This window comes from Rhizobium sp. 01N424, from assembly GCF_056399485.1.
The window spans coordinates 390010-445484 of the sequence record NZ_JBFTRK010000002.1; the positions used below are offsets into that span (position 1 = coordinate 390010).

Sequence of the window (55475 nt, forward strand, 5' to 3'; positions counted from 1 at the left end):
TTTCCCGAAAGGTACTGTGGACAGCTTCTCGAAATCAGATTCAGGAGGGGGAGATAAGCGACTCTGCCCATTGGCTTTTTTGGCAGTGTCCACAGGTGGATAAACCCACCCGATTTTCTGTCTGAGATGCGGCGTGTCGCAAAAGCGCCACACCACATCTTGTAGCAAAACGGGAATTATTTCTTCTTTGCGGCCAGTTGCGCCTCAAGCGCCGCGACTCGTGCCAGCAGCGCATCGTTCTCGTCGCGCGCCTTGATGGCCATCTCGCGCACGGCTTCGAATTCCTCGCGCTTGACGACGTCCATGCTGTTCAGCCAGCGCTCGGCCTGAGCGCTGAAGGCCGTCTCGACCTCCTTGCGCACGCCCTGGGCGGCGCCGGCTGCGTCGGTCATCAACTTTGCGAATTCGTCCATGATGCGGTTTGTTCCAGTCGTCATGGCAGTCTTCTCCTTCGCACGACAAGTTTCCTCAGGCCCGTAGCCTCTGAAAATGGAGGTAGGGCTTCGCCGTTAAGGATGCAAGCGCTTTGCTCTGGATAAGAGCCCGCCTCGCCCTGCCCTGCCTCACAATCGACTTGACCGCCTCGTATCGCAACGCCATGTTCCGCGCACATCAACGGGTGGGAAAGCTTTGCCGACTGCAGCCAATCTTATGGCAATCATGCCGTTTCCGGATATCGATCCGATCGCCTTCTCGATCGGCCCGCTCGCCATCCACTGGTATGGCCTAGCCTATGTCGTCGGCATCATGCTCGGCTGGTCCTATGCGCGCCGCATCGCCGGCAACGACAGCCTGTGGCCGGGCAATGCTTCGCCGATCACCAAGGCGCAGCTCGACGATTTCGTTGTCTGGGCCGCCCTCGGCATCGTTCTCGGCGGCCGCATCGGCTACATCCTCTTTTATGACATGCCTGCGGTGATCGAGAGCCCGATCCGCGCCATCCAGATCTGGAACGGCGGCATGTCCTTCCATGGCGGCATTATCGGCACGACGCTTGCGATGATCCTGTTTGCCCGCAAGAACAGCATCCCGATCTGGAGCCTGTTCGATATCGTCGCCGGTGTCGTTCCGATCGGCCTGTTCTTCGGCCGCATCGCCAATTTCATCAACGGTGAACTCTGGGGCCGTCTCGCCGATGTGCCTTGGGCCGTCGTCTTCCCGACCGGCGGACCGTTCGCCCGCCATCCGAGCCAGCTTTATGAAGCGGGCCTTGAGGGCATCGTGCTTCTCTCCGTTCTGGCGCTCCTGATCTACGGCTTCCGCGCGCTGAAATCGCCGGGCCTCATTTCCGGCGTCTTCGTCTGTGGCTATGCACTGTCGCGTATCTTCGTGGAATTCTTCCGCGAGCCGGATGCGCAGCTTGGCTACCTGCTCGGAACCGGCTGGCTGACCATGGGGATGGTTTTGTCCTTCCCGATGATCCTACTTGGCCTCTGGGCGATCATGCGCGCCCGCCGCCAGGTCGCGCTGCAGAACTGAACGCAGACCGGACGTGACCACCATGACCACCGCACTTGGTGAAAAGATCAAGGCGATCATCCAGGCGAACGGCCCGATCAGCGTGACCGATTACTTCTCGCTGTGCCTCGCTGACCCGGAACACGGCTACTACCGTGTCCGCGAACCCTTCGGCCGCTCCGGCGATTTCGTCACCGCCCCGGAGGTCAGCCAGCTCTTCGGCGAGATGATCGGCGTCTTCATCGTTCACGCCTGGCAGCAGCATGGCACGCCGGCAGGTGTCCGCCTCGTCGAGATCGGCCCCGGCCGCGGCACCATGATGTCGGACATGTTGCGCGTCATCGCCCGTCTCGCCCCGCCGCTCTTCGAAAACATGAGCGTGCATCTGGTCGAGACCAGCGAGCGGCTGCGCGACGTCCAGAGCCAGACGCTCGAGGCTCATGATGGCAAAATCACCTGGCACAATGATTTCGACGAAGTCCCTGACGGATTCACGCTGATTGCTGCCAACGAACTCTTCGACGCCATCCCGATCCGCCAGTTCGTCAAGACACCGACCGGCTTCCGTGAACGCATGGTCGGCCTCGACGCCGAGGGCGAGCTGACATTTGCCGCCGGTGTTGCCGGCATCGATCCGGCGCTGCTGCCAGATGGCGCGCAGACCATGCCTGCAGGAACGCTGTTCGAATTCTCGCCTGCCCGCCAGTCGGTGATGATCGCCATCTGCGAGCGCCTCAAGGCCTTCGGCGGTACCGCGCTCGCCATCGACTACGGCCACCTCGTCAGCGGCTTCGGCGATACGCTGCAGGCGGTGCGGATGCATGAATTCGACCCGCCGCTCGCCAATCCCGGCGAAGCCGATCTGACCAGCCATGTGGATTTCGAACATCTGGCCAGAACCGCCGTTGCGGCGGGACTGCATCTGAACGGTGCGCTGCATCAGGGCGACCTCCTCGTCGGCCTCGGCATTCTCGACCGTGCCAGCGCTCTTGGGCGCGACCGCGAGCCGCGGACCCAGCAGATCATCCAGAGCGCCGTCGACCGGCTGGCAGGTTCGGGTGAAGGCCGCATGGGCGAGCTTTTCAAGGCGATGGCGGTCTCCTGTCCGGCCGTCGATCTCATGCCTTTCCGCCCGGTGGATTGACAGAGCGCGCCGCCCTGCGCCAACATCCGGCGCAATCGACAATGCTTCACCGGACGATCCGGTGAACAATGACCCCGTTCTAAACATCCCGGAATCGCTGATGCAAAACGCGGCTTCACCCGCACCGATCGAAAGCGCGCTGCTGAAACAGGCTGCGAACGACGCGATCATTCATGGCTACTTCACCCGGCAGGGCGGCGTCTCCGAAGGTCTCTACCGCGGCCTCAATGTCGGCCTCGGATCGAACGACAACCGCGACCATGTCAACGAGAACCGCCGCCGCGTCGCCGCCTGGTTCGGCCAGCCGCTGGAGAAGCTGGCCACAGTCCACCAGGTCCATTCGCCCGACGCCGTGACCGTCGATGGAAATTACGATGGCGATCGCCCGCAGGCCGACGCGCTGGTGACGGCCACGCCCGGCATCGTCCTCGGCGTGCTGGCCGCCGATTGCGGCCCCATCCTGTTTGCCGATCCCGAAAACCGCGTTATCGGAGCAGCCCATGCAGGCTGGAAGGGTGCGCTGACCGGCGTGCTCGAAAACACGATCATTGCCATGGAGAAACTCGGCGCCCGGCGCGAGGCGATCGTCGCCTGCCTCGGACCATCGATCAGCCAGGCAAGCTATGAGGTCGGTCCGGAATTCGTCGACCGCTTCGTCACGCAGGATACTGCTTACGCGCAATATTTCATTCCGTCGGCAAAACCCGGTCATTCGATGTTCGACCTGCCTGCCTTGACGGTCGGCCGGTTGACGAAGGCAGGTGTGCGCGCGGAAAGCATCGGGCTCTGCACCTATCCGGACAGCGAGCGCTTCTTCTCGTACCGCCGCACCACCCATAACAACGAGCCGGATTACGGCCGCCAGATTTCAGCGATCAGCATCAGGGAGATTTGAGACAATGGCACTGCACTTCGAACGGAGCGAATTCGCCAGCCGCCTTGCCCGCGTCACCGAGCAGATGCGCGAGGAAAAGCTGGACGCCCTGCTGATCTTCGCCCAGGAAAGCATGTACTGGCTGACCGGCTATGACACCTTCGGCTACTGCTTCTTCCAGACGCTGGTGGTCAAGGCGGATGGCACGATGGCGCTGATCACCCGCTCGGCAGACCTTCGCCAAGCCAAGCACACCTCGATCCTGGAAGACGTCCATGTCTGGGTCGATCGCGTCAACGCCGATCCGACCGTCGATCTCAAGAACCTGCTTGTCGAAATGGATCTGCTCGGCGCCCGCATCGGCATCGAATACGACACCCATGGGATGACCGGCCGCGTCGCCCGCCTGCTCGATGCCCAGCTTTCGAGCTTCGGCCAGATCAGCGATGCCTCCTATCTCGTCAGCCGCCTGCGCCTGATCAAGAGCCCGGCAGAAGTCGCCTATGTCGAGCGCGCCGCAGCCCTCGCCGACGATGCCTTGGATCAGGCAATCCGGCTCACCAAGGCCGGCGCCGACGAAGCCGACATTCTCGCGGCCATGCAGGGTGCCGTCTTCAGCGGCGGCGGCGACTATCCGGCCAACGAATATATCATCGGCTCCGGCGCCGACGCCCTGCTCTGCCGCTACAAGGCCGGCCGCCGCAAGCTCGATGCCAATGACCAGCTGACCATCGAATGGGCAGGCACCTACGCGCACTACCACGTGGCGATGATGCGCACGATCGTCGTCGGCGAACCGACGCACCGTCACCGCGAGCTGTTCAGCGCCTGCCTCGAAAACCTGCAGGCGATCGAAACGGTGCTGACGCCCGGCCACACCTTCGGCGACGTGTTCGACATGCATGCGAAGATCATGGACGAGCGCGGCCTTGCCCGCCACCGCCTGAACGCCTGCGGCTATTCGCTCGGCGCCCGCTTCTCGCCGTCCTGGATGGAGCACCAGATGTTCCATGTCGGCAATCCGCAGCCGATCGAGCCCAACATGTCGCTCTTCGTGCACATGATCATCGCCGATTCCGACAGCGGAACCGCGATGACGCTCGGCCAGACCTATCTGACGACATCGGGTACACCACGGGCGCTTTCGCGCCACGGACTGGATTTCCTCGGCGCCTGAGAGACTTCACCGGCAAGAATCCGGAATTGACACAAGACCATCCCCGCCCGCATAAACTGGGCGGGGCTGATGCGAATGACGGAAGGAAAGCTGGAAGGATGACGCGATCGCTGACTGCGCCAGCACTTCTTGCATGCCTCGCCAGCCTGCTTGCCGCCTGCAATACGACCGATGCGATGACGCCGCTCGTCGATATCGGCGATTCCTCCGTGGCGCCGCGCTCCTCGCCGGTGACCCAGCGCGAAGTCGAGCGCATGGCCGGGTCGCAATCCCGCCAGGCCTTCGCCGCGGAGCCACCGGAAGGCTATCACCCCGCCTATAATCAAGCCTACCGCCCCGGCCCCGGCGCGCCACCGACATCCATGCAGGCGCAGGCTGACGCCCTTTCTGCACAGGCGCCACAAAGCTATCGCGCGCCCGAGGCCATTGAGAGCGAGCCGCTTTCCAACGCCGAAGCCGAAGAGCAGGACATGGGCGACCAGGCGCCGCCGCCGCGCCGGCAGCGTCAGGAGACGCAACAGGTGGCCGCCATCGATCCGGTGGAGTCGGGCTCGACCCGGGGCAACACCGTGCGCTTCCTGCCGATCATCGGCGCGCCCGTTCAGGCCGTCACGCCCCTCTCGCGCCAGCTCGGCTCGGAAGCCCGCTCGCACGGCCTAGCGATCAAGAGTTCCACCGATAACAGCAGCGACTACATCCTGAAGGGCTATCTCTCGGCCTTCACCGATGAAGGCAATGTCACCGTCACCTATGTCTGGGATGTTCTCGACAGCAGCGGCGGCCGCCTGCACCGCATTCAAGGCGAAGAGAAGGTCCCCTCCGCCGCTCAGGACCCTTGGGCCGGCGTCCCCGCCTCGGTCATGCAGCAGATCGGCACCAAAACCATCGCCGAATTCAACGTCTGGCGCCAATCTCAGGGCGGTTAGCAACAGGGTTTTGATAAATATCAAGCCCTGTGTCGCCTTTGCGCTTGCATTCAGAAGCAAGCTGGCTAAAAAGCGCGGCTATCAGCAGACAATAGGCGGGCCAAAATGAAGGTTTTCGCAGGCAATTCGAACCGGCATCTCGCCGAAGCGATCTGCACCTATCTCAATGTGTCCTTGGGCAAGGCCAGCGTCAGAAGATTTGCCGACCAGGAAATCTTCGTCGAAGTTCAGGAGAATGTGCGCGGCGAGGACGTGTTCCTCGTTCAGTCGACATCGTTCCCGACCAACGACCATCTGATGGAATTGCTGATCATGATCGATGCGATGCGCCGCTCGTCGGCCCGCCGCATCACGGCAGTTCTTCCCTATTTCGGCTATGCCCGCCAGGATCGCCGCGCCTCGGGGCGCACGCCGATCTCGGCCAAGCTGGTCGCCAACCTAATCACCGAAGCCGGTGCCGACCGCGTTCTGACGCTCGACCTGCATGCCGGCCAGATCCAGGGCTTCTTCGATATCCCGACCGACAACCTTTATGCCGTGCCGGTCCTGACGCGCGACATCAAGGCTCATTACGACACTAGCAACATCACCGTTGTTTCGCCTGACGTCGGCGGCGTGGTGCGCGCCCGCGCGCTTGCCAAACGCCTCGACTGTCTGCTGGCGATCGTGGACAAGCGCCGTGACCGCCCGGGTGAATCCGAAGTCATGAACATCATCGGCGAAGTCGAAGGCAAGGACTGCATCCTGATCGACGACATCGTCGATTCCGGCGGCACGCTCTGCAATGCTGCCGATGCGCTGCTCGCGCAGGGCGCAGCCAGCGTCACGGCCTATATCACCCACGGCGTTCTCTCGGGCGGCGCGGTCACCCGCATCACCTCGTCGAAGCTGCGCGAACTTGTGATCACCGACACCATCCAGCCGACCACGGCTGTGCAGTCGGCACACAATATCCGCGTCATCACGACCGCCAATCTGATCGGCGAAGCCATCAACCGCACCAGCCAGGAAGAGTCCGTCTCCAGTCTCTTCGACTGACGGTTCCATCTCCAGTCTCTTCGACTGACGGTTCCATCCCTGCCCCGTTCGGAGCGGCGAAGTTGCATTTGCCGCTTCATCAAGTTGACCGTTTCAACTAGGCTTCCCCTGTGATTTGTTTGCACGGGGGAGCAATTGTGACGAACATCCGAAACCATCTGAAAATAGGCAGGCGGCTGGCGCTGATAGCGCTTGTTCCGCTGCTGTCGGCCTGCACCGTCGATGTCGATCCCGGCTACTCACGGCCACCGCCGCGTCCCCGGCCGCCGCAGCCGCAGATGTGCACGATGGAATATGCCCCGGTCTGCGGCGAGCGCGGTGGGCGCACGCAAACCTTCGGCAATGCCTGCCAGGCGCGCAGCAGCGGCTTTATGATCGTTGGACGCGGCGAATGCCGCGGTGGACCGCCACCCTTCCCGCGTCCGGAACCAGACCGTCCCGGCCGCCCGGACTGGCCGGATGGTCCAGGCAGGCCCGACCGGCCTGAAAGACCGGATAGACCCGACCGCCCGGGCCGCCCCGATGGCATCTGCACCCGCGAATACCGCCCGGTCTGCGGCGAACGCGGCCGCCAGACGCAAACCTTCCCAAATGCCTGCGAAGCCGGCAATGCGGGCTTCCGCATCATCAGCGGTGGAGAGTGCCGCCAGTAGGCCGCGCCTCTGCACTCCGGCCGAACGAAAAAGGCCCGCTTCGAAGCGGGCCTTTCTAAATCAGGGCTTGGTCTCTTCGGACGGCGTAGCATCATCCGAGGGCGCCGCGTCGTCAGACGGAGCGGTCTCATCCGGAGTAGCCTCGTCTGAAGGAGCGGCCTCATCCGAAGGATCCGCCTCGTCGGAGGGAGCAGCTTCTTCAGTCGCCGGTGCATCCGGACCCTTGATCTGCTGGCCATTGACGCTGACCGAGCCGTCGCTTGCTACAGCCACATCCCAGCGCTGCGCGCCATCAGGATCAGCCTTGGCAAAACCCTTGATCATCATCAGGCCGAAGGATGCCTGGGTCAGGTCCGGGTTGGTCTTTGCCAGTTCCTGGATGGCGGCGATCGTCTTGTCGTAGTCGCGCGCCACGATCGAAGCATTCAGCTTGTAATCTTTCTGCGTATCGACGCGGCCTTCCAGCTCGCCGGAGACCTCGACGTCATAGACGCTGGACTTGGCGCTGACCTTCGGAAAATCGACCTTCAGAATACCGCCTGGGAAAAGCTTCTCGGCAGCCTGCTGCCCGGCCTTCTCGCTGTCGTCGGTGGACTTGGTGAAATCCATCTTCATGAACTCGTCCGCGAAGGCCGCGAAATCCATGCCGGGAACGCCGAACTGGATATCGAGCGCCTGCGGCAGGAACGCGGTGTAACCGGCAGGAACGAGCGCGCTGTCGAGTGTCACGTCGGCAGCATCCATCGCGACGCCGATACGCGTTGCATTGCTCGGACCATCGACGGTGAAGTGATAGCCGAAGGACTTGGCGCCGCCGCTGCCAACCGCACTGGTGACCGCGAGGTTGTTGAGCTTGATCGTTTCCTCAAGCGAGCTCAGCAGCGGGAAGGCATTGCCGAGCATGCCCTTCAGCTTCGCCTCGCTCTCCTTGGTCAGCTGCTTCTCATCGGCATGATCGAGCACGAAAAGGACCATCTCCTTGATGTCCTTGGCGGCAATGCCATTGACCTTGGCATCGAAATCCAGGCTGTCGGCGGAGATCTGGATCGGCGGCATTTCCTTGCCGCTGACCTGCTCGGCAAAGGCGCTGAACTTGCCGTTGGCGGCAAAATCCAGACGCCCGGCCGTGGCGCTGTCTGCGGAGCTCAGCTTGTAGACCATGTCCCCGAAGCTGGCATTGACGGATTCCGTATCGGTCGTGGAGCTGATCTTCAGGTCCTTGGCGCTGAAATCACCCGAGCGCAGATAGCTGATCGCGGGGTCGAAGACCGAGGTAAAATCCATCTGAGCGATCGAGTAAGTGAAGTCCGTGCGCGCCTTGTCCGGTCCGCCGAAATGGCCGGTCACGTTCAGGTTGTTGTTGCCTTCGAGGTTCCACAGCCCGCTATCCTGCGGTGTCGCGAACATCTTGAACGGCACGAGACCCTTGATCTCGAAATCCTGCTTCTTGACCTTCTCCAGGAGCTTGGCGAAATCATAGGTGATCTCGTAGCGCGAGCCTGCCGGCTTCACGGTGACCGGCTGGCTCTTGGCGATGTCCTTCGGCAGCAGGTGATTGAGATTGTCACGGATGGCGTTCGCACCGTCCTGACTGATGTCAGCGGCGGACGCTCCCGTGGCCAAAGCCAGAACAATGGCGCTCGTCGCCGTGATAAGCCTGTGACGCATCTCGATAATTCTCCCTTGGGGCATGAAGGCGCGCATGTGAGATTGCCAGAGGCCGGATGTCAAGCCAGCCTCATCCGCGGGTTGATATTTTCTTCTCAGGCGGCTGCCGCGGCCTTGATCTCATCCACAGCCATCACTTCAGGTTGAGGCTTGGCGGGCGCGTCGGTGCCGACGATCGCCTCGATGCCCGAACGCGGCACCGGCTTGCCGAACAGGAAGCCCTGCACCTGCAGGCACCCTTCCCGGCGCAGGAAGTCGATGTGATCTTCATTCTCGACACCTTCGGCCAGAACCGGGATGTCGAGACTTGCGGCCAGGATCAGCGTCGAGCGGACGATTGCCGCCGACTGCTTGTTGGTGACGACGCCATCGACGAAAGCGCGATCGATCTTGATCTTGTCGAAGGGGAAGCTCTGCAGTGTCGAAAGCGACGAGTAGCCGGTCCCATAGTCGTCCATCGCCACTTTGATCCCCAGCGCCTTCAGCCGGCGGATCGCATGCAGCGCGTGCTGGTGGTCGGCGATGATGCCGGATTCGGTGATTTCGATTTCCAGGCGCGAAGCCGGAAGCCCGGTCTGCAGTAGGATCTCATGAACGATCTGCGGCAGCCGGGGATCGCTCAGTTGCTGCGGCGCGACGTTGACGGCGATGCGCAGCGGGTTCTTCCAGGTCGCAGCCTCCGCGCAGGCGGCTCGCATCACCCATTCGCCGAGCTCCAGAATGAAACCGTTACGCTCGGCGATCGGAATGAATTCCATCGGCGCGATATAGCCGCGCACCGGATGCTTCCAGCGCAGCAAGACCTCGAAGCCAACGACCTCGCGCGTCACCGTATCGTTCTGCTGCTGGTAGAACAGTTCGAACTCCCGGCGCCGCAATCCTTCACGCATCTCGATTGCAAGCGCGTTCCGCTCGCGGGAGATCTGATCCATCGAGGCATCGTAGAAGCAGATGCTGTTGCTAGAGGTCGATTTCGCCCGGTACATGGCAATGTCGGCCTGCGACAGCAGATCATCGATCGTGGTTGCCTGTCCCGGGAAGGTCGAGACGCCAACGCTGGTGCCGACGCAGAGCGTCTGCTCCTCCCAGGAAACCGGCTTGGCGATCTCGTCGATGATCCGTTGCGCCAGGCCAGTGGCATCGGCGCGGATGAAATATTTGTGCATCACAGCCACGAACTCGTCGCCGCCGACGCGGGCCATGAACTGGCTGTCGTTGCTGAGCAGCATCAGCCGCTCGGCAACCGTCCGCAGCACGGCGTCGCCGGCCGCATGGCCGTGAACGTCATTGATTTCCTTGAAGCGGTCAAGATCGAAGGAGAGCACGGCGATATTCGCGGTCATGTCCTTCGGCCGTTTCGTCAGTGCCGCGAGATGCTCGTTGAAGGCGGCGCGGTTGGGCAGATTGGTCAGCGGATCGTGCAGCGACAGATGGCGATAGCGCTCGACGGCCGCCTGGCTGGACTGAATGTCGATGACATAGGTCGAGGCACCAAGCGCGAGGATAACCACCATGACTGCGACGACGAGGCCGGTCATGATGTTGACCGAGATCAGCTCTCCCGCAACCGGAATGGCGCTGTCGGGAACGATCGTCAGGCCAGCCATGCCGGTAAAATGCGTCAGCACGATCGCCAAGATCAGCGCCAGGCCGGAGCCGTGCTTGCAGAACCGGGTGACCGGACGCGCGACGCGATTGGTGGCTACGGCGCCGAAGGCCGCGGCCAGCACCAGCGAGGTCAGGACATAGGGCTGGCTCCAGACCATGTGGCCCGCAACCTTGTATCCGGCGATCCCGACATAATGCATGCAGGCAATACCGAGGCCGACGATCGCCCCGCCCGCTTCGACCAGCATGGTCTTCGGCGTGCTGGCGGCAACGGTGAAACCAATGATGCTGGCAGCGATGCCGATGAACAGCGAGATCAGGGTGAGTTCGGGCTCATAGCCGTTCATCGCCGGCGACTGATAGCCGAGCATGGCGATGAAATGCGTCGTCCAGATCGTCGATCCGCCGACGAAGCCGGAGAGAAACAGCCAGTTGAATTTCTGCAGGCCCTCTGTGCGCCGTACCCGGGTGAAAAGCCGCATCGTCAGCAGTGAGCCCAGAACGCAGATCACGGTCGCGAAAAGGAGATGCGACAGGCTGTGTTCGACTGTGATGCAGGAGATGATACGCAACATGATTGAGACCGCGATTGAAACCGTGATCACCTATATGTATTCGCATAGTAGGATTCATTAATTGGCGTTTTAATTGCGATTCATTGGTTAAATAACCGTCAGATTTTACAACCGCGCAAAAGAAAGCCACAACCACAGGAGCAAAGGACGCGCCCGGCCCTGCCGAGCTTGCGTTTCAGCCGGACTTATACTATAGCGCACGCGTCCGCACAGACACCCTTGGAGGCAATGCGGATGAAGCTTCCCAAAAAGGTGCTTCCAGTCAAAGGACGGCATATGCCGGACTTCGACTCTCCATATAACCTCGAAAGGAATAGCCATGAGCCACGAAACTTACGAGCTCAAGGCCGAGGCGCGCGAACGGGTTGGTAAGGGGTCCGCCCGTGAACTTCGCCGCAACGGTTTGATTCCCGCTGTCATCTATGGTGACAAGCAGGCCCCGATTTCCATTACGCTCAACACCAACGAGGTGACGAAGCGTATCCATGCCGGCGGTTTCATGACCACCGTTGCCACGATCGACCTCGGCGGCAAGAAGTACCAGGTTCTCCCGAAGGACTACCAGCTCGACCCGGTTCGTGACTTCACGATGCACGTGGATTTCCTCCGCGTTTCCGGCAACACGCAGGTTACCGTTGAGATCCCGGTTCACTTCATCAACGAAGAGAAGTCGCAGGGTCTCAAGATCGGTGGCGTTCTCAACATCGTTCGTCACGAAGTTGAAGTTCACTGCCCGGCCAATGCCATCCCGGAATTCTTCAATGTCGACCTGAGCGGCAAGAAGATCGGCGACAGCATCCACATCTCGGAAGTTACCCTTCCGAAGGGTGTCACCACGGTTATCGACCGTGACTTCACGATCGCCACCATCGTTGCTCCGGCAGCTGGCGTCGAAGAAGACACGTCTGAAGCCGAAGGCGGCGCTGAAGCCTGATAAGCTTCCTATCAATTTGTAAAGCATAAGGCCCGCTTCCTTCCCGGAAAGCGGGCCTTTTCATTTGCTGGCTACAACCGTTTCAGCAAGCTTTAACACATTCATGGAAGCATTCTCCCCAAAGTTATTGCCATATCGCCGTATATTAGAAGGCGGCCGAAGAAGAAGCGGCCGGGGAGAAAACGGAACAATGAATAATTCCGTTGAAAATAGATTTTTTGCGATTGTCTGCGGTGCGCTACTTGTTTTTGTCGCGCCGCTTTTTGTGCTTTTTCTCTTCCTCTCTTCAGAACGCGCCGACAAGGAAATCCGCGACCACATCTCCGTCCTTCTGGTTGCCAACTCCCAGGCGCTCGCCAAGCCGCTCTGGGATCTCGACGAAGACAGCGTCACGCAGATTTCTGCGACGATCGTTTCCCAAGGTGCCATCGTCAAGGTCGAGGTCCGCGACCAGTCCGGCCAGCTTGATATCACCCAGAGCACCATTCCGAAGTCGTTCAGCGGCGAGCTGGAGCAGGTCTCACGTGCCATCATCTACAACAATGTCGACGGTCCGAAGAACCTCGGCAGCATCTCCGTCTACTATCCGAAGCTCGGCCTCTTCTCCGGCCTGAAGCATGAGGAAGTCGTCTTCATCTCGATCTTCATCTTCGCCGTTCTCGCCGTTTTCGGCAGCGCGCTGATCGGCAACCGCATCTTCGTCATCCACCCGCTGATGCGCCTCATTGCCGCGATCGAGGCCACCAGCCAGCTCGGCTCGCGCCATCACGTCGACTGGCAGTCCGGTGACGAGATGGGCCGCCTCGCCAGCAGCTTCAACGACATGCAGACCAAGCTGGAGCGCGAGGAAAAGGAGCTGAAGCTCGCCCATCGCCGTGCCACCGACATCTACGACCTGACGCCCGCCATGCTCTTCTCGCTCGACGAGGACGACCGCATCACAGCCGTCAGCGATTACTGGCTGGTCGCCACCGGCTACAGCCGCACTGACGCCGTCGGCCGCAAGTTCGCCGATCTCGTCATGCCGGATACCCGCGACATCTTCCTGTCGCGCAGGAACACTGCCGAGGAAGGTGCGCTCGACGTCACGGTCAAGTTCAGATGCGCCGACGGCCGCGTCATCGACGTGCTGATCCTGGAATCCAACGCCGCGACCGGCGGTACCGACAAGCTGTCGCTGTCGGTCATGACCGACGTGACCGAGCTCAAGGCCTCCGAAGACCGCAACCACCGCCAGGCGATCACCGACCACCTGACGGGCTTCTTGAACCGCCAGGGCTTTGAAGCCGTGCTCGACCGCAAGATCGCCGAGGCGGATGCCGCGGGCCAGGAGCTTGCATGCCTGTTCGTCGATCTCGACCGCTTCAAGTGGATCAACGACAATATGGGCCATGCCGAAGGCGACCGGGCGCTGCGCGAGCTCGTTGCCCGCTTCAAGACCCATCTCGCCCCATCCGACGAAGCCGCCCGCCTTGGCGGCGACGAATTCGCCATCCTGCTGCCGGCCGCCGATGCCGAGAAGCGGGCGCGGGCGATGTGCGATCAGATCGCCACGATCTTCGACACGCCTTTCGGCCCCGACTTGCATCTGAGCGCCTCCGTCGGCGTCGCCATCTATCCGCGCCATGCGGCCAATGCGGCGGAACTGCTGCAGAAATCCGACATGGCGATGTATGCCAAGAAGCGCGACGGCAAGAACGGCGCCCGCCTGTTCGACAACGCGATGCTCGATACCGCCCGCAGCCGCGCCGAGATCGAAAGCTGCATCGAGGCCGGCCTCGCCGAGGACTGGTTCGAAGCCTACCTGCAGCCAATCGTCGGCCTGACCCACGGAAACATCGCAGGCTTCGAAGCGTTGATGCGCCTCAACCACCCGCAAAAGGGTCTGATGCCTCCGGCCGAGATCATCAACGTCGCCGAAGAGACAGCCAAGATCGTCCGCATCGGCAACGTCATCATGGAGAAGGCGATCTCCAACCTCTCCCGCATCTCCCGGATCACCGGCATGCAGGACACCTATCTGGCGATCAATTTCTCGCCGCTGCAGTTCGAGCCCGCCCTGCCCTCGCGTCTGGCCGGTCTCCTCGGCCGCCATGGCATCCGTCCCGAACGCATCGTCGTCGAGATCACGGAGGCCGTGCTGATGCACGACAACCCGCAGATCCGAATGATCGTCACGGAGCTGCGCCGCTTCGGCTGCCGTATCGCGCTGGATGATTTCGGCACCGGCTACTCGTCTCTGAGCTATCTCAACCGTTTCCCGGTTGATATCATCAAGATCGATCAGTCCTTCACCCGCGCCATCAACGAAGGCAACGACGATGTCGGCATGAAGAGCCGGATGCTGATCGAGGCGATCACCACGCTGTCGCACAAGATGAACTGCACCGTGATTGCCGAGGGCATCGAGACCGAAGAGGAATGCCGGACGCTGCAGCAGATGGGGCTGGATTATGGGCAGGGCTATCTCTTCCACCGGCCGCAGACCGCAGCGCAGCTGATCGAGAAGCTGAGCGGCGTCATCCCCTTCGTGGCGCGTGCGTCATAGACCAACGAACATCAGGAGTTATGCGATGAAAAAGCTGCTGCTTCTCGCCTTCCTCATCCTGCCTGCCGCAGCCTCCGCGCAAACGGTGTCCTTCACGACTGAAGACTACGCACCTTTCAACTACCGCGACGGCAAGGTCATCAAGGGCGCCACCGTCGAGCAGGTCGAGAAGGTGATGGCCGATATCGGCGTCGATTACACGATCGAGATGATGCCCTGGGCCCGCGCCTACACGCTGGCGCAAAGCACGCCAATGACCTGCGTCTTCGCCACAGCCCATAACGGCCTTCGCGATCCCCTGTTCAAATGGGTGGAGCCGCTGCTCATCGACCGCAACATCCTGATCAAGGCCAAGGACTCCGCTGTCACCGCCGACAATCTGGAAGAAGCCAAGAAGTACCTGGTCGGCACCTGGCGCGAGGACTACACCGAGACGACGCTGAAAGAGAAGGGCTTCCCCAAGCTCGATATCGCCAGCGATTTCAATGCGACGATGCGCAAGCTGCTGGGCGGCCGCATCGACATGATGCCGATCTCGGAACTCTATTTCGACAAGCTGAAGCAGGATCAGCCGCTGGAGATGGTGACGGTGCTTTCCAGCCAGCCGATGGGCATCGCCTGCCAGAAGGACTTTCCGGACGATCTCCTGCGCAAGATGCAGGCCTCGCTCGACAAGCTGATTGCCGACGGCACGCAGAAGCAGATCTTCCTGAAATACGGCCTCAACCTGCTGCAATGACAGGCTGCTCCAGCCTTAGCGCTTGACTTCATGCCCGTTTCGCGGTGGTGAAACGGGCATCGGATTTTCAAGGAATGGATTGGCCCATGCTGATCATCGCGGGTCTCGGCAATCCCGGCAGCAAATATGCCGGCAACCGCCACAATATCGGTTTCATGGCCATCGACGCCATTCACCGCCGCCACAGCTTTTCGCCCTGGTCGAAGAAGTTCAAGGCCGAGATATCGGAAGGCGAACTCGACGGCGAGAAGGTGCTGCTGATCAAGCCGCAGACCTACATGAACCTGTCGGGCGAATCCGTCGGCGAAGCCATGCGTTTCTACAAGCTGCAGCTGTCCGATCTCGTCGCCATCTATGACGAGCTGGATCTGGCGCCCGGCAAGGCGCGGCTGAAGACCGGCGGCGGCCATGGCGGGCACAACGGCATCAAGTCGCTCGACGCCCATTGCGGCCGCGAATACCGCCGCCTGCGCCTCGGCATCGGCCACCCCGGCGTCAAGGAAATGGTTCAGCATCACGTCCTCGGCGATTTCACCAAGGTAGACCAAAGCTGGCTGGAGCCGCTGCTGGACGCGCTGGCCGACAATGCCGGCATGCTCGTCCGCAACGAGGATTCGCAGCTGATGAACAAGCTGGCGCTTGCCACCGGCGGCAAGGCGGAAGAGGAAAAGCAGAAGGCGGAGAAAAAGCCGGTGGCCAAATCCCACATCCATCAGGCCCGCAACCACAACCAGCCGAAGATCCTGCCGGCCAGCGGCCCGATGGCAGAGATGCTGAAGAAGCTGCTCGGCAACAAGGGCGACTGATCGGATGAGCACGCCGCTCGCGATCCGCGTAGCCGAGGCCAGCGATCTCCCTGCCCTGCTTGGCCTCTATGCCGAGCTCAATCCGGCCGATCCGCCGATCGATACGGCCATTGCTACCGAGCGCATGAACGCGATCCTGGTGCAGCCGGGCATGCGCATCTTCATCGGCTTTGCCGGAAAGGTGGCCGCCGCCACCGTGACACTCGTCGTCGTCCCCAATCTCACCCGCAACGGCGCGTCCTACGCGCTGATCGAGAATGTCGTGACCGGTGCTGACCATCGCAAACAGGGGTTTGGCGCGGCACTGATCGCCCACGCGATCGACGCAGCCTGGGACGCCGGATGCTACAAGGTGATGCTTTTGACAGGCTCGAAGGATCCGGCAACGCTGCGCTTCTACCAGCGCTGCGGCTTCGCGCAGGACAAGATCGGCTATCAGATCCGGCGCCCGGCAGAACGCTGACCTCAGAACAACCCGGTCTCGTGCAGCCGGTAGAGAAAGAGGTTCCACAGCGCCGAAAGCCCGCTGTCGATCATCCAGGCGACAGCACCGGAGGCACCCGGCGAAAACAGCATGACCAGCAATCCGCCGGCAGTGCTGAGCATCACCGAGATGCGGAAGTTCTTGAGACTGTCCAGCCGGTAGTAACCGTTGTCGTCATATTCGGTGCCGAACAGCAGGTCGGGAAGATCGTAGCCACTCGAAAGCGGCAGATCGAGCAGCGGCCGGTCAGTGATACGGTCCGGCAGCACGTTGAACACCGCCCGACAGACATGGCCGATGGCACCGAGCAGCGCAAAGATCGCCGCCGCCACGAAATAATGCCAGGTCGCCGCTTCCGCAGGCATCTCGAGCCTCCGCCGTTTCCGCCATTCTGCCGGAAAACCTCGGACATTCGATTAAGGAGGCTGGTTAAGAGATCGCCAAGCTACTCTTCGGGCTCGGCCGTCAGCATCAGCGGGAATCCCGCTTCCTTGGCATAGTCCATCGCCTCCTTGACCTTGGTCTCGGCAATGTCCTTGGTGCAGACGACCACGACGCTCGACCCGAGCTTGTGCGCCGTCAGCATGACGCGATAGCCGGCCTCCTCGCTCATCCGGAACACGGCCTTCAGCACCATGGTCACGAATTCGCGCGGCGTATAATCGTCGTTGAACAGAATGACCTTGTAGAGCTTCGGCTTGTCGAGCTTCAGCTTCGTCTTGGTTTTCGGTGTCAGGACAACATCATTGTCACTCATCGGAAGTCTGCCGTTATCACATGGGAAAGATGCGCCTGATCGCGATCAGCTATACGCAATCATTTATGTGGCCGTAGAAGTCTGCAGTTCAAGCCCGAAGCAGTGAGAAGTGCCACAGCCTTCTTGTCGAAGCTGACGAAAGTCTCGCTACCGAGACGCCTGCCGTCGAGGGCGATGAGACCATCGGCGAAATCGCCGCCCCGCTCCATCATGTTTAATCCCGCCTCGACGGCAACCCGGTCCATAAGAAGCTTATCCGTTTCAAGAAGACGCCTCACAAACGCCTGCAACGGCTCTCTTCCGACCCTATAGCGGCTTCGCAGAACCCATATTGCTTCGCAGATTGCGACAACAGGTACAACAACCCGGCTGGCGCTGGCCAAGGCATCCTGCGCTTGCTCCGTCTCTCCGGTGTCATCTTCGATCACCAAGCGCAACAGCACGTTCGTGTCGATGACAACCGTCATCGCCTGTTGGCCCACCCGTCAGCAATCGCTTCGTTGATTTCGTCAATGGTAAGATGCACGCCTGCCTCGTTCTTGATCATCCCAAATAGGGATTCGATCGGCAGCTTGCCTGAAATCGCATGGAGTGTTGCCTGACGCTGCGGTTGAAGATTGACGTCGATCTCATCGCCCGGGCTAATGCCCAGGTGATCGAGCACCTCCTTCTTCAGCGTGATCTGTCCCTTGGCGGTCACTTTCAAGCGAACCATAGACTTCTCCTTCTCTTTTAAAGTAAGGCAAATCTGCCTTACCGGCAAGGTTGATGCCTCGCGGATCATTGCAAGTCTTGACCGCGGGGCGCCATTCCCCCATAGGCAAGGCAACGATTTTAGCGAATACGGACATTCAGCCATGGGCTTCAAATGCGGTATCGTCGGTCTGCCGAATGTCGGCAAGTCGACCCTTTTCAACGCGCTCACCAAGACGGCAGCGGCGCAGGCGGCAAACTATCCGTTCTGCACCATCGAGCCGAACACCGGCGAAGTCGCCGTTCCCGACGCGCGCATGCAGAAGCTGGCAGCGATTGCCGGCTCCAAGGAAATCATTCCGACGCGCATCTCATTCGTCGATATCGCCGGCCTGGTGCGCGGTGCGTCGAAGGGTGAAGGCCTCGGAAACAAGTTCCTGGCCAACATCCGCGAAGTCGATGCCGTGGTGCACGTGCTGCGCTGCTTCGAAGACGACGACATCACCCATGTCGAGGGCCGCATCAATCCGGTCGGCGATGCCGACACGATCGAGACCGAGCTGATGCTCGCCGACCTCGAGAGCCTGGAGCGCCGCGTCGAGCAGACCCGCAAGCGCGCCGCCAGCAAGGACAAGGATTCGCTGGCCCAGCTGCCGGTAATGGAAGCCGTCATCAAGCTGCTCAACGAGGGCAAGCCGGCACGCCTTCTCTTGAAGACGCTGGCACCGGAAGAGATCGAGATCCTCAAGGGCCTCAACCTGCTGACCTCGCATCCGGTCCTTTACGTCTGCAACGTCGCCGAGGCGGACGCCTCCACCGGCAACGAGCACACCAAGGCCGTTGCCGAGATGGCAAAGCAGCAGGGTGCGGAATGCGTCGTCATCTCTGCCGCGATCGAATTCGAAGTCGCGCAGCTGCCGGAAGAGGAATCGAAGGAATTCCTCTCCGCGCTCGGCCTGGAAGAGGCCGGTCTCGACCGCCTCATCCGCGCCGGCTACCACCTGCTCGACCTGATCACCTATTTCACGGTCGGTCCGAAGGAAACGCGCGCCTGGACGATCGTTCGCGGCACCAAGGCGCCTGCCGCCGCCGGCGTCATCCACACCGATTTCGAACGCGGCTTCATCCGCGCCTTCACTATCGGCTATGACGACTACATCAACTTCAAGGGTGAAGTCGGCGCCAAGGAAGCCGGCAAGGGCCGCGACGAAGGCAAGGAATACGTTGTCGCAGACGGCGACGTGATCCACTTCCGCTTCAACACCTGATCAAAAAGCACACTGCCGCCTCATGCGGGCGGCAGTCGCCTTGCCAGCGCGGCCGGCAACGCATTGACCACCCGCCGCCTGAGCGGCATCCAGCCAGTGCCGATGACAAGCACGATGACGCCAATGACCAGAAGCGTCGCGAAGACGTAGGTGTCCATCGCCCAGTGTCCCTGCTGGAAAATCCCGTAGATCGCAAAACCGAGCGACAAGAGCCCCGACGTCACGAAGGCACGCCGGTCGATGATCAGGCCGATCAGCATCAGAACCGCCACCGTGCAGACGACCAGTGGCGTCTTGATCGACACGGTCTGCGCCAGTTCCGTCAAGCCGCCGTTGAAGAGTGACAGCGATACGATGCTGTAAAGCAGCGCCGGTGCCGCCCCCATATGCAGCCAGAAGGCAATGTCCGATCGCGTGGTAACGCGCTTGACGTCGCTGAGATCGAAACGCAGCGACGTCGCGAAAAGCGCCACGGCGCTGGCGATGCTGATCCACGAGACGATCGCCGGATGATTGACGAGAAGCAGCTCATCGCCGCTCGCCCACACCAGGCCGCGAAGGACGATCGACAGCACCATCGCAAATGCCGAAGCGATGCAGAGTGCCAGCGACAACGGAACTCGGTAGCGCAGGTAGTAGAGGCCGAACGCGGCGCAAGAAATTGCCGTCAGCCCCGTCGTCCCGATGCCGCTCGAAAACACGGTGATGCCGCCCGGCCACCACACGCGCGCCAGACTGAAAGTCGCGCAGGAAAGCGCGATCGTCAGCGCCACGGCAGGAAGCGCCAGCCGCTGGCGGCGCACCAGAATTTCAGACAGTACGATGATCGCCGGGATGACCGCAAAGATCGTCACCAGCCCCCAGAGGCCGGCAAGCGCGACAACGATACCGATGGTGATCAGAACGTCGTGAAACCCGCGAATGAAGCGCGGTGTCTCGGTGTCCGACCATGCGGCATCGGCGATGACGCCATCCGCCGGCGCTGGTGCAGCCACGGTCACGCCGCGTGCCACCAGAAACGGCAGTAGCCGGGCGCTGGCATCGCCGGAAATCAAACCCTCGCGCTCCGCATCCGATAGCACCGACCGCAATTCGCTCATCCAGGTTTATCCTCTTGGAAACGTCGAGTTGGACGTTATGCTATTTTAAGTAGCTGTCACTTCCTAGAGCGCAGGCATCCGCATGTCAGAAGACAAACTGGTATTTGAAGATTTCGCGCCGGGCCGCAGCTTCCCGCTCGGCCCGATCCCTGTAACATCAGAAGAGATCATCGAATTCGCCACCGAATTCGATCCGCAGCCGATGCATATGTCCGAAGCTGGTGGCAAGGCGAGCATCCTCGGCGGGCTCGCCGCTTCCGGCTGGCACACGTCGGCTTTGTTCATGCGGATGATGGCCGAGGGTTATCTCTTGAACTCCTATTCGCAGGGTGCCCCCGGTATCGACATCATGGAGTGGAAGAAGCCGGTGTTATCTGGTGATACGCTCTCCGGACGCTCGATCGTGCTCGAATCCCGCCTGATGCGCTCGCGCCCCGGCATCGGTATTGCGCGTTTCAAGCACGAGATCGAAAACCAGCGCGGTGAGCTCGTCTGCTATTCGGAGAACTGGATCATGTTCAGCACCCGCGAAGCGGCGGAGGCACGCCCATGAGGATGACCGAGCTCTATGCCATTGGCCAGAAGGTCGAGATCGGCAGCTACACCTTCACCGAGGAGCGCATCGTCCACTTCGCCACCCGCTTCGATCCGCAGCGCTTCCATGTAGACCGCGAGGCCGCCAAGGACACGCTGTTCGGCGATCTCTGCGCCTCCGGCTGGCACAATTGCGCCGCCTGGATGCGCACCTTCCTGGACTACTGGATGGCGCAGAGCGTCCGGCTGGCGCAGGAGGGGCTCGCCGCCCCGAAGCTCGGCCCCTCGCCCGGCTTCGAAAATCTGCAATGGCTGAAGCCGGTCTTCGTTGACGAGACGGTCGCCTATTCGGTGACCTTCCTGTCCAGCCGCCCGCTGGCATCGCGCCCGGGCTGGCACCTGAACAAGATCCTCAACGAAGGCATCAATCAGGACGGCATCCCGGTGATCCGCTTCGAAAGCAGCGTCCTCGAATTCGAATAGGACAAGCCGGGCGTCAGTGCCCGGCAAACTCCACCAGCGTGTGAACGTCAACGCCGAGCTCTTCGAGCTTCTTGCGGCCGCCGAGATCCGGCAGATCGATCACGAAGCAGGCGCCGACCACTTCGGCGCCGATCTGGCGCAGCAGCTTCGTCGCGCCGACCGCCGTGCCCCCGGTCGCGATCAGATCGTCGACGAGGATCACCTTCTCGCCCGGCTGCACCGCATCGCGATGCATCTCCATTTCATCGACGCCATATTCCAGGCTGTAGGCGATCCGCACCGTCTCATGCGGCAGCTTGCCCTTCTTGCGGATCGGCACGAAGCCTGCGGACAGCTGGTGGGCCACGGCGCCGCCGAGAATGAAGCCGCGAGCCTCCATGCCGGCGATCTTGTCGACCTTCAGACCGGCATAGGGCTGCACCAGCTCGTCGACGGCGCGGCGGAAGGCGCGCGGGTTGCCGAGCAGCGTGGTGATGTCGCGAAAGATGATGCCGGGCTTCGGATAATCGGCGATGGAGCGAATGCTGGCGGCAAGCTCCGAGGCAATGTTGTTCATGGAAAGTCCGTCTGTCTGCGAGGGCACAAAGAGGCTGTACCCTATCAATTGCCACTCCCGGAACCAACAAAAAAGGCGGCCCGGAGGCCGCCTTTTGCTTATTCGAACGAGAACCGCTCAGTGTTCCTTGCTGGCATAGACCGAGCGCTTCGTCAGGTAGATGAGGCCCGAGAAGATCAGCAGGAAGACCATCACCATGAAACCGGTGCGCTTGCGCTCTTCGAGATGCGGCTCGGCAGCCCACATCAGGAAGGCCGAAACGTCGCGCGAATACTGATCCACGGTCTGCGGCGAACCATCGTCATAGGTGACCTGGTCGTCGGAGAGCGGCTTCGGCATGGCGAAAGCAGCGGCTGCGTGGAAGTACGGGTTATAGTGTGCACCAGCCGGAACCTGGAAGCCAGCCGGCGGATCCTGGTAACCCGTCAGCAGCGAGTGGATGTAATCCGGGCCGCTTTCCTGGTACTGCGTGAAGATGTCGAAGACAAACTGCGGGAAACCGCGCTCGACTTCACGTGCCTTGGCGAGCAGCGACATATCCGGCGGGGCAGCACCGTTGTTGGAGGCCGCAGCCGCTTCCGGGTTCGGATATGGCGACGGGAAATGGTCGGACGGAACAGCCTTGCGGGTGAACATTTCACCGCTGGCATCAGGGCCGTCCTGCACTTCGTAGTTGGCCGCGAATGCCTTCACCTGCGCATCCGAGTAACCGAGGTTGCTCAGCATGCGGAACGGAACGAGGTTCATCGAGTGGCAGGCGGAACAGACTTCGGTATAGACCTTCAGGCCGCGCTGCAGCTGACCCTTGTCATAGTGACCGAAGGGACCAGCGAAGCTCCACTTTTCCTCGGTCGGCTCCTTCAGGGGATAATGAGGCGTCGCTTCCTCGTGATGAGCAGGCGCCGCGCCAGCCGCAGGCGCCGCGTCTTCGGCAAGAGCAGCACCGGCGAAGGTGGCTGCAATTGCGAGCGACAGAATGCTTGTAACAAGCTTTTTCATGTTTTTAATTCCTTCCGCCGCTCGGTTATGCCTTGGCCGCAGACTTGTTCTTCTTCTCGAGCACCGCTTCGGTGATCGAGTTCGGAACGCGCAGCGGTGTCTCGACAAGACCCAGCACCGGCATCGCCACCAGGAAGAAGGCGAAGTAGAGGAGCGTGCAAATCTGCGAGATGGTGGTGAAGAGACCTTCAGCCGGCTGGGAACCAAGCCAGCCGAGGATGATCGCGTTGATCACGAACAGCCAGTAGAACAGCTTGTACCACGGACGGTAGACGGCCGAACGGACCTTCGACGTATCGAGCCAGGGCAGGAAGAACAGCACGATGATCGCGCCGAACATCACCAGAACGCCGCCGAGCTTCGAGTCGATCGGGCCGACATTGAAGGTAATCGAGCGCAGCATCGCGTAGAACGGCAGGAAGTACCATTCCGGAACGATGTGAGCAGGCGTCTTCAACGGGTCAGCCGGGATGTAGTTGTCGGCGTGGCCGAGGAAGTTCGGCAGGTAGAAGACGAAATAGGCGTAAACCAGCAGGAAGATCGAAACGCCGAGCGCATCCTTGAGGGTCGCGTAAGGTGTGAAACGGACGGTGTCCGTCTTCGTCTTGACTTCGACGCCTGTCGGGTTCGTCTGGCCGGTCACGTGTAGTGCCCAGATGTGCAGGATAACAACGCCTGCGATCATGAAGGGCAGCAGGTAGTGCAGCGAGAAGAAGCGGTTCAGCGTCGGCTGATCAACGGCAAAGCCGCCGAGCAGGAACTGCTGGATCCATTCGCCGACCAGCGGGAAGGCCGAGAAGAAACCGGTGATAACGGTCGCGCCCCAGAAGGACATCTGACCCCAGGGCAGAACGTAGCCCATGAAGCCGGTTGCCATCATCAGCAGGTAGATGACGACGCCGAGGATCCAGAGGATTTCGCGCGGCGCCTTGTACGAACCGTAATAGAGGCCGCGGGCGATGTGCAGGTAAACCGCAACGAAGAAGAACGATGCGCCGTTGGCGTGCATGTAGCGCAACAGCCAGCCGTGATTGACGTCACGCATGATCTTTTCAACCGAGTTGAAGGCGATCGACGTGTCGGCGGCGTAGTGCATGGCAAGCACGATGCCGGTCAGGATCTGGACGATCAGCATGACCGAAAGCATGGCACCGAAGGTATAGGCATAGTTCAGGTTACGCGGAACCGGGTATGCGACGAAGCTGTCATAAATCATACGCGGCAGCGGAAGGCGCGCGTCGATCCATTTTTCCAAGCCGGTTGATGGCTCGTAGCTGGAATGGCCACTCATGTATCAGTCTCCCCTCAACCGATCTTGATCTTAGTGTCGGACACGAACGAAAAGGTCGGAATAGCCAGGTTCTGCGGCGCAGGGCCTTTACGGATACGGCCGGCCGTATCGTAGACAGAACCATGGCAGGGACAGAACCAACCGTTGTATTCGCCGGCCTGGCCGAGCGGTACGCAACCGAGGTGGGTACAGGTACCAACCATGACGATCCAGTTTTCCTTGTCCTTGCCGGCGGAGCGATCGAGGTCGGTCGCCTGGGCATCGGGAGCAAGGTTGGCATTGCGCGCAACCGGGTCCTTGAGGTCGGCCAGCGGCGTATCCGCAGCAGCCTTGATCTCTTCCGGCGTACGATTGCGGATGAAGATCGGCTTGCCGCGCCACTTGACGGTCAGCGACATGCCGGGCGTTAGGCTCGTGACATCGACTTCGATCGAAGCCAGTGCCAGCGTCGATGCGTCCGGACGCATCTGATCGACGAACGGCCATGCAACCGCAACGGCGCCGACAGCACCCGCCATACCAGTGGTGAGATATAGGAAATCACGGCGAGTGGGCTCTGATGAAGCCCCGCTTGTCGTATCGTGTTCGCTCACGGCTAAACCATCCTCTGCGCAATTTTCGCGGAATTCCGCCCTGCCCCTCTCAGCGACGAATCTGTTGAAGACACAATTCGGCCACAGACTCCCCACCAATCCGGCGCGTTCTATGCTTGATCGCAAATTATGTCTACCCTTGACAAGGGGCTGACGGCACAATGTCGCGGGAAATTTCAGATGAAATTTTCAAGTCAATCCGCAGGCTTCGCGGGATTGGAGGGCGCTGGAGCCTCTGCTCTAGACCACCTTGGCCTCACGTCCGCCCGTACCCTCGCCGGTGCCGTCATCGGCGGCGAGGAACCCGCCGGACTGCCGGGCCCAGAGTTCGGCATAAAGCCCGCCCTTGGCAATCAGCGCCTCATGCGTGCCTTCCTCAATGATTCGCCCCTGATCGACGACGATCAGCCGGTCGAGTGCGGCGATGGTCGAGAGCCGGTGAGCGATCGCCAGCACCGTCTTGCCGTCCATGATGCGGTTGAGGTTCGACTGGATCGCCTCCTCGACTTCGGAATCGAGCGCCGAAGTGGCTTCGTCGAGCACCAGGATCGGCGCATCCTTCAGCATGACACGGGCAATCGCGATACGCTGACGCTGGCCGCCGGAAAGCTTGACGCCGCGCTCGCCGACATGGGCATCGAAGCCCTTGCGGCCGTTCTGGTCCTGCAGCCTGTCGATGAAACCCATGGCTTCGGCGCGCTTCGCCGCCTCGATCAGCTTGCCCTCGCCCGCATCTGGGCGGCCGAACAGAATATTGTCTCGCACCGAGCGGTGTAGCAGCGATGTATCCTGGCTGACGACACCGACCTGCATGCGCAGCGTCTCCTGGCGCACGGCGGCAATGTCCTGGCCATCGACGAGAATGCGGCCGCCCTCGACGTCGTACATCCTGAGCAGCAGGTTCACGAGCGTCGATTTTCCGGCACCTGAACGCCCGACGATACCGACCTTTTCGCCGGGTGCGACTGTCAGCGAGAAGTTGTCGATCACACCCTTGCTCTTGCCGTAGTGAAACGAAACGTTCTCGAAGCGGATGCTCGGCTCGCGGATGACCAGTTCCCTCGCATCCGGCTGGTCGACGAGACCGAGGGGTTGAGAAATCAGCTCCGCGGAATTCTGGATCGTGCCGAGATTGCGCATGATGCCGTTGAACTGCGTCATTAACCGGCCCAGCAGGAAGTTCAGGCGCAGCACCAGCGCCAGCGAAAAGGCGACGGCACCGGAGCTGACGAGTCCCCGCAGCCACAGATCGACGCTGAGACCTGCCATGGTCACGATCATCAGGCCCGACAGCAACGCCATCGAGGCGCGTACGCCGGTGATGAAGCGCGTGAAGCGCAGCGCCGTTTCCTGATAGATATCGAAGCCCTGCCGCATGTAGCGGTCGCTTTCCTCGTCGCGGGCAAACAGCTTCAGTGTCTGGATATTGCTGTAGGAATCGACCATGCGGCCGTTCAGCATCGACGCCGCCTCGGCCGTTTCGCGGGAGTGGAAGCGGATGCGCGGAACGAAATAGCGCGCCAGCACGCCAAAGGCGACGATCCAGAAAAACACCACGGCCGCGAGCGAGAAATCGAGCCTCGCAACCAGCACCAGCGTCGCCGCCGCATAGATACCGACGAACCAGACGCTCTCCATCAGCGACGTCACGAGATCGCCGACCGCCTGCCCCGCCGACCAGACCTTTGAAACGATACGGCCGGAAAAATCGCTCTGGAAGAACTGCAGCGACTGGCGCGACACATGCAGATAGGACTGCCAGCGGGCCAGATTGTAGAAGCCCGGCGTGATTACCTGCTGATCGACCAGCGCGATCAGGAAGGCGACGACGAAGCGCACGATGCCGATCAGCGCCAGCATGCCGAAGAGCTCGGCGCCGTGATCGCCAAGCAGTTTGCTCCAGCCGTCGCCGGGCTTGATGGTGCTCAGGATATCGACGAGACGGCCGACGAACCAGAAGAGCGCCGCCTCGATCGCCGCCGACATTCCGCCGAGCACGAGCATCGCAATGAAGGGCCATCGTGCCTGGCCGATGTAGAACCAGATGAAGCCCAGCGTCGAACGCGGCGGCTGGATATTATCCCGCTGACGGAAGGGGTCGATCCACGTTTCGAACAGGTTGAGAATGGGGCGCAGCAACATGATTGCCGATATAGGCAAAAACCCAGGACCGGCAAAGAGTAACGGCGGCTGACACAACCTTATATTTTGGTAATATTCGATAATATCGGCGTGAGGCGTGTTGAATGCCGCTGACCTCGCCACAATCTCGGAGTACAATCGCCGCTCAACGGAGACATCCAGGCATGGAAACGAAAATGCTGAGAGTGCATATTCCGCTTCCAATTGCGGAAAGGCTGATGGCCGCCGCCGAACATCTCGGGATCGAGCACGACGCGATCGTCAGCGAGGCCGTCGCCGTATGGCTGGAGCGCGAAGAGGAACGCCGCCTGCTCGACCTGCGCACGCTTGCCAGCGCCAACACCATGTTCATCGTCGAGACCCACCGCATCCGCGACTGGGCGGATAGCCTTTAGCCGTCGCCCAGAATGTGCGGCAGGTCGCGCTTCACGTGCAGGACGCGCAACACCGAAACCTCGGTGCTGGTCGCCAGATAGTACGCTCTCACATCTTCGAAATCCGCGACCGGCCAGGACCGCAACCCTGCCAACGCCGGGTTGTCGAAAAACTTGGGAGCGCCGGCCCGAGGATTATCCAGCAAATGCGTGAGCGAGTTCTCGACGGAGTGCAAAAATCGATTGGCAAGCGCCTCGCCGCCCTGCTCCGCGAAATACACGGCTTGCGCAAGAATATCGCGGCGCGCGGCAGGCTTGACGACGAGTTTCACCGCAGCTTCTTCTCCTGCTGCGCTGCGAGCAACTGCGCGGCCTCCTTTTTCAGATCGGCCCAGAACTCGGGCGTGACTTCAGCCCCCTCACCTGATGCGAGACCTTCCAGAAGAAGCGCTTCCAGGCGAGCGTCGTTTTCGCGCGTCTGCGCGTCTCGAATAAGGCTGCGGAAATATTCGCTGACATTGCCATAGCCTTTGCTTGCCATCTGGCTTTCGACAAAGGTTTTCAGGCTGTCAGGCAGTGAAATCGTCACGGTCGCCATCACGCTCTCCTTGGAAGCAAAGATAGCACGTCTTCTTAACTGTTCTCAACAGTTAAGAAGCCCTCCCGGCTTCCGCCGGAAGGGCTCTCTCATTTCACTCGGCAGCGGCGTCGGCCTCTTCCTCGTGATCGGCCAGGAAGCCGCCGGACTGGCGGGTCCAGAGGTCGGCATAAATGCCGCCCTCGCCGACCAGTTCGCTATGCGAGCCGGACTCGATGATCTTGCCCTTGTCGAGCACGATCAGCCGGTCCATCTCGGTCAGCGTCGAGAGGCGGTGGGCGATGGCGATCACCGTCTTGCCCTGCATCAGCGCGAAGAGGTTTTCCTGGATCGCCGCCTCCACTTCGGAATCGAGAGCCGAGGTTGCCTCGTCGAGCACCAGGATCGGCGCGTCCTTCAGGAAGACGCGGGCGATCGCGATACGCTGGCGCTGGCCGCCCGACAGTTTCACGCCGCGCTCGCCGACCTGCGCATCCAGTCCCTTGCGGCCATGCATGTCAGAAAGCCCTTCGATGAACTCCCACGCATTCGCCCGCTTCGCCGCCTCGATCACCTCCGCATCCGTCGCATCCGGACGGCCGTAGGCGATGTTGTCGCGGATCGAGCGGTGCAGCAGCGACGTATCCTGCGTCACGACACCGATCAGCGCCCGCAGGCTTTCCTGCGACACGGCAGTGATATCCTGACCGTCGATGGTGATACGCCCTGCTTCCAGGTCGTAGAACCGCAGCAGCAGGTTCATCAGCGTCGTCTTGCCGGCGCCCGAGCGGCCCACCAGACCGACCTTCTCGCCGGCCTTGATGTCGAGCGACAGGTTCTCGATGACGCCCTTGCCCTTGCCGTAGTGGAAGCCGATCCGCTCGTAGTGGATCGCCCCACGCTTGGCCTGCAGGACCGGCGCACCCGGCAGATCGGTGATGTCGTGGTTCTTCGTCATCATATCCATTCCGTCATAGACGGTACCGATATTCTCGAAGAGCGCCGACACTTCCCACATGATCCACTGCGACATGCCGTTGACACGCATCGCCAGGCCAATGGCGATGGCAATGGCGCCGACCGAGATCTCGCCGTTCAGCCAGAACCAGATCGACAGGCCCGAAATCACGAACAGCGCGATGCAGTTGTTCATGTAGACCGACATGTGGAACAGCGTCACGCGGCGCATCTGCGCATGCACCGTCTGCAGGAATTCGTCCATGCCTTCCTTGGCATAGCTCTCCTCCCGCCCGGCGTGCGAAAACAGCTTCACGGTTGCGATGTTCGTATAGCTGTCAACCACACGCCCCGTCATCATCGAGCGCGCATCGGCCTGCTGCTTGGCGATCCGGCGCAGCCGCGGCACGAAATAGGAGACGATGCCGACATAGACGCCGAGCCAGACAAGGATCGGGATCATCAGCCGCCAGTCAGCCGCAGCGATCACCACGATCATCGAGATGAAATAGGTGACGACATAGACGAAGACGTCGAGGATCTTCATCACCGTTTCGCGCACGGCAAGCGACGTCTGCATCACCTTGGTGGCAACGCGTCCGGCAAACTCGTTGGCGAAGAAGGTCATGCTATGACGCAGCAGGAAGCGGTGCATCTGCCAGCGGGCGATCATCGGATAGTTGCCGAGCAGCACCTGATGCATGATCAGCGAGTCGATACCCGCTGCCAGCGGCAGGCCGATCAGGATCAGCGCGCCCATCCAGGCGAGCCTTTGCCACTCGTTCTGCATGAAGGTCGCCTTGTCGGCGTTGCCGAGCCAGTCGACGATATCGCCGAGGAACTGGAAAAGCGCCACTTCGCCGACAGCGATCAGCGCGGTGAGGACCGCCATGATCGCAAGCCAGGGTGCCGCCGGCTTCGTATAGTGCCAGCAAAAGGCGAAAAGCCCCGTGGGAGGCGCCACAGGCTCCTCGCTGGGGAAGGGATTCAACCGCTGTTCGAACCAGCCAAACATGAAAATGCTCCGGAACCGTACCGTTCCGTCTCCCGGCCCGCGCAAATCCGCGCTTGAGCACATATGGGAACCGGACGTTCAAGGGGCGAGGCCACAACAGCCGCGCAATGGATCAATGGGGGATTTTGAGAAAGCTTTTGCGCGTCAGGAACGCGCCATCACCAGCGGTCGGATGACGGCCGGAAGGCGCGTGAGCAGCAAAATATTCATGTCGGCCTCCCTGCTGGCGTTTGAAGATGTGCACCGATAACGCGAAAATCGCCAAATTTCCAGCTGAAAATCGGCGGAAATTGAACATTTCAGGGTCAAAATGCGTCCTGTTGCGTTCAAAACACACATGTTCTAGGGCTGGCACGCCCTTCCCGGAGATAGCGATGACCGACCTCAGACTGGCGCTCTACCAGCCGGACATTCCCGGCAACACCGGCACGATCCTGAGACTCGCCGCCTGTCGCGGCTTTGCCGTCGATATCATAGAGCCAGCCGGCTTCGACATATCGGACCGCAATCTGAAGCGCTCCGGCATGGACTACATCTCATCGGCCGCCCTCACCCGCCATGTCAATTTCGACCGCTTCGAGGAATGGCGCGCAACCACGGGGCGCCGCCTGATCCTGGCATCGACCAAGGCTTCCAGCCCCTACACCAGCTTCACCTTCCGGCCCGATGACATCCTGCTCTTCGGCCGCGAAAGTGCCGGCGTACCCGATCACGTCCATGACAAGGCCGACGGGCGGCTCCTCATCCCGATGGTCGAGGGACAGCGCTCGATCAACGTCGCCGTCTCCGCCGCGATGATAACGGGAGAAGCGATGCGGCAGACGGTTTGGAGCTGAAGCTCCGGGCCCGCTTCGGCGAAATCTTGGGGCGATATTGCCATCGCCGAGTAATGGCCAAGGAACCAGTTTCCCGAAAGCCGTAACGTGAGCCACCCCTGCTGGAGAATTTTCTGTTGTAGCAAATAGAAAACCTGATTTACTGCGGTTTCGCTGCTTGGCTTTGAGGGGGATCTTGCCGATGGAGTGGACCCGCAGGACTATTTTGCATGGGGGCATGGCATTACTTGCAGCGGGCGCGGTTCAGCGCCCGGCATTTGGCGCCGCCGCCTCGTATTTTGCCGGAACCGCCGTCGATAACGGCATAACCTATCAAAGCACCAACTTCGCCAAGATCGACAGGCGCTGGCAGCGCAAGGTCGTCAAGTATTTCAGCACTGAGCCGATCGGCACCGTTGTTGTCGATACCCGGCACCACTTCCTCTACCTGATCATGGAAAACAAGACGGCGATCCGCTACGGCGTCGGCGTCGGCCGCGAGGGTTTCAAGTGGTTCGGACGCGCCACGATCGACCGCAAGGCGCTCTGGCCACGCTGGACGCCGCCGCCGGAGATGCGCAAGCGCCATCCGGAACTGCCGGAATTCGTGGCCGGCGGCTCGCCGAAGAACCCGCTCGGGCCACGCGCCATGTATCTGCTGCGTGATGGCGTCGATACCGGTTACCGTTTCCATGGCACGCTGGAGCCTTGGAGCATCGGCAAGGACGCCTCGAGCGGCTGCATCCGCATGTTCAACGAGGATGCCATCGACCTCTATCAGCGCTGCCCGATCGGCACCGCGGTGCAGGTCCTGCCGCATATTGCCGATCAGGCAGAGCCTGCAGCCCAGGTCAGCCAGACAACCCCGGTCGAATGAGGAAATCACCAGATGCCTTTCAAGACCGGATTTGCCGGCCGCCTCGCCGCCACAGCCATGCTGATGGCCCTCGCCTCATGCACCACGAGCAACATCGCCTCGGTGGAGGAACCTGCACCAACGCCGATGACCGGCAAGACCAATGACCCCGCCCCCGGCTTCGAGACGGTCGCGGCGGGCAGCGAGGAGGACTTCATCCTCAATGTCGGCCGCCGCATCTATTTCACCCAGGATTCCGCCACGCTCGATTCCGTTGCGATGGCAACGCTGGACAGCCAGGCCGCCTGGCTGAGCCGCAACCCAGCATGGCTGATCAAGCTGCAGGGTTTTGCCGATGATTCCGGCTCCGAATCCAAGATGCAGACGCTGTCGCAGAAGCGCGCCGATGCCGCCATGGCCTACCTCGTCTCGAAGGGCGTCGATGCCAAGCGGATGTGGGCCAAGGGCTACGGCAAGGACCGCGAGGTTCGCGACTGCACGGATCGCTCCTGCAAGGTGCAGAACCGCCGCGTCGTGACCAATTTGCGCAAGGAACCGGACGCCGTCTGACCGGATTGGCGGCGCGCTTTCTCCAGGCGCCGCCGCCTCTCCTGATGTCGAGGAAAATCGCGTGCACTGGTCCAAACCCCTAAGGCTGCATCTCGGCGTCCTCGTCGTCGCATCGCTGCTCTGTACCTCGACGCCAATCATCTGGCTGGCCTTCAGCCATGGCCGCGAGGCGGCTGTCAGCGCCGGCGTGCAGCAGATGCGCGAAATGAGCCTGCGGCTGATCGAGGGCTACCGCAACACGCTGCAGGGCGGCACCGAGGCGGTCGCCCTCGCCTCGACCTTGCCGCAGCTCGCCTCCCCGCCGCCGCAGGATCTGCAGGCAAAGCAGGAATTTCTGATCGAGGCCCTGCGCAACATTCCGAATGCCACCAGCATCTACACCGGCTACCCCGACGGCTCCTATGTGCAGGTCATCAACACCGGCAGGCGCGATGTGCGCCAAACCCTTGCGGCGCCGGATGGCACCGCCTTCGCGATCAGAACCATCGCCGAGCGGCAAAGCGCCGACGTCATTTCGACGCTCCGTTTTCTCGACAATCAGGCAAGACCGCTCGGCGAGAAGAACATCGACTACGCCTCCTTCGATCCGCGCCAGCGCCCATGGTATCAATCCGCCGTTCGCGACGGACAGGCGATCTCGATCGGTCCCTATGTCGCCGGAACGCTTCAGGTCCCGACGCTGACCGTCGCCGCGCCGATGCGCGACAACGCCAAGGTCGTCGTCGGCATCAATATCCACCTGCAAACCGTCGGCCGCCTGCTCGATGCGCAGGGTATCGCGCCGCGTGCACGCGCTTACATCATCGATGATGCAGACGATCTGGTTGCCCATTCCGATCCGGCCATCATGCAGAGGCTGCTCGACATCTGGTCGAAAAGCACGGGCCCAGCCGATACCACCGCCAACAGTTTCGACAGCAGCCTCGAAACCGTGGCGCGGCTGCGCCACGACCCGGCCTTTGCCAATGGCGGCTTGGCACGCATCGAGCTCGACGGCGAAAGACACCTGCTGCAGATCGCCCCGGTCAGCGTCTCCGGCCTGTTCAAGGGGGATGTCGTCGCCATCGTCGTGCCGCTGGAGGATCTGGTGGCACAGGCCAACCGGCTGCTGATCCACAATCTCCTGATCGCCGCGGGGTTCCTGATCGCCGGTGTCGCGGCATCGGTGATCCTGTCGCGCATCGTCAGCCGCTCGCTGAACAGGCTTGCCGACGAGGCCCGGCGGATCGGCGATCTCGATGTCGGCGAGAAGGCGGCCTCGCATTCCTGGATCTCGGAGATCAACACGCTGGCGACGGCGCTGGCCGCAAGCCGCCACGCCATCCGCCAGTTTGCGCTCTATGTGCCGCGCGAAGTGGTCCGGCGGATCGTCGGTTCCGAAGACCGCACGATGGTCAAGGCGAGACGGCAGGAGGTCACCGTCCTCTTCACCGATATCCGTGACTTCACCACCATATCCGAGCAGCACTCGCCCGAGGACGTCGTCGATATACTCTCGGCCTATTTCGAGCTCTTGAACACCATCGCCGAGCGCCATGGCGGCACCGTCGTCCAGTATCTCGGCGACTCCATCTTCGTCATGTGGAATGCCCCCGTCGAAGATTTGAGACATGCCGAGAACGGCTGCCGCTGCGCGCTCGCGATGAAGGCGGCGATCGATGCGATGAACGAAACCAATGCCGGAAACAGCCTGCCGGAACTCTTCACCCGCTTCGGCCTGCACACCGGCCCCGCCGTCGTCGGCAGCTTCGGCGCCATCTCGCGGCAGCAATACACGGCCATGGGCGACACGATCAACGTCGCCTCGCGGCTGGAGGGGCTAAACAAGCAGTTCAACACCTCGATCCTGGTGAGTGCCGCAACACGCGATGCCGTTGCCGGGCAGTTCGAAATGCACCCGCTCGGTCTGGTGCAGGTCAAGGGGCGCGCCGAGAAGGTGGATATATGGGAGCTTGCGGGGGTAAGCAGCGAGGAGAACATCGACGAACGGAAAGTCGCCGGATGATATAGCAGCCGCTTCGCGCCAGAGCGGCGGCGTATTGCTTTGCGGACGAATTGCGATAATACGAATTCACTCACCACGGACCCGGTGAAACTCCGGGTGGCTCTTCTGGCCGCCGATCCGCCAGACCACGCAAAACCTGCATGCCAATCAACCGGCCGCTCGAAAGAGCGCGCTCGTCATGCTTTGCGAGAACTCATCACATGCAATTTTCTTCCGTCCGCAGGGATTGGTCCGCCAATCCCAGGCGCGAAATGCTCGCTGGAGCCGTCGCGACATTCGCTTTGATCCCGGAGGTCATCGCTTTCTCCTTCGTCGCCGGCGTCGATCCTCAGGTCGGCCTGTTCGCGTCCTTTGTCATCGGCATCGTCATTGCCTTCACGGGCGGCCGTCCGGCGATGATATCGGCTGCTGCAGGGTCCGTCGCCCTCGTCGCGGCACCGCTGGTCCATGCTCACGGACTTCATTACCTCTTCGCAGCCGGATTGCTGGCGGGGCTGTTTCAGATCGCCTTCGGCATTCTGCGCCTCGGCGTCCTGATGCGCTATGTCTCGAAATCCGTGCGAACGGGCTTCGTCAATGCGCTGGCAATCCTGATCTTCGCCGCTCAGCTGCCGCACATCATCCACGGAGACTGGCTTGCCTATGGCATGCTGGCCGCGGGTCTGGTGATCATCTACCTTGCGCCGCGAATGACCACCGCCATCCCGTCTCCGTTGATTTGCATTCTCATCCTGACGGTCGCTGCGATCTCATTCAACCTTCCGGTCATGAGGATTGCCGACCTCGGCAAACTTCCCGATTCCCTCCCGATCTTCGGCTGGCCCGCCGTCCCGATCACGCGCGAAACGCTGACGATCATCGCCGGACCGGCGCTGGCCATTGCCATGGTCGGACTGCTGGAATCGATGATGACGGCGAGCGTCGTTGACGATCTGACCGGAACGCCGAGTTCGAAGAACAGGGAATGCACCGGCCTCGGCATCGCCAATATGGCCTCCAGCTTGTTCGGCGGAATCGCCGGATGCGGCATGATCGGCCAGACGGTGAGCAATGTGAAATACGGCGGCCGCGGCCGGCTCTCCACTCTCTTCGCCGGCGCGTTGCTGCTCGTGCTGATGGTGCTGCTGAAGCCTTGGGTCTCTCAGGTTCCGGTCGCCGCACTCGTTGCCATCATGGTCATGGTGTCTATCGACACCTTCGACTGGTCGTCGTTGAAGACGATGGTCGTTCACCCGAAAATGTCGAGCGCCGTCATGCTCGTGACCGTTCTCGCCACGGTGTTCAGCGCCAACCTGGCTCTGGGTGTCACCGTCGGCGTCCTGCTGAGCGGCGTGTTCTTCATGTTCAAGGTGGCCCGTCTCCTGCAGGTGAAAACGGAGATCGACGCAGATGCCGGTCAGGTCAGATATCTGGTGTCGGGGCAGGTATTTTTTGCCTCGGCCGACGTCTTCATCGACGCATTCGACATCGAGCAGTCCAAGGGCATGAACGTGACGATCGACGTTTCACAGGCGCATTTCTGGGACATCACGGCAGTCGCCGCACTCGATCGGGTCGTAGACCGTTTCAATACCCATGGCATCGCATCCCGTGTCTTGGGATTGAATGATGCCAGTGCGACTCTGATCAAGAGCCTGGATGGCTCAACGAAGCTTGAAGAAATCTGACCGCACCTCGGCAGCGGGATCGATGACGGCAGATCGTCGTCATCGATCGTTTGCTCAAGGGAAGCCCTACCCCAACGCGTTCTGCGCCGCGCAGATCCGGTCGATCAGCGCATCGAACTCGCCCTTCGACGGGCGGTTCTTCGCCAGACGCTGCTTCAGATGCAGGATCGGTTCCGCCAGGATGTCGTCGAGGTTCTCGGCACAGGTGAAATCGCCCGCCACGCGCTTGACCTTCGAATTGTCGAAGATGGCGGTCCAGGCCTTGTCGCCGACCAGCGGACCGACCCAGTCCGGATTGTACTTGATCAGCGTGTCGGTCGGGACATGGACGATCTTGGCCTCGACGCCGAGCAGCCGCGCGATCGCTTTCTGAATGTCGTTCCAGATATGCGCGCGGTCGGAAGTGATGTGGAAGATCTCACCGAGCGCCGCCTGCTTGCCGAACAGTCCGGCAAAGGGAACGGCGAAATCGACGGAACGCGTCAGGGTCCAGGGCGTGTGGCCATCGCCGGCGACGATCGTCGGCTCGCCATCCAGCATGCGCCGCGCCATGATATCGCTCTCGCCCATCATGATCGGCAGGCCGGTGCGGACGGTATGGCTGGGCCGGACGATCGTCCAGGCGAGATTGCCGGATTTTTTAAGCAGCTCCTCGCAGGCGATCTTCGCCTGGCTGTAGGGCCAATAGGGATTGATGGCAGGCGTGTTCTCGGTGATCACGTAATGGCGCGCCGGCTTTTCATAGACCGAGGCCGACGAGATGAAGATGTACTGGCCGCAATGGCCCGAGAATATCTCGATATCACGGGCGATCTGATCCGGTGTGAAGGCGATGAACTGGCAGACCACGTCGTAATTGGCCTTGGCGAGATCGGCATAGGCTGCCGATCCGATTTCGCCGGTTATCGAGGTTACGCCGGCAGGCAGCGGATCGCCCCTGAGCCCGCGGTTGAAGACGCTGACATGGTGCCCCTGCGCAACCGCACGCTCGACGCAGGGATAGGAGATCTGGCCGGTACCGCCGATGAAAAGCACGTTCAAAGCCATGGAAGAGACCTCGGTATGTGATGGGCAGGATCTGTGGTTGCTTTTCATAGCGCGAATGGGCCTGATCGTCTCCCGCAAATGCTAGGGGCGCGCCGCGGCCGGAAAGCGGTGCCAAGATACAAGCCGATGTCGGAACCCTGGCTGTCCGGACGTCTTCAAGACAGACATGCTCTGGAGGAAAAGATGACGATCACCATCACCGCCTTTGAATGCTCGCCCGATCGCGGCCGCGGAATGGCCCGCGACATGCGCGTTCGCTGGGCACTCGAAGAAGTCCAGCAACCCTATGAGGTCCGTCTCGTGTCCTTCGAGGCGATGAAGCAACCCGCCCATCTGGCGCTCCAGCCTTTCGGGCAAATCCCGACCTACGAAGACGGCGACCTGGCGATCTTCGAGTCCGGCGCCATCATTCTCCATATCGCCGAACAATTCCACGGCCTGCTGCCTGCGGACCAGAGCGGCCGGGCACGGGCTATCGCTTGGCTGTTCGCCGCCGTCAGCACCATCGAGCCGGCGATTGTCGAACGGGAGGCGACCGGCTTTCTGGAGCGCAACGAGAGCTGGTACGAACAACGCCTGCCCCTCCTCACCGGCCGTATCCGCAAGCGGCTGGCCAAGCTGTCACGACGGCTCGGCACCGCCGATTGGCTGGACGGCGATTTCAGCGCCGGTGACCTGCAGATGATCTCGGTGCTTCAGCGGCTGAAAAGCTCCAATCTGCTCGATGAATTCCCGAACCTAGCGGCCTATGTCGCACGCGGCGAGGCACGGCCAGCCTACAAGCGCGCATTCGACGCCCAGCTGGCGGTTTTTCTGGCCTCCTCGCAGAGCTGACCAAGGCTCTCCGAAGCCGAAATCATCTGCGGCATCCGGTAGCATTCGCCGCCGGATGCCATTGATTTCCAGCGGCTCCGCCGTAGATGACGGCACATCCCTGCAATATGTCGCAAACGGCGTTGTGTTGCTGCCAAATCGGCCTATTATTGTTAGCCGGGCAAACAAAAATCCGTCACTGCGCAGCAATTTCAACGAATTGGCAATGACGTGATTCTAATATGCACAGCATTGCAAACGCCAACCAAGAAGAAGACTGCTGATAATGGAATCCACGATCGTCATGATAAACCTGTTCGGTGCCGTAGCCTTGCTGCTATTCGGCCTGGCGCAGGTCAAGGATGGCGTGTCGCGGGCCTTCGGCGCCAAGCTCCGGACAGGGCTTGCGACCGGCACGCGCAGCGGTCTGCGCTCCTTCTTCTCCGGTTTCGTCGCCACCGTCGCATTGCAAAGCTCGACGGCAACGGCGCTGATGGTCGCCTCCTTCGTCGAGCGTGAGCTGGTCAAGCCGCGCATGGCGCAGATCGTGCTGCTCGGCGCCAATGTCGGCACCGCCGTCACCGCCTGGATCGTCGCCACCGGCATCGAATGGCTGTCGCCGCTCGTCATCCTCGCCGGCATCGTGCTTTATCGCAGCGGCTCCACCTCCCGCCAAGGCGGCGGCACGGCGCTGATCGGCATCGGCCTGATGCTCCTGTCGCTGCATCTGCTCAGCAGCGCCACAGAACCGATGCGCCAGTCGCCGGCACTCGCGGCCTTCGTCGGCCTGCTCGACAATGCATGGCCGGTGGCGCTCGCCTTCTCGGCGGGCATTGCCTTCATCTCCTCGTCCAGCCTGGCCGCCGTCGTGCTGATCCTGTCGTTGGCATCAACAGGCATCCTCTCTGCGGATCTGGTGATCATCCTGGTGCTCGGCGCCAATCTCGGCGGCGCCATTCCGCCGGTTGTCGCCTCGCTCTCCGGCCCGGCTTCGGCCAAGCGTGTCACGCTCGGCAATCTGATCGTCCGTGCCATCGGCTGTCTTATCGCCCTGCCGCTCGCCGGTTACGGGGCGGAACTGCTGGAGCTTCTCCCGCTGGCACCTGAAAAGCTGCCCGTCGACGCCCATCTCGGCTTCAACCTGATGCTTGCCGCCGTCGCCTGGCCCTTCTCGCGCCTGCTGTCGAAGCTGATGCTGCGCCTGGTGCCGGAAGAAGCGCAGCCCGACAACGCCCCGAAATATCTGGATCAGGGCGAACTCTCGACCCCGGTCGTGGCTCTCGCCAGTGCCACGCGCGAAACGCTTGGTGTCGGCGATCTCATCGAGCGCATGCTGATGCGCGCCTCCGATGCCTTCGAGAAGGACGATCTTGCCAAGCTCAAGGAAATTCCCTCGCTCGAAAAGCGCGTCGACAGCCTGCAGCAGGAAGTGAAGATCTATCTCTCCAAGCTCGGCCGCGAAGGCCTCAGCGAGGAAAACGGACGCCGCTCGATCGTCATCATCGACTATGCGATCAACCTCGAACATATCGGCGATATCATCGAGAAGGGTCTGCTGCCGCAGGTCACCAAGAAGGCTTCGCTCGGCCTGAAATTCTCTGAGGACGGCTATGAGGAGCTGAAGAAGCTCTTCCACCTGACGATCGACAATCTTCGCATCGCCCAGACGATCTTCGTCACCCGCGATTTCAAACTCGCCAAGCAGATGATGGAAGTGAAGGTCGAGGTCCGCAGGATGGAGAAGCAGTCCTCCGAGCGCCACCTGGAACGCCTGCGCGACGGCCGCGCCGACAGCCTGCAGACCAGCTCGCTGCATCTCGACATGCTGCGCGACCTGAAGCGCATCAACGCCCATATCGTCTCCGTCGCCCACCCGATCATGGACGAGCATGGCCTGCTGATCGAAAGCCGCCTCAAGGACGCTGCGGAATAGGGATCGCAGTCAATCTGCCGATGGCAGGCGGCGCATCGTGAATTCTATCTGATCATTGTCCAGCTGCCGCCAGCTCTCGACCTCGGTCCAGTAGGCTGCCTTCGGATATTCGGCAAACCATTCGCGGGCCTTGGCCCGCGCATCGAGCAGCGCAAGCCGGTATGTTTCGCGCACGAAGCGGTCCGCGCCCGTTCGGGGCGTCCCCTCGGCACGATGCCGCTCGATCCTTCGTTTCAAGCCGTCGAATGACGGAGGTCCCGGAATTTTATTCATGAAACCTACCTCTGCCGGAAAAAGGTAGTATCGAAGCCGCTAATTTGCGAGTCGAATCTTGACTGCGGCCTTCCGCCTGCTGGCGACTGGCGTTCCTAGCTGATAGGAGGCGTCGCAATCAGGAATGACGGGTCGCGGCTCCGGCTGCGGCCTATGGGGGTTAGTATGGAAAGACCAGTATTGCCGGCAGGCCTTCCCGCCGACATCGAAGACAAGAAGCTTGCGGCCCAGACGTGGTTCCGGCAGCTGCGCGACACGATCTGTTCCACCTTCGAGGCACTGGAAGACGAACTCGCCGGACCGATGTCCGATCGCGAGCCGGGCCGGTTTATCGGCAAGGACTGGTCGCGCGACAATGGCGCAGGTGGCGGTGGCCGCATGTCGATGATGCATGGCCGCGTCTTCGAAAAGGTCGGTGTCCACACCTCGACCGTCTATGGCGAATTCGCACCCGATTTCCGCGCCCAGATCCCCGGTGCAAACGAGGACCCGCGCTTCTGGGCCTCCGGCATTTCGCTGATCGCCCATCCCGTGAATCCGAATGTGCCCGCCGTCCACATGAACACCCGCATGGTCGTGACCTCCACCCGCTGGTTCGGCGGCGGTGCGGATCTGACGCCGGTTCTCGACCGGCGCCGCAGCCAGGAAGACGAAGATACCCAGCTCTTCCACAAATCACTGGAGCTAGCCTGCCGCCAGCACGCGGTTGCCGACTACGATGCCTACAAGAAGTGGTGTGACGAATATTTCTTCCTGAAGCACCGCAACGAGCCGCGCGGCACCGGCGGCATCTTCTACGACTGGCTGCATTCGAGTCCTGACGCCGGCGGCTGGGAGGCCGATTTCGCCTTCACACAGGACGTTGGCCGGGCCTTTGCCGCAGTTTATCCACAGATTGTTCGCGCCAATTTCAACAAACAGTGGACGGAACAGGATCGTGAGGAACAATTGATTCGTCGCGGCCGCTATGTGGAGTTTAATCTTCTCTACGATCGCGGTACCATCTTCGGGTTGAAGACGGGTGGCAATATCGAGTCGATTCTCTCGTCCATGCCGCCGACGGTGAAATGGCCGTAGGCGCCGCAGATCAGACTGTACGATAACGTACGGGTAAAAACATGTTGAATGCCCTTCAAGAAGGGTGAACGCGTTCTAAATCAATTTGTATGTGCATAACAATCGGAGGAGGATTGTCCATGACGATACAAAGCGGTTCATCCGCAGATGCGCAGCAATCATCCCGCGTAATCGATGCCCCGGAATTTCTGAGCCGTCTCGCAGAAGACATGCGGGCGAAAAGTGGCTCGGATCTGCCCCTTTCCTGCTTCATCGAGCAGGTCAAGCTCCAGCTCGCCGGCGGAAAATCGCCGGAAGAGCTGCAGGGACAGGGCCGCGAAAGCGCCAATTCCAACACGCCCTACCAGTCTTCGGACTGCTACCGTTTCTGGGCGATGCCGGAATAAGCCTATCAATCCGGCCGATCGCCGCGATCGGCCGGAACCTTCTCCCCTCTTTGCACATTCAAGCTACGCGTGAATTTGCGCGATCCTGTCACGTTCCGGATCAAGGAGGATACAATGCGACTTTTCGAATGTGGTACACTCGTTCCAGGCTGCGACTGGCATACCCGTGCCAATGACGACGCCGAAGTCGTCCGCCGCGCGGTCGAACATATGAAGACCGCCCACGGCGAGACCACCATCCGCGAAAACATGGTCGACAATATCAAGGCCCGCATCCGCAACGAAGCGAACGCGGCCTGATCATTTCGTGATATCGTTGAGCCGGGCGAGCAGCGCCGCCCGGTCGGCAACGAAATTCTCATCGACCCATTGCTCTTCGAGCGTCTGTAACAGCTGGCCGACGCGCGGACCAGACGGTATGCCGGACGCCATCACGTCGCCGCCGCTCAGCGGAAATTTCGGCTTCTGCCACCGCTCCGCCTGATCGAGCAGCTTGCCGAGACGCGCAGCCCGGCTCATCTCCTTCATGTCGCCTTCCGCCTTGCTCCGCGCCACCGCGAGCGCCAGCTTCAGCCGTGCGATGATGCCTTCGGGCGCATTGCGGTAAAGCAGCCGGCCAAAGGCGGCAGACGAAATCTCGTCGTTCACGGGAACCGCAAGCGCCCAGGTTTTCAGCCAGGCGGCTTCGGCATTGGCAAGCTTCAGCCGCGCCGACATCGCCACCAGGCGGGGAACGTCTGGCGGCACGATCGAAGCCAGCCGGAGCAGCGGATCGGGCTTCCAGCCCAGCGCCTCCTCGGTCGCTACCAGCCCCGGAATGGCGTCGATGCCCCACTTCTCCGTTTCTGGCAGTATCTCGTTCAGCGTCGCGACGGTCCGCATCCAGAGCAGCGCGCGGCCGGGATCTTTGGCCGACAGCAGCTTGCGAAGCTCGGACCAGACACGCTCGGCCGAAAGCGTTGAGAGCTTCGAGCTCGCCGTGGCGGAAGCCTTCAGCCCGGCGGCATCCGGCCTGCCGGAGCCGTAATAGGCGAAGAAACGGAAGAAGCGCAGGACCCGCAGGTAATCCTCTGATATCCGCGTCGCCGCGTCGCCGATGAAGCGGATGTTGCGCGTCTCGATATCCGCAAGCCCGCCGACGAGATCGATCACCTCGCCTGCCGCATTGGCATAGAGCGCATTGATCGTCAGGTCGCGCCGCTCCGCGTCAACCTGCCAATCGGTGCTGAAGGCGACCTTGGCGTGCCGTCCATCGGTTTCGACGTCGGTGCGCAGCGTCGTCACCTCGAAGGGCTTGCCGTCGAGAACCAACGTCACCGTACCATGCGCGATCCCTGTCGGCACCGCCTTGATACCCGCGGCCTTCGCCCGCTCGATCACCGCTTCCGGCGTCAGCGTCGTGGCCATATCGATGTCGCTGACATCGAGCCCCATCAGGCTGTTGCGCACCGCGCCGCCGACGACCCGGCCCTCGCCGCCATCGGCATTCAGCAGCGAAAAGACGCGCGAAAGGCGCGGATCCTGAAACCAGGCTTCGTGAGCCACACTGGTCATGCATACATTCTTTCGTAAATCGTGCGGATGATGCCGGCGGTAATGCCCCAGATCATCCATTCCTCATAGGGCATGCGGTAAAACTGGCGCTGCACTCCGTTCCAGGGGCGGCTGTCGAGTGCGTGATTATCAGGGTTCATCAGGAATGACAGCGGAACCTCGAAAACGCTTTCCACCTCATCCGGGCTCGGCGTCAGCGTGAAGCCGGGCTTGATGACGGCAAGAACCGGGGTGATGCGGAAGCCGGTCGCCGCCAGATAATCCGGCAGGCGGCTGACCGGTTCGATGAACATGTCGGCGAGGCCGATCTCCTCGCCCGCCTCGCGGATCGCCGCCATCTCGAGCGAGTCGTCGGTCGGATCCATCGAACCGCCCGGAAAGGCGATCTGTCCGGAATGCTTGCGCAGTGTCTCGGTGCGCTTGGTCAGGATCACCCGCGCGTCGTCGCCATCGTCGATAACAGGCACCAGCACCGCCGCATCGCGCAGCTTGATGGTCTCGACATAGGGCAGAAGATCCTGGTTGATCAGGTGATCGCCATGGTCGCGCCAGGCGAGGTCGATCGGCCCGCCCTTCTGGTTCAGCGCCCGGCGGCGGAATTCATCGGCCGAATAAAGCGGATAGCGGGATGCAATCGGTTCGCTCATCGGGACAGCGCGTCCAGTTCATCCGCAGGCATGACGGGAAAGATGCGCCCGCCGGATCGCAGGCAGAACATCTGACGCCCCTCCACCTCGATCACTTCGCCAAGCTCGACCAGTTCATACATCACAGAACGCGCAACCAGCGCCTCCAGCCTGCCGCGCACATGCAGATAGGGCTTCAGCTCGCTGTTGTCGCCATGGATGACGAAACGCAGCGCATGCTCGTCTCCGGCCTCGACGACATCGCCGGTATTGGTGCGAAACGTCAGCACCTGGGTCTCCCCACGTCCCGTCACACTCATCTCGACGGCGAGAAACGGCGCATCGGCGACGCGGATGCCGACCTTTTCCACAGGAGTCACAAGATAGGTCTTGCCGTCCTCATCCTTGCGCAGGACCGTCGAAAAAAGGCGGACAAGCGGCGCCCGGCCGATCGGCGTGCCCATGTAGAACCATGTGCCGTCGGCGCGGATTTCCATGTCGATATCGCCGCAAAAGGGCGGATTCCACTTGTCCACGGGCGGAAGACCGCGCGTTTTGCCACCGGTCTCGCCGGCGGCACGCGAAATCAGCGCGGCCAGCCCCGCTGCATCTTCGCTCGCCCTGATCTCTTCGCCTGCCATTCTTCTGTCCCGGTTTGCACTTAACGAGGGGAAGTCACGAGATAGTCATTCGAAACGAACTTGTCAGCCCGCAACATCTTCATAACTCTATCGGGTATGAGGCAGAGGTGTAAGTCCGCCGATTCGCGACGAATGATTTAGCCGTTGGAGATGCCTGATGGGTATGATGAAGACCGAAGACAGCCTCGATGAAAAGGCGATCATTGCCGCCGCCGAAAAGGCGCTTGCCGATATCGCCCTTGTCCGTGAAGAAGTTTCGAAGGTGATCTTCGGTCAGGAAAGCGTTGTCGAGAACACGCTTCTCGCCGTGCTTTCGGGCGGCCATGCGCTGCTGGTCGGTGTTCCCGGCCTTGCCAAGACCAAGCTCGTCACCACGCTGGGCGAAGTGCTCGGCCTCGGCGCCAACCGCATCCAGTTCACGCCCGACCTGATGCCTTCGGATATTCTCGGCTCCGAAGTCATGGACCAGGACGAGAGCGGCCGCCGCTCCTTCCGCTTCGTCAAGGGACCGGTCTTTGCCCAGCTGCTGATGGCCGACGAAATCAACCGCGCCTCGCCGCGCACCCAGTCGGCGCTGCTGCAGGCCATGCAGGAATATCACATCACCGTCGCCGGCCAGCGCTACGACCTGCCGGCGCCGTTCCACGTTCTTGCCACCCAGAACCCGCTGGAGCAGGAAGGCACCTATCCGCTGCCCGAAGCACAGCTCGACCGCTTCCTGATGCAGGTCGACGTCAACTATCCGGAGCTTGCTGCCGAGCGGCAGATCCTGCTCGAAACCACCGGCCTCAGCGAAACCAAGCCGCAGGCCGTGCTCGATGCCGGCAGGCTGACGCAGATCCAGAGCCTGATCCGCCAGATGCCGGTCAGCGACAAGGTGGTCGATGCCATCCTCGCCCTCGTGCGCTCGGCCCGTCCCGGCCAGGGCAATGCCGCGACCGACAAGCATGTCGCCTGGGGTCCCGGCCCGCGCGCCGGCCAGGCGATGATGCTCTGCGCCCGCGCACGCGCACTCTACGAAGGCCGCCTCGCGCCTTCGCTCGATGACGTCTATGCTCTGGCCGAACCCGTGCTCGAACATCGCATGGCGCTCACCTTCGCCGCCCGCGCCGAAGGCATGTCGGTCCGCGATGTGATTGCCGGCCTCGTCAAGCAGGCCCGGGGATAAGAACAAGGATAGAGAACGCGTGGCGTCTATCGGACAGATCGTCAATCCGACACCGGGCAGCGATGCGCTTGCACGAGCAAGGCAACGCGCCTCGCTGGTGCCCGATTGTCTGGTCGAAGCCAAGCGCATCGCCAACACGGTGATCGCCGGCTGGCACGGCCGCCGCAAGCGCGGCATCGGCGAGAATTTCTGGCAGTTCCGCCCCTATACCGAAGGCGAAAGCCTGTCGCGCATTGACTGGCGCCGCTCGGCCCGCGACGACCACACCTATATCCGCGAACGCGAATGGGAAGCCGCCCACACGATCTGGCTCTTTGCCGACATGTCACCGTCGATGATGTACAAATCGACGCTCGGCAGCGTGTCCAAGGAAAGCCGTGCGCTCGTCATCATGCTGGCGCTCGCCGAAATCCTGGCGCGCTCAGGCGAACGCATCGGCTGCCCCGGCGTCATGGAGCCGGTGTCGGCACGCAATGCCGCCGAGCGTCTGGCAACCGCGCTGATGCATTCGCAGCTCACCGGCGGCCTGCCCGAAGTGGCGATGATCCGAGGCTGGAGCGATCTGGTGCTGATCGGTGATTTTCTCGATGATGCCGATGCCGTCATGGCGCGGCTGACGCCGCTTGCCCGCCGCGGCCTGCGCGGCCATGTCGTCGAAGTGGCCGATCCGGCCGAGGAAATCTTCCCCTATAGCGGCCGCACCGAATTCACCGATCCGGAAACCGGCTCCAAGCTCGTCTCCGGCCGCGCCGAGAATATCCGTGACGCCTACACCCGCGCCTATCTCGCCCGGCGCGACAGTTTAGGCCAGTCGCTGCGCCATCTCGGCTGGACCTTCGTGACCCACCGGACCGACCATCTGGCGTCCGAAGCACTGGTGGCGATCCACATGTATCTCTCCGGCATGCCGGCCAAGGCAACGCATGGAGGGCAGCTGTGAACGCCCTTCCCTTCGCTTTCGCCTATCCCGCCATCCTCGGCGCTCTCATCGCCCTCCCCGTCATCTGGTGGCTGCTGCGTCTCACGCCGCCGCGCCCAAAGACCGAAGTCTTTCCGCCGCTGAAAATCCTCGCGACCGTTCTGAAGCGCGAGGAGACACCGGCGCAGAGCCCCTGGTGGCTGACGCTGCTGCGCATGCTGCTCGCCGCCGCGGTGATCCTGGCGATCGCCGATCCGGTCTTCAATCCGCGCACCAATTCGCTGGCCGCAGGCGGCCCGCTCGTGCTCTTTGTCGACAATAGCTGGGCAACCGCACCCGATTGGGAGCGCCGCGTGCAGACCGCCGAAGCGCTGATCGACGACGCGGAATCCGCAGGGAGCCCCGTCGCCATCGCCTTCACCGCCGACCCGACCAACGATGCCGTGCCCGGCACCGCGGCCGTCGCCCGCGACAAGCTGCGCGCCGCCGAACCCAAGCCACTCGTTCCCGACCGCCAGCGCGCCTTCGAGGCACTGCGTGCGGCCTTGAACGGCACCAAGCCCGGCACGCTCGCCTTCCTGTCCGATGGCGCCGCCTCCAGGGACAACGAAACCGTCGTCCGCGACCTCGCCAACCTGCAGCCGGCAGAACTGCGGCTTGTCGAAGGCGACAGGGCGCAGACCATCGCCATCACCGGTGCTGCCAACGCCGCCGATGCGATGACCGTCACCGCCACCCGCCTCGACACGTCCGCCGCCTCGCAATTGCCGCTGACGGCGCAGGACGCCCAGGGCCGTGCGATCGCCGCCGGTTCCGTGACCTTCCAGCCCGGCCAGTCGGTGGCGACAGGGTCGATCGCCGCGCCCTTCGAGATGCGCAACGATTTCGCCCGCGTCAGCATCGACGCCCATGCGACGGCTGGTTCCGTCCACCTGCTCGACGACGGCTTCAAGCGCCGCCGCGTCGTGCTGCTGTCGGGCGAAGCCGGTGACGAATTCCAGCCGCTGCTTTCGCCGCTCTATTACATCCAGCGCGCCCTGCAGCCCTACGCGGATTTGATCGAACCGAACTCGCCCGATCTCGCCACCTCGATCCCGGATCTTCTTGCGCAGAACCCGTCCGTGATCATCATGGCCGATATCGGCCGTCTGCCGCAGGAAACCTACGAGCCGCTGCAGCGCTGGATCGCCAATGGCGGCACGCTGATCCGCTTCGCCGGTCCGCGCCTTGCCGCAGCCCCCGCCGATGATCCGCTGGTGCCGGTGACGCTGCGCCAGGGCGAGCGTGCGCTCGGCGGCGCTCTCTCCTGGGCCGAACCGCAGCCGCTGGCCGACTTCCCGAATTTCGGACCCTTCGCCGGCATGGCGAGGCCAACCGACGTGACGATCAAGCGGCAGGTGCTCGCCGAGCCGACACCCGACCTTGCCGAACGCACCTGGGCCAGCCTTGCCGACGGCACGCCGCTCGTCACCACCAAGCCGATCAGTGCCGGCCGCATCGTGCTGTTCCATGTCAGCGCCGAGGCCACATGGTCGAACCTGCCGATCTCCGGCAACTTCGTGGAAATGCTCCGCCGTATCGTCCAGCTCTCCCGCTCCGGCGGCGTGACCTCCGAGGCCGGTGCGGCATCGACCGCCGAAGCACTGCCGCCCTTCCGGCTGCTGGACGCCAAGGGCGTGCTGACCACCGAAACCGGAACCGCCCGCCCGCTGATCCCGAACGCCAAGGCCGCACCGGTCTCGAGCTTCGACAATCCGCCCGGACTCTATGGTTCAGAAGATGGCTTTACCGCGTTGAATGTATTGCCTGATAATGCCGAACTGAAGCCGCTGGACACCGCAGGCGTCACCGTCATCCGCGCCGGATTGATCGGCGGCGAGACGTGGTCCGCCAAGCCTGCGCTGTTCCTGATCGCCTTCCTGCTGCTGCTCGCCGACAGCCTGATCGTGATGTTCATGAGCGGCGCCTTCTCGCGCCTTCGCCCCGCCGCCCGCAGCGCCGCGCTGATTGCCGTGGCGATCGCCGCCGGCCTCTTCCTGCAGCCGCATGATCTGCGCGCCGACGATTCCAAACCCGGCGACGACCTGATCCTGCAACGGCTCGACAACACCCATCTCGCCTACGTGGTGACCGGCGAACAGGACGTCGACAATATTTCCGAGCGCGGCCTCGAAGGGTTGACGGAATTCCTCACCTACCGCACGACCTTGGAGCCCGCACCGCCGGTCGGCCTCGACCTGACCAAGGACGAGCTCTCCTTCTACCCGATCATCTACTGGCCGGTTTCCGCCTCCGCCCCGATGCCCTCGACGGCAGCGATCAACCGCATCGACGCCTACATGCGTGCCGGCGGCACGGTGCTCTTCGATACCCGCGACCAGTTCAGCGCCCTCGACAATTCCGGTGGCGCGCAGAGCGCCAATGGCGAGCGGCTGCAGCAGATCCTTGCCAATCTCGACATTCCGCCGCTCGAACCGGTGCCCTCGGACCACGTGCTGACCAAGTCCTTCTATCTGCTGTCGAGCTTTCCCGGCCGCTATGCCGGCAGCCCGCTGTGGATCGAAGCCCGCCAGGACAATCGCGCCAGCGATCCGAAATCCGCCGCCTCCGCCGATGGTGTCTCGCCGATCCTGATCACCGGCAACGATTTTGCAGGTGCCTGGGCGGTCGATGAAAACGGAACGCCGCTGCTGCCCACCGTGCCGCCGGATGAGGCACAGCGCGAATATGCCTACCGCGCCGGCGTCAACATCATGATGTATATGCTGACCGGCAACTACAAGACCGACCAGGTCCACGTCCCCGCCCTCCTCGAACGTCTGGGGCAGTGACATGACGCTCAATTTCGCCCCCTTCATTCCCTGGCCGATCCTTGCCGTCCTCGCCGTGATCGTCGCAGCCGTTGCCACGCTTGCCATCCTGCGCGGCGTCCGCGGCGCTTGGATCCGCACAGTCTCGGCCATCGCCCTGCTTGCCGCCCTCGCCAACCCGCTGCTGATGCAGGAAGACCGCGAACCGCTTTCGACGGTGGTCCCTGTGATCGTCGACCGCAGCCAGAGCCAGCAGACGCCCGAGCGCATCAAGATGACCGACGATGCGCTGGCGCAGCTGAAGGATCGGCTGTCACGCTTCCCCGATATCGAGCCCCGCTATGTCGAGGCGACCGAGCCCGAGGATTCCGACGCGCCCTCCACGCGGCTGTTCAACGCCCTCTCAGCCGCCGTCGCCGACGTTCCGCCCGCCCGTATCGGCGGCGCCATCATGCTGACCGACGGCGAGGTTCACGATGTTCCCGGCGTCAATCAGGCGCTCGGTTTCGAGGCGCCGATCCACGGGCTGATCACCGGCAAGCCCGACGAATTCGACCGCCGCATCGAGGTGATCAAGGCGCCGCGCTTCGGCATCGTTAACGAAGAACAGCAGCTTGTCCTGCGCGTCCTCGACGATGGCCCGAGCCCGGGCGGCACCGCGACCGTCACCGTCAAGCTGAACGGCGACGAGATCGCTACGTTGCAGGCAACGCCGGGTCAGGATACGCCCTTCTCATTCCGCGTGCCGCGCGGCGGCAGCAACGTGCTGGAATTTTCCGTCGCCGCCCTGCCCGGCGAAGTGACGGAAGCCAACAACCGCGCCGTCCACGTCATTGACGGCATTCGCGAAAACCTGCGGGTGCTGCTGGTCTCAGGCGAGCCGCATGCCGGCGAACGCGCATGGCGCAATCTGCTGAAGTCGGATGCTTCGGTGGATCTGGTCCATTTCACCATCCTGCGTCCGCCGGAAAAGCAGGACGGCACGCCGATCAACGAGCTGTCGCTGATCGCCTTCCCGACCCGCGAGCTGTTCGTCGACAAGATCAAGGATTTCGATCTCATCATCTTCGACCGCTATCAGCATCGCGGCGTGCTGCCGATCCTCTATTACGATTACATCGCCCAGTACGTCGAAAACGGCGGTGCGCTGCTGATCGCCGCCGGCCCCGAACATGCCGGCCAGGATTCGATCGCGCTGACGCCGCTGCAATCGGTTCTGCCTGCGGCACCGACGGGCCAGATGATCGAGAAAGCCTTCTATCCACGCCTCTCGGACGAGGGTCGCAAGCACCCGGTCACCCGCGGCCTCGACGGTTCCGCCGACGAGCCGCCGCATTGGGGCCGCTGGTTTCGTTCCGTCGGCGTCGAGCAGCCGCAGGGCCAGACCGTCATGGTCGGAGCCGACAACAATCCTCTGCTGGTCCTGAACCGCGCCGGCCAGGGCCGTGTCGCCATGCTGCTCTCCGATCAGGGCTGGCTCTGGGCCCGCGGCTTCGAGGGCGGCGGTCCGCACGTCTCGCTTTATCGCCGCATCGCCCATTGGCTGATGAAGGAACCGGCACTCGAGGAAGAGGCGCTGACCGCCCGCGCCCAGGGCCGCACGCTTGAGATCACTCGCCAGACGATCGGCGGCGATCCCGGCGAGGCAACCGTCCGCTACCCCTCCGGCAAGACCGAGAACCTGCCGCTCGCCCAGTCCGAGCCCGGCCTCTACAAGGCCGAGAAGAAGATGGACGAGATCGGCCTCTTCGAGATCCGCAACGGCGACCTGACGACCCTCGTCCATGTCGGCGCCGTCGATGCGCCGGAATTCAAGGCGATGGTTTCGACGACTGAAGCCCTGAAGCCGATCACCGACAAGACCCGCGGCCTCGTTGCCCGTGTCTCGGACGCAACTGGCGCCATCGAAGTGCCGCCGGTTCTGCCGGTGCGCGGCCAGATCCGTGTCGCCGACAGCGAGCGGATGCAGATCAAGCTCACCAACGAGACCGTGCTCAAGGGCATCAACACGCTGCCGCTGTTTGCCGGTTTTGCCGGTGTCGGCGTTCTGCTGCTGGCCTTCGGCGCCATGTGGTGGCGCGAAGGGCGCTGAGCGGCTTTGTGCAAAGGCGAGACTCTGATATCGGCAGGCGATAGCAATCGCCGCCGAAGAGTGCAGCCATGGCCCCGCAGAAGCTGAAGGTCACCAAGGTTCTTTCCAAGAAGGACCGCAAGAAGATCGCCGATCCGCTGATCGCCTACAATATCGCCCGCTTCGGCGAGAGCGGCCGCGAAAAGCTGGCGATCCGCCTGCGCCGCGATGACGGCGAGATATCCGGCGGGCTCGTCGGCTACACGGCCCGCGACTGGCTCTATATCGAAATGCTCTTCGTTCCCGAGGAACTGCGCGGCAAAGGCATGGCCGGAACGCTGCTTGAGATGGCGGAAGACGAAGCGAAGCGCCGCGGCTGCATCGGCGCCTTTATCGATACGATGAGCCCGGACGCCCTGAAGGTCTACCAGCGCTATGGCTATGAGACGATCGGCGCGCTCGGCGAATTCGCCGGCGGCCACACCTTCACCTGGCTGAAGAAGCGCTTCGAACCCTAACTAAGCGAAGCCTGGCGCGTTTCCGCATCGATCGCCAGCGCCGCCAGAGCGGCAATCACCAGCAATCCGGCAAACAGCCCGATCGCCACGCCAAGCCCGAGCGTCACCACGAAGGTCATCACCGAGGGCGCGACGAGACCGCCGAGGCGGGCCATGGCGCCCGCAGCACCCATGCCGGTGGCGCGCGATGCGGTCGGATAGAGTTCGGGCGTATAGGCGTAAAGCGCACCCCAGGTGCCGAGCAGCGCGAAGCTCATGATCAGCAGCGATGCGCCGATCAGGAGATCATCGGGCGACAGGACGAACAGCAGGCACCCGGCAGCTGAGAGCAGGCAGAAACCGATCAGCGTTGGCCGCCGTCCCCACGCTTCCACGCCATAGGCCGCAAGCGCATAGCCCGGGATCTGCGCCAGCGCGACGAAGACCAGGAAGCCGTAGCCGCGCACGAAACCGAAGCCCTCGCCCGCCAGCTTTGCCGGCATCCAGGTGAAGACGCCGTAATAGGAAACCGAGACCAGAAACCAGATTGCCAGGATCATCAGGCTGCGGCGGCGAAGATCGGGCGAAAACAGCCCTTCCGAGGCGGCATGCCGCGCGGCCACGATCTCGTCGCCGGCGGCAAGCTGTGGCTTCCCATGGGCTTCGAGCATCCGGTTGACGATCGCCTTGGCGTCGGCAGCCCGGCCCGACCGCAGCAGGTAATGCGGCGATTCCGGCACGAAGAAGCGAAGCGCCACGCCGAGGATTGCCGGTACCGCCGTGACGGCAAAGATATAGCGCCAGGCGTCTGCCACGCCCGCCACACTTGCCGCCCAGGCCGCGAGTGCAACGATCAGCGTCCCGATCGCCCAGAAGCCTTCGAGCATCACCAGCCAGCGGCCACGGTTCTTCGACGGCAGGAATTCGGCCATCATCGCGTAGTCGACCGGCAGCGTGCCGCCAACGGCCATGCCGGTCAGCAGGCGCAGGATCAGCAGGCTGGTAAAATCGGGCGCGAAGATCGACAGCAGGCCAAAGATCGCATCGCAGGCGACGGTGAGGATCAGCACGTAGCGCCGCCCCAAACGATCGGCCAGCCGCCCGAAGACGACGGCACCGATCAGCATGCCCAGGAAGAATACCGTTCCGGTCTGCAGCGCCTGCGCCACGGTGATCTCGAAGGTCGCGGCGATCGAGGCGGCGGTAAAGCCGACGGCCAGCACCTGCATTGCATCCGCTGTCCAGACGAGCCCGAAAATCCCCATCAGCCGCCGCTGGAAAGCACCGGTTCCGGCACGCTCCAGCGCTTCGTCCATCGATAGTCCGCTCATGCCGCCCCCCAGCTGAAACGTGCCTGGTGAGTCCCAAGCAAAATCAGGGGCTTGATAAAGCATAAGCTCTATTTACGCCAGCTAATTGAGCCCCTGAGCCGCTGATGCGCGTCATCGCTGACCGGCACGACGAGAACGCGCGCCGGATCGACCGGCCCCGGGAAGGCCAGCGCGTTAAGGGCGACCCTTTCGAAGCCGATCTGGCAGTAATAGGGCGGATCGCCAACAAGGATGATCGCCTCCGAACCCTTGCGTTTTGCGGCTTCCACCGCAATCCGCACCAGCTCGCGCCCGATGCCCCGGCTCTTGTGCGACGGGCGCACCGCGAGCGGCCCGAGCAAATGCCCCTTCACCCCACCGGCCGTCACCGGCGTCATCCGCACGGAAGCGATGGTCTCGCCATCGTCGGCACAGATGAAAGAGAGCGACAGATCATGCGGTCCCTGCTCGCGGATACGCGCTGCCGCACGGGTGTGCCGGCCGGGACCAAATGCTTCTTCGTTGATGAGTTCGATTGCGGCGTCGTGAGACGCATCCTCAGTGAGGTAGACCAGATCGTGCTTGTGCATGATGAGACAGAAACCGGATAGACAGAAAGCTGGGGTTCTCGAACACGCCCTCAGGCGTTCGGGAGCTTCAGCGTCGTCGCAGGCTTCTGATTGCGTGCATCAAATCGGGTTCCGCAGAAAAATCGTGAAAAGGCCGATAGCAGGAAAAAAATCCGCCGTCCAACGCAAAATGCAGGCCGCGCAAAATGGCCTGTGACGCACTGTTCAATCTTTGCCCGCTGCAAAGACCGGCGGTCTGCGATATCTTTGCCTCAACGAGACCAATTCGAAGGAAACACACAATGGGCATGCTGGTGGAAGGCGTCTGGCATGACGTCTGGTACGATACGAAGGAAACCAAGGGCCATTTCAAACGGGTCGCCTCGCAGTTCCGCAACTGGGTGACTGCCGATGGCGCGGCCGGCCCTTCCGGCACCGGCGGGTTCAAGGCCGAGCGCGACCGCTACCATCTCTACGTCTCGCTCGCCTGTCCCTGGGCACACCGCACGCTGATCTTCCGCAAGCTGAAGAAGCTGGAAGACATCATCTCCGTCTCCGTCGTCGATCCGCTGATGGTGGAAAACGGCTGGGAATTCCAGATCAGCGAAGGCGCCACCGGCGACCATCTGTTCGGCGCCAAGGCGCTCTGGGAAATCTATGTGAAGGCCGATCCGCACTATTCGGGCCGCGTCACCGTTCCGGTTCTCTGGGACAAGAAGACAGGCACGATCGTCAACAACGAGTCGGCCGAAATCATCCGCATGTTCAACAGCGCCTTCGACGGCATTACAGGCTCGACGCTCGACCTTTATCCCGCCAATCTCGCCGCCGGGATCGATGAGCTGAACGCGCTGATCTACGACACCGTTAACAACGGCGTCTATAAGGCCGGTTTCGCGACCACGCAGGAAGCCTATGGCCAGAGCGTCGTCAAGCTGTTCGAAACACTGGATGTGCTGGAAGCCCGGCTTGCAAAGGGCCGCTACCTGTTCGGCGATACCCTGACGGAGGCAGACTGGCGGCTGTTTACCACGCTTGTGCGTTTCGACCCCGTCTATGTCGGCCATTTCAAGTGCAATATCCGCCGCATCGACGACTACCCGAGCCTGTCAGCCTATCTCCGTGACCTCTACCAGACGCCTGGCGTCAAGGAGACCGTGAACATGCGCCATATCAAGGAGCACTATTACCGGAGCCACAAGACAATCAACCCGACCGGCATCGTCCCTGTCGGCCCGAAGCTCGATCTCGACCGGCCGCATGGCCGCGCCAAGCTTGCGGCCGCCTGACCCCTACCAATATTGAGCGGCCGGCTCTGCGCCGCTCAATTCCCTGAGGCGGCGCTTGGTCGCCTCGGTGGTTCCCTCCGGCAGCGCATCGAGCGCGAAGAAACCGCTCTCGACGATTTCCATATCGGGCTGGCGTGGCGCAGTCTGCTCGACATCGGCACGGTAGAAGACGACATGGTCGCGCCGGCTGGCCGACATGTTGAGATAGACCTGAAACAGCTGCGGCTCGCCGATGATCCGAAGGTTCCCCTCTTCCCGCAATTCCTTGACCAGCGCCTCATGCGACGTCTCGCGCCGCTCGATGCCGCCGCCCGGCATATGCCAGCCCGGCACATAGCTGTGGCGGACCAGGAAGACGCGGCCTGACGGATCGAAACACGCGGCCCTGACACCCATCGTCATTCCCCGCGTCACGGCGAAATAGACGTGGACGACCCTCATCAGGATCTTCGACTGCCAGGACCTGATCTCGTTGCTCGCCATCGTTCCGTTTTCACTATTTCGTTCAAGCAGATGTGTTTGAATTGTAAATATCCTGGTCTATGTGTCGTAGCATGTTCAAGCTCGCGCATATCTCAGACATTCACCTCGGCCCACTTCCCCGTCTT

General features: G+C 62.1%; 58 protein-coding genes and 1 other annotated feature (1 of these 59 running past the window's edge). Of the genes, 33 read left to right on the forward strand and 25 right to left on the reverse strand.

The window, feature by feature from the left end; all coding sequences use genetic code 11:
• Positions 1 to 176: 176 nt before the first annotated feature.
• On the reverse strand, positions 177 to 437 hold the full coding sequence (locus AC1DNK_RS07630; RefSeq protein ID WP_112386278.1) for an accessory factor UbiK family protein: 261 nt from the start codon (positions 435 to 437) through the stop codon (positions 177 to 179).
• Between the two features lie 193 nt (positions 438 to 630).
• Here AC1DNK_RS07630 and lgt point away from each other — a divergent pair, with 193 nt between their 5' ends.
• The 7 genes from lgt to AC1DNK_RS07665 all read left to right on the forward strand — a co-directional run bounded on the left by lgt (position 631) and on the right by AC1DNK_RS07665 (position 7270).
• Complete coding sequence (gene lgt / locus AC1DNK_RS07635) at positions 631 to 1479, forward strand: prolipoprotein diacylglyceryl transferase (RefSeq protein ID WP_477940283.1); 849 nt, start codon at positions 631 to 633, stop codon at positions 1477 to 1479.
• Positions 1480 to 1501: 22 nt separating this feature from the next.
• Positions 1502 to 2602 (forward strand): class I SAM-dependent methyltransferase, encoded by a 1101-nt coding sequence (locus AC1DNK_RS07640; protein WP_477940909.1) that lies wholly within the window; start codon positions 1502 to 1504, stop codon positions 2600 to 2602.
• 100 nt (positions 2603 to 2702) lie between these two features.
• Positions 2703 to 3497, forward strand: coding sequence for a peptidoglycan editing factor PgeF (gene pgeF, locus AC1DNK_RS07645; RefSeq protein ID WP_477940285.1), 795 nt, complete (start codon positions 2703 to 2705; stop codon positions 3495 to 3497).
• 4 nt (positions 3498 to 3501) lie between these two features.
• Positions 3502 to 4653, forward strand: coding sequence for a M24 family metallopeptidase (locus AC1DNK_RS07650; RefSeq protein ID WP_477940287.1), 1152 nt, complete (start codon positions 3502 to 3504; stop codon positions 4651 to 4653).
• Between the two features lie 98 nt (positions 4654 to 4751).
• On the forward strand, positions 4752 to 5579 hold the full coding sequence (locus AC1DNK_RS07655) for a hypothetical protein (RefSeq protein WP_477940289.1): 828 nt from the start codon (positions 4752 to 4754) through the stop codon (positions 5577 to 5579).
• Between the two features lie 105 nt (positions 5580 to 5684).
• Positions 5685 to 6617: a ribose-phosphate pyrophosphokinase gene (locus tag AC1DNK_RS07660; protein WP_112386272.1), complete on the forward strand. Its 933-nt coding sequence runs from the start codon at positions 5685 to 5687 to the stop codon at positions 6615 to 6617.
• 146 nt (positions 6618 to 6763) lie between these two features.
• Positions 6764 to 7270 carry a Kazal-type serine protease inhibitor family protein gene (locus tag AC1DNK_RS07665; protein ID WP_477940911.1) on the forward strand — a complete coding sequence of 169 codons (507 nt, stop codon included), beginning with the start codon at positions 6764 to 6766 and terminating at the stop codon, positions 7268 to 7270.
• Positions 7271 to 7330: 60 nt separating this feature from the next.
• Here AC1DNK_RS07665 and AC1DNK_RS07670 read toward each other — a convergent pair whose 3' ends face one another.
• Together AC1DNK_RS07670 and AC1DNK_RS07675 are read right to left on the reverse strand one after the other, a co-directional pair.
• Entirely contained in the window at positions 7331 to 8938 is a 1608-nt protein-coding gene (locus AC1DNK_RS07670; RefSeq protein ID WP_477940290.1) for a hypothetical protein, read from the reverse strand.
• Positions 8939 to 9033: 95 nt separating this feature from the next.
• On the reverse strand, positions 9034 to 11121 hold the full coding sequence (locus tag AC1DNK_RS07675) for a bifunctional diguanylate cyclase/phosphodiesterase (RefSeq protein ID WP_477940292.1): 2088 nt from the start codon (positions 11119 to 11121) through the stop codon (positions 9034 to 9036).
• Between the two features lie 319 nt (positions 11122 to 11440).
• Between AC1DNK_RS07675 and AC1DNK_RS07680 the strand changes: the two genes are divergently transcribed.
• From AC1DNK_RS07680 to AC1DNK_RS07700, 5 genes are all read left to right on the forward strand, one after another.
• A complete protein-coding gene (locus tag AC1DNK_RS07680; RefSeq protein WP_112386270.1) occupies positions 11441 to 12055 on the forward strand; it encodes a 50S ribosomal protein L25/general stress protein Ctc in 615 nt (204 codons plus the stop codon).
• Positions 12056 to 12245: 190 nt separating this feature from the next.
• Positions 12246 to 14603 (forward strand): EAL domain-containing protein, encoded by a 2358-nt coding sequence (locus tag AC1DNK_RS07685; protein ID WP_477940294.1) that lies wholly within the window; start codon positions 12246 to 12248, stop codon positions 14601 to 14603.
• 25 nt (positions 14604 to 14628) lie between these two features.
• Positions 14629 to 15342, forward strand: a complete 714-nt coding sequence (locus tag AC1DNK_RS07690) for a substrate-binding periplasmic protein (protein WP_477940296.1) — start codon at positions 14629 to 14631, stop codon at positions 15340 to 15342.
• Positions 15343 to 15428: 86 nt separating this feature from the next.
• Positions 15429 to 16148 carry an aminoacyl-tRNA hydrolase gene (gene pth, locus AC1DNK_RS07695; RefSeq protein ID WP_477940298.1) on the forward strand — a complete coding sequence of 240 codons (720 nt, stop codon included), beginning with the start codon at positions 15429 to 15431 and terminating at the stop codon, positions 16146 to 16148.
• Positions 16149 to 16152: 4 nt separating this feature from the next.
• On the forward strand, positions 16153 to 16611 hold the full coding sequence (locus AC1DNK_RS07700; RefSeq protein ID WP_477940300.1) for a GNAT family N-acetyltransferase: 459 nt from the start codon (positions 16153 to 16155) through the stop codon (positions 16609 to 16611).
• Positions 16612 to 16613: 2 nt separating this feature from the next.
• On the opposite strand, the gene AC1DNK_RS07705 is transcribed toward AC1DNK_RS07700, so the two are convergent.
• From AC1DNK_RS07705 to AC1DNK_RS07720, 4 genes are all read right to left on the reverse strand, one after another.
• Complete coding sequence (locus AC1DNK_RS07705) at positions 16614 to 16997, reverse strand: hypothetical protein (protein WP_112386266.1); 384 nt, start codon at positions 16995 to 16997, stop codon at positions 16614 to 16616.
• 80 nt (positions 16998 to 17077) lie between these two features.
• Positions 17078 to 17389, reverse strand: a complete 312-nt coding sequence (clpS, locus tag AC1DNK_RS07710) for an ATP-dependent Clp protease adapter ClpS (protein WP_112386265.1) — start codon at positions 17387 to 17389, stop codon at positions 17078 to 17080.
• 59 nt (positions 17390 to 17448) lie between these two features.
• Positions 17449 to 17856 carry a type II toxin-antitoxin system VapC family toxin gene (locus AC1DNK_RS07715; protein WP_477940301.1) on the reverse strand — a complete coding sequence of 136 codons (408 nt, stop codon included), beginning with the start codon at positions 17854 to 17856 and terminating at the stop codon, positions 17449 to 17451.
• Positions 17853 to 18173 carry an AbrB/MazE/SpoVT family DNA-binding domain-containing protein gene (locus AC1DNK_RS07720; RefSeq protein WP_442207811.1) on the reverse strand — a complete coding sequence of 107 codons (321 nt, stop codon included), beginning with the start codon at positions 18171 to 18173 and terminating at the stop codon, positions 17853 to 17855. The genes AC1DNK_RS07715 and AC1DNK_RS07720 overlap by 4 nt, the downstream gene beginning before the upstream one ends.
• A 73-nt stretch (positions 18174 to 18246) precedes the next feature.
• Between AC1DNK_RS07720 and ychF the strand changes: the two genes are divergently transcribed.
• On the forward strand, positions 18247 to 19350 hold the full coding sequence (gene ychF, locus AC1DNK_RS07725; RefSeq protein WP_477940303.1) for a redox-regulated ATPase YchF: 1104 nt from the start codon (positions 18247 to 18249) through the stop codon (positions 19348 to 19350).
• Between the two features lie 20 nt (positions 19351 to 19370).
• Here the strand turns inward: ychF and AC1DNK_RS07730 are convergent, their stop codons facing one another.
• Complete coding sequence (locus AC1DNK_RS07730) at positions 19371 to 20450, reverse strand: hypothetical protein (protein ID WP_477940305.1); 1080 nt, start codon at positions 20448 to 20450, stop codon at positions 19371 to 19373.
• Between the two features lie 82 nt (positions 20451 to 20532).
• Between AC1DNK_RS07730 and AC1DNK_RS07735 the strand changes: the two genes are divergently transcribed.
• Together AC1DNK_RS07735 and AC1DNK_RS07740 are read left to right on the forward strand one after the other, a co-directional pair.
• Positions 20533 to 21003, forward strand: coding sequence for a MaoC family dehydratase (locus AC1DNK_RS07735; protein ID WP_477940307.1), 471 nt, complete (start codon positions 20533 to 20535; stop codon positions 21001 to 21003).
• Positions 21000 to 21467, forward strand: a complete 468-nt coding sequence (locus AC1DNK_RS07740; protein WP_477940309.1) for a MaoC family dehydratase — start codon at positions 21000 to 21002, stop codon at positions 21465 to 21467. The genes AC1DNK_RS07735 and AC1DNK_RS07740 overlap by 4 nt, the downstream gene beginning before the upstream one ends.
• A gap of 13 nt (positions 21468 to 21480) precedes the next feature.
• Here AC1DNK_RS07740 and AC1DNK_RS07745 read toward each other — a convergent pair whose 3' ends face one another.
• The 5 genes from AC1DNK_RS07745 to AC1DNK_RS07765 all read right to left on the reverse strand — a co-directional run bounded on the left by AC1DNK_RS07745 (position 21481) and on the right by AC1DNK_RS07765 (position 27048).
• Positions 21481 to 22023, reverse strand: a complete 543-nt coding sequence (locus AC1DNK_RS07745) for an adenine phosphoribosyltransferase (protein ID WP_112515742.1) — start codon at positions 22021 to 22023, stop codon at positions 21481 to 21483.
• Between the two features lie 117 nt (positions 22024 to 22140).
• Positions 22141 to 23022, reverse strand: coding sequence for a cytochrome c1 (locus AC1DNK_RS07750; RefSeq protein ID WP_477940311.1), 882 nt, complete (start codon positions 23020 to 23022; stop codon positions 22141 to 22143).
• Positions 23023 to 23047: 25 nt separating this feature from the next.
• Positions 23048 to 24313 carry a cytochrome b gene (locus AC1DNK_RS07755; protein WP_112386256.1) on the reverse strand — a complete coding sequence of 422 codons (1266 nt, stop codon included), beginning with the start codon at positions 24311 to 24313 and terminating at the stop codon, positions 23048 to 23050.
• A 14-nt stretch (positions 24314 to 24327) separates the two neighbouring features.
• Positions 24328 to 24906 (reverse strand): ubiquinol-cytochrome c reductase iron-sulfur subunit, encoded by a 579-nt coding sequence (gene petA, locus AC1DNK_RS07760; RefSeq protein ID WP_112515740.1) that lies wholly within the window; start codon positions 24904 to 24906, stop codon positions 24328 to 24330.
• Positions 24907 to 25146: 240 nt separating this feature from the next.
• On the reverse strand, positions 25147 to 27048 hold the full coding sequence (locus tag AC1DNK_RS07765) for an ABC transporter ATP-binding protein (protein ID WP_477940313.1): 1902 nt from the start codon (positions 27046 to 27048) through the stop codon (positions 25147 to 25149).
• 164 nt (positions 27049 to 27212) lie between these two features.
• Here AC1DNK_RS07765 and AC1DNK_RS07770 point away from each other — a divergent pair, with 164 nt between their 5' ends.
• On the forward strand, positions 27213 to 27443 hold the full coding sequence (locus AC1DNK_RS07770; protein ID WP_112386253.1) for a CopG family transcriptional regulator: 231 nt from the start codon (positions 27213 to 27215) through the stop codon (positions 27441 to 27443).
• Here AC1DNK_RS07770 and AC1DNK_RS07775 read toward each other — a convergent pair.
• From AC1DNK_RS07775 to AC1DNK_RS07790, 4 genes are all read right to left on the reverse strand, one after another.
• Entirely contained in the window at positions 27440 to 27754 is a 315-nt protein-coding gene (locus AC1DNK_RS07775) for a type II toxin-antitoxin system RelE/ParE family toxin (RefSeq protein WP_477940315.1), read from the reverse strand. The two genes, AC1DNK_RS07770 and AC1DNK_RS07775, sit on opposite strands and share 4 nt — an antisense overlap.
• Positions 27751 to 28020: a ribbon-helix-helix domain-containing protein gene (locus AC1DNK_RS07780; RefSeq protein ID WP_477940317.1), complete on the reverse strand. Its 270-nt coding sequence runs from the start codon at positions 28018 to 28020 to the stop codon at positions 27751 to 27753. The genes AC1DNK_RS07775 and AC1DNK_RS07780 overlap by 4 nt, the downstream gene beginning before the upstream one ends.
• 94 nt (positions 28021 to 28114) lie before the next feature.
• Positions 28115 to 29971 (reverse strand): ABC transporter ATP-binding protein, encoded by a 1857-nt coding sequence (locus AC1DNK_RS07785; RefSeq protein ID WP_112386250.1) that lies wholly within the window; start codon positions 29969 to 29971, stop codon positions 28115 to 28117.
• A 112-nt stretch (positions 29972 to 30083) separates the two neighbouring features.
• The gene (locus AC1DNK_RS07790) at positions 30084 to 30326 is read right to left on the reverse strand and encodes a hypothetical protein (RefSeq protein WP_310294359.1); all 243 of its coding nucleotides are present in this window, start codon (positions 30324 to 30326) and stop codon (positions 30084 to 30086) included.
• 19 nt (positions 30327 to 30345) lie between these two features.
• On the opposite strand from AC1DNK_RS07790, the gene AC1DNK_RS07795 reads away from it, so the two are divergent.
• The 5 genes from AC1DNK_RS07795 (at position 30346) to AC1DNK_RS07815 (ending at position 35884) form a co-directional block, all read left to right on the forward strand.
• A complete protein-coding gene (locus AC1DNK_RS07795; RefSeq protein ID WP_477940318.1) occupies positions 30346 to 30807 on the forward strand; it encodes a tRNA (cytidine(34)-2'-O)-methyltransferase in 462 nt (153 codons plus the stop codon).
• A gap of 181 nt (positions 30808 to 30988) precedes the next feature.
• Complete coding sequence (locus AC1DNK_RS07800) at positions 30989 to 31663, forward strand: L,D-transpeptidase (RefSeq protein ID WP_477940319.1); 675 nt, start codon at positions 30989 to 30991, stop codon at positions 31661 to 31663.
• 12 nt (positions 31664 to 31675) lie between these two features.
• Positions 31676 to 32212: an OmpA family protein gene (locus tag AC1DNK_RS07805; RefSeq protein WP_310294355.1), complete on the forward strand. Its 537-nt coding sequence runs from the start codon at positions 31676 to 31678 to the stop codon at positions 32210 to 32212.
• 61 nt (positions 32213 to 32273) lie between these two features.
• Complete coding sequence (locus AC1DNK_RS07810) at positions 32274 to 34217, forward strand: adenylate/guanylate cyclase domain-containing protein (protein ID WP_477940320.1); 1944 nt, start codon at positions 32274 to 32276, stop codon at positions 34215 to 34217.
• Between the two features lie 74 nt (positions 34218 to 34291).
• Positions 34292 to 34347, forward strand: a sequence feature (sul1 is cis-regulatory element that is thought to sense ions involved in sulfur or methionine metabolism; They are found in Alphaproteobacteria).
• A gap of 70 nt (positions 34348 to 34417) precedes the next feature.
• Entirely contained in the window at positions 34418 to 35884 is a 1467-nt protein-coding gene (locus AC1DNK_RS07815; protein ID WP_477940321.1) for a SulP family inorganic anion transporter, read from the forward strand.
• A gap of 66 nt (positions 35885 to 35950) precedes the next feature.
• Here the strand turns inward: AC1DNK_RS07815 and AC1DNK_RS07820 are convergent, their stop codons facing one another.
• On the reverse strand, positions 35951 to 36931 hold the full coding sequence (locus tag AC1DNK_RS07820; protein WP_477940323.1) for an SDR family oxidoreductase: 981 nt from the start codon (positions 36929 to 36931) through the stop codon (positions 35951 to 35953).
• Between the two features lie 183 nt (positions 36932 to 37114).
• Here AC1DNK_RS07820 and AC1DNK_RS07825 point away from each other — a divergent pair, with 183 nt between their 5' ends.
• Complete coding sequence (locus AC1DNK_RS07825) at positions 37115 to 37765, forward strand: glutathione S-transferase family protein (RefSeq protein WP_477940324.1); 651 nt, start codon at positions 37115 to 37117, stop codon at positions 37763 to 37765.
• A 265-nt stretch (positions 37766 to 38030) separates the two neighbouring features.
• Complete coding sequence (locus AC1DNK_RS07830) at positions 38031 to 39677, forward strand: Na/Pi cotransporter family protein (protein WP_477940326.1); 1647 nt, start codon at positions 38031 to 38033, stop codon at positions 39675 to 39677.
• 9 nt (positions 39678 to 39686) lie between these two features.
• Here AC1DNK_RS07830 and AC1DNK_RS07835 read toward each other — a convergent pair whose 3' ends face one another.
• A complete protein-coding gene (locus AC1DNK_RS07835) occupies positions 39687 to 39950 on the reverse strand; it encodes a hypothetical protein (RefSeq protein ID WP_112386242.1) in 264 nt (87 codons plus the stop codon).
• A gap of 165 nt (positions 39951 to 40115) precedes the next feature.
• Here AC1DNK_RS07835 and hemF point away from each other — a divergent pair, with 165 nt between their 5' ends.
• From hemF to AC1DNK_RS07850, 3 genes are all read left to right on the forward strand, one after another.
• Positions 40116 to 41027 carry an oxygen-dependent coproporphyrinogen oxidase gene (gene hemF / locus AC1DNK_RS07840; protein ID WP_477940327.1) on the forward strand — a complete coding sequence of 304 codons (912 nt, stop codon included), beginning with the start codon at positions 40116 to 40118 and terminating at the stop codon, positions 41025 to 41027.
• 119 nt (positions 41028 to 41146) lie between these two features.
• The gene (locus AC1DNK_RS07845) at positions 41147 to 41413 is read left to right on the forward strand and encodes a hypothetical protein (protein WP_112386240.1); all 267 of its coding nucleotides are present in this window, start codon (positions 41147 to 41149) and stop codon (positions 41411 to 41413) included.
• Between the two features lie 114 nt (positions 41414 to 41527).
• Positions 41528 to 41713 carry a DUF1059 domain-containing protein gene (locus AC1DNK_RS07850; RefSeq protein WP_112386239.1) on the forward strand — a complete coding sequence of 62 codons (186 nt, stop codon included), beginning with the start codon at positions 41528 to 41530 and terminating at the stop codon, positions 41711 to 41713.
• Here AC1DNK_RS07850 and AC1DNK_RS07855 read toward each other — a convergent pair whose 3' ends face one another.
• From AC1DNK_RS07855 to AC1DNK_RS07865, 3 genes are read right to left on the reverse strand one after another with little or no spacing between them, the layout of a single operon-like run.
• On the reverse strand, positions 41714 to 42967 hold the full coding sequence (locus AC1DNK_RS07855; RefSeq protein ID WP_477940328.1) for a CCA tRNA nucleotidyltransferase: 1254 nt from the start codon (positions 42965 to 42967) through the stop codon (positions 41714 to 41716).
• The gene (locus tag AC1DNK_RS07860; RefSeq protein WP_477940329.1) at positions 42964 to 43614 is read right to left on the reverse strand and encodes a CoA pyrophosphatase; all 651 of its coding nucleotides are present in this window, start codon (positions 43612 to 43614) and stop codon (positions 42964 to 42966) included. The genes AC1DNK_RS07855 and AC1DNK_RS07860 overlap by 4 nt, the downstream gene beginning before the upstream one ends.
• A complete protein-coding gene (locus AC1DNK_RS07865; protein ID WP_477940331.1) occupies positions 43611 to 44234 on the reverse strand; it encodes a DUF1285 domain-containing protein in 624 nt (207 codons plus the stop codon). Before AC1DNK_RS07865 ends, AC1DNK_RS07860 begins: the two co-directional genes overlap by 4 nt.
• A gap of 157 nt (positions 44235 to 44391) precedes the next feature.
• On the opposite strand from AC1DNK_RS07865, the gene AC1DNK_RS07870 reads away from it, so the two are divergent.
• The 5 genes from AC1DNK_RS07870 (at position 44392) to AC1DNK_RS07890 (ending at position 51720) form a co-directional block, all read left to right on the forward strand.
• Positions 44392 to 45402, forward strand: coding sequence for an AAA family ATPase (locus AC1DNK_RS07870; RefSeq protein WP_310294338.1), 1011 nt, complete (start codon positions 44392 to 44394; stop codon positions 45400 to 45402).
• 19 nt (positions 45403 to 45421) lie between these two features.
• A complete protein-coding gene (locus AC1DNK_RS07875; protein WP_112386234.1) occupies positions 45422 to 46342 on the forward strand; it encodes a DUF58 domain-containing protein in 921 nt (306 codons plus the stop codon).
• Positions 46339 to 49152, forward strand: coding sequence for a DUF4159 domain-containing protein (locus tag AC1DNK_RS07880; RefSeq protein ID WP_477940333.1), 2814 nt, complete (start codon positions 46339 to 46341; stop codon positions 49150 to 49152). Before AC1DNK_RS07875 ends, AC1DNK_RS07880 begins: the two co-directional genes overlap by 4 nt.
• 1 nt (position 49153) lies before the next feature.
• Complete coding sequence (locus tag AC1DNK_RS07885; protein ID WP_477940334.1) at positions 49154 to 51223, forward strand: hypothetical protein; 2070 nt, start codon at positions 49154 to 49156, stop codon at positions 51221 to 51223.
• A 68-nt stretch (positions 51224 to 51291) separates the two neighbouring features.
• On the forward strand, positions 51292 to 51720 hold the full coding sequence (locus AC1DNK_RS07890) for a GNAT family N-acetyltransferase (protein WP_477940335.1): 429 nt from the start codon (positions 51292 to 51294) through the stop codon (positions 51718 to 51720).
• Here AC1DNK_RS07890 and AC1DNK_RS07895 read toward each other — a convergent pair.
• A complete protein-coding gene (locus AC1DNK_RS07895) occupies positions 51717 to 53030 on the reverse strand; it encodes an MFS transporter (RefSeq protein WP_477940336.1) in 1314 nt (437 codons plus the stop codon). The two genes, AC1DNK_RS07890 and AC1DNK_RS07895, sit on opposite strands and share 4 nt — an antisense overlap.
• A gap of 68 nt (positions 53031 to 53098) precedes the next feature.
• Positions 53099 to 53599, reverse strand: a complete 501-nt coding sequence (locus tag AC1DNK_RS07900) for a GNAT family N-acetyltransferase (RefSeq protein WP_477940338.1) — start codon at positions 53597 to 53599, stop codon at positions 53099 to 53101.
• Positions 53600 to 53880: 281 nt separating this feature from the next.
• On the opposite strand from AC1DNK_RS07900, the gene AC1DNK_RS07905 reads away from it, so the two are divergent.
• Positions 53881 to 54867 (forward strand): glutathione S-transferase family protein, encoded by a 987-nt coding sequence (locus AC1DNK_RS07905; protein WP_477940340.1) that lies wholly within the window; start codon positions 53881 to 53883, stop codon positions 54865 to 54867.
• Between the two features lie 3 nt (positions 54868 to 54870).
• Here AC1DNK_RS07905 and AC1DNK_RS07910 read toward each other — a convergent pair whose 3' ends face one another.
• Positions 54871 to 55350, reverse strand: a complete 480-nt coding sequence (locus AC1DNK_RS07910; RefSeq protein WP_477940342.1) for an NUDIX domain-containing protein — start codon at positions 55348 to 55350, stop codon at positions 54871 to 54873.
• A gap of 71 nt (positions 55351 to 55421) precedes the next feature.
• On the opposite strand from AC1DNK_RS07910, the gene AC1DNK_RS07915 reads away from it, so the two are divergent.
• On the forward strand, positions 55422 to 55475 hold the 5' end (the start) of the coding sequence (locus AC1DNK_RS07915; RefSeq protein ID WP_112515717.1) for a metallophosphoesterase family protein. It continues 855 nt past the right edge of the window; only the first 54 of its 909 coding nucleotides appear in the window; its start codon is at positions 55422 to 55424; its stop codon lies off the right edge, out of view.

Coding starts and splice junctions, on each gene's coding strand:
- AC1DNK_RS07630 (WP_112386278.1), bottom strand. CDS start 437: ATGACGACTGGAACAAACCGCATCATGGACGAATTCGCAAAGTTGATG.
- AC1DNK_RS07640 (WP_477940909.1), top strand. CDS start 1,502: ATGACCACCGCACTTGGTGAAAAGATCAAGGCGATCATCCAGGCGAAC.
- pgeF (WP_477940285.1), top strand. CDS start 2,703: ATGCAAAACGCGGCTTCACCCGCACCGATCGAAAGCGCGCTGCTGAAA.
- AC1DNK_RS07650 (WP_477940287.1), top strand. CDS start 3,502: ATGGCACTGCACTTCGAACGGAGCGAATTCGCCAGCCGCCTTGCCCGC.
- AC1DNK_RS07655 (WP_477940289.1), top strand. CDS start 4,752: ATGACGCGATCGCTGACTGCGCCAGCACTTCTTGCATGCCTCGCCAGC.
- AC1DNK_RS07660 (WP_112386272.1), top strand. CDS start 5,685: ATGAAGGTTTTCGCAGGCAATTCGAACCGGCATCTCGCCGAAGCGATC.
- AC1DNK_RS07670 (WP_477940290.1), bottom strand. CDS start 8,938: ATGCGTCACAGGCTTATCACGGCGACGAGCGCCATTGTTCTGGCTTTG.
- AC1DNK_RS07675 (WP_477940292.1), bottom strand. CDS start 11,121: ATGTTGCGTATCATCTCCTGCATCACAGTCGAACACAGCCTGTCGCAT.
- AC1DNK_RS07680 (WP_112386270.1), top strand. CDS start 11,441: ATGAGCCACGAAACTTACGAGCTCAAGGCCGAGGCGCGCGAACGGGTT.
- AC1DNK_RS07685 (WP_477940294.1), top strand. CDS start 12,246: ATGAATAATTCCGTTGAAAATAGATTTTTTGCGATTGTCTGCGGTGCG.
- AC1DNK_RS07690 (WP_477940296.1), top strand. CDS start 14,629: ATGAAAAAGCTGCTGCTTCTCGCCTTCCTCATCCTGCCTGCCGCAGCC.
- pth (WP_477940298.1), top strand. CDS start 15,429: ATGCTGATCATCGCGGGTCTCGGCAATCCCGGCAGCAAATATGCCGGC.
- AC1DNK_RS07700 (WP_477940300.1), top strand. CDS start 16,153: ATGAGCACGCCGCTCGCGATCCGCGTAGCCGAGGCCAGCGATCTCCCT.
- AC1DNK_RS07705 (WP_112386266.1), bottom strand. CDS start 16,997: ATGCCTGCGGAAGCGGCGACCTGGCATTATTTCGTGGCGGCGGCGATC.
- clpS (WP_112386265.1), bottom strand. CDS start 17,389: ATGAGTGACAATGATGTTGTCCTGACACCGAAAACCAAGACGAAGCTG.
- AC1DNK_RS07715 (WP_477940301.1), bottom strand. CDS start 17,856: ATGACGGTTGTCATCGACACGAACGTGCTGTTGCGCTTGGTGATCGAA.
- AC1DNK_RS07720 (WP_442207811.1), bottom strand. CDS start 18,173: ATGATCCGCGAGGCATCAACCTTGCCGGTAAGGCAGATTTGCCTTACT.
- ychF (WP_477940303.1), top strand. CDS start 18,247: ATGGGCTTCAAATGCGGTATCGTCGGTCTGCCGAATGTCGGCAAGTCG.
- AC1DNK_RS07730 (WP_477940305.1), bottom strand. CDS start 20,450: ATGAGCGAATTGCGGTCGGTGCTATCGGATGCGGAGCGCGAGGGTTTG.
- AC1DNK_RS07735 (WP_477940307.1), top strand. CDS start 20,533: ATGTCAGAAGACAAACTGGTATTTGAAGATTTCGCGCCGGGCCGCAGC.
- AC1DNK_RS07740 (WP_477940309.1), top strand. CDS start 21,000: ATGAGGATGACCGAGCTCTATGCCATTGGCCAGAAGGTCGAGATCGGC.
- AC1DNK_RS07745 (WP_112515742.1), bottom strand. CDS start 22,023: ATGAACAACATTGCCTCGGAGCTTGCCGCCAGCATTCGCTCCATCGCC.
- AC1DNK_RS07750 (WP_477940311.1), bottom strand. CDS start 23,022: ATGAAAAAGCTTGTTACAAGCATTCTGTCGCTCGCAATTGCAGCCACC.
- AC1DNK_RS07755 (WP_112386256.1), bottom strand. CDS start 24,313: ATGAGTGGCCATTCCAGCTACGAGCCATCAACCGGCTTGGAAAAATGG.
- AC1DNK_RS07765 (WP_477940313.1), bottom strand. CDS start 27,048: ATGTTGCTGCGCCCCATTCTCAACCTGTTCGAAACGTGGATCGACCCC.
- AC1DNK_RS07770 (WP_112386253.1), top strand. CDS start 27,213: ATGGAAACGAAAATGCTGAGAGTGCATATTCCGCTTCCAATTGCGGAA.
- AC1DNK_RS07780 (WP_477940317.1), bottom strand. CDS start 28,020: ATGGCGACCGTGACGATTTCACTGCCTGACAGCCTGAAAACCTTTGTC.
- AC1DNK_RS07785 (WP_112386250.1), bottom strand. CDS start 29,971: ATGTTTGGCTGGTTCGAACAGCGGTTGAATCCCTTCCCCAGCGAGGAG.
- AC1DNK_RS07795 (WP_477940318.1), top strand. CDS start 30,346: ATGACCGACCTCAGACTGGCGCTCTACCAGCCGGACATTCCCGGCAAC.
- AC1DNK_RS07800 (WP_477940319.1), top strand. CDS start 30,989: ATGGAGTGGACCCGCAGGACTATTTTGCATGGGGGCATGGCATTACTT.
- AC1DNK_RS07805 (WP_310294355.1), top strand. CDS start 31,676: ATGCCTTTCAAGACCGGATTTGCCGGCCGCCTCGCCGCCACAGCCATG.
- AC1DNK_RS07815 (WP_477940321.1), top strand. CDS start 34,418: ATGCAATTTTCTTCCGTCCGCAGGGATTGGTCCGCCAATCCCAGGCGC.
- AC1DNK_RS07820 (WP_477940323.1), bottom strand. CDS start 36,931: ATGGCTTTGAACGTGCTTTTCATCGGCGGTACCGGCCAGATCTCCTAT.
- AC1DNK_RS07825 (WP_477940324.1), top strand. CDS start 37,115: ATGACGATCACCATCACCGCCTTTGAATGCTCGCCCGATCGCGGCCGC.
- AC1DNK_RS07830 (WP_477940326.1), top strand. CDS start 38,031: ATGGAATCCACGATCGTCATGATAAACCTGTTCGGTGCCGTAGCCTTG.
- AC1DNK_RS07835 (WP_112386242.1), bottom strand. CDS start 39,950: ATGAATAAAATTCCGGGACCTCCGTCATTCGACGGCTTGAAACGAAGG.
- hemF (WP_477940327.1), top strand. CDS start 40,116: ATGGAAAGACCAGTATTGCCGGCAGGCCTTCCCGCCGACATCGAAGAC.
- AC1DNK_RS07845 (WP_112386240.1), top strand. CDS start 41,147: ATGACGATACAAAGCGGTTCATCCGCAGATGCGCAGCAATCATCCCGC.
- AC1DNK_RS07850 (WP_112386239.1), top strand. CDS start 41,528: ATGCGACTTTTCGAATGTGGTACACTCGTTCCAGGCTGCGACTGGCAT.
- AC1DNK_RS07855 (WP_477940328.1), bottom strand. CDS start 42,967: ATGACCAGTGTGGCTCACGAAGCCTGGTTTCAGGATCCGCGCCTTTCG.
- AC1DNK_RS07860 (WP_477940329.1), bottom strand. CDS start 43,614: ATGAGCGAACCGATTGCATCCCGCTATCCGCTTTATTCGGCCGATGAA.
- AC1DNK_RS07865 (WP_477940331.1), bottom strand. CDS start 44,234: ATGGCAGGCGAAGAGATCAGGGCGAGCGAAGATGCAGCGGGGCTGGCC.
- AC1DNK_RS07870 (WP_310294338.1), top strand. CDS start 44,392: ATGGGTATGATGAAGACCGAAGACAGCCTCGATGAAAAGGCGATCATT.
- AC1DNK_RS07885 (WP_477940334.1), top strand. CDS start 49,154: ATGACGCTCAATTTCGCCCCCTTCATTCCCTGGCCGATCCTTGCCGTC.
- AC1DNK_RS07890 (WP_477940335.1), top strand. CDS start 51,292: ATGGCCCCGCAGAAGCTGAAGGTCACCAAGGTTCTTTCCAAGAAGGAC.
- AC1DNK_RS07895 (WP_477940336.1), bottom strand. CDS start 53,030: ATGAGCGGACTATCGATGGACGAAGCGCTGGAGCGTGCCGGAACCGGT.
- AC1DNK_RS07900 (WP_477940338.1), bottom strand. CDS start 53,599: ATGCACAAGCACGATCTGGTCTACCTCACTGAGGATGCGTCTCACGAC.
- AC1DNK_RS07905 (WP_477940340.1), top strand. CDS start 53,881: ATGGGCATGCTGGTGGAAGGCGTCTGGCATGACGTCTGGTACGATACG.
- AC1DNK_RS07910 (WP_477940342.1), bottom strand. CDS start 55,350: ATGGCGAGCAACGAGATCAGGTCCTGGCAGTCGAAGATCCTGATGAGG.